This is a genomic window from Flavobacterium sp. UBA4197 (assembly GCF_002379575.1).
Lineage (GTDB): Bacteria > Bacteroidota > Bacteroidia > Flavobacteriales > Flavobacteriaceae > Flavobacterium > Flavobacterium inviolabile.
In genome coordinates, this window is the sequence record NZ_DFUB01000015.1 from 57,672 (window position 1) to 114,108 (window position 56,437).

General features: G+C 39.4%; 62 protein-coding genes, 1 tRNA gene and 1 other RNA gene (2 of these 64 only partly in view). 39 read left to right on the plus strand and 25 right to left on the minus strand.

Annotated features, from left to right (window positions below; all coding sequences use genetic code 11):
* From B3394_RS07685 to B3394_RS07780, 20 genes are all read left to right on the plus strand, one after another.
* Positions 1-229, plus strand: partial view of a hypothetical protein gene (locus B3394_RS07685; protein ID WP_286914841.1) — the end only. The gene continues 1,253 nt to the left of window position 1, outside the view; 229 of the gene's 1,482 nt are visible here — the last part of the coding sequence; its start codon lies off the left edge, out of view; its stop codon occupies positions 227-229.
* Positions 216-1,091: a hypothetical protein gene (locus B3394_RS07690; RefSeq protein WP_286914846.1), complete on the plus strand. Its 876-nt coding sequence runs from the start codon at positions 216-218 to the stop codon at positions 1,089-1,091. The genes B3394_RS07685 and B3394_RS07690 overlap by 14 nt, the downstream gene beginning before the upstream one ends.
* A 12-nt stretch (positions 1,092-1,103) precedes the next feature.
* Complete coding sequence (locus B3394_RS07695) at positions 1,104-1,664, plus strand: hypothetical protein (RefSeq protein WP_286914850.1); 561 nt, start codon at positions 1,104-1,106, stop codon at positions 1,662-1,664.
* 34 nt (positions 1,665-1,698) lie between these two features.
* A complete protein-coding gene (locus B3394_RS07700; RefSeq protein ID WP_286914852.1) occupies positions 1,699-2,250 on the plus strand; it encodes a hypothetical protein in 552 nt (183 codons plus the stop codon).
* 72 nt (positions 2,251-2,322) lie between these two features.
* Positions 2,323-2,664 carry a hypothetical protein gene (locus B3394_RS07705; RefSeq protein WP_286914855.1) on the plus strand — a complete coding sequence of 114 codons (342 nt, stop codon included), beginning with the start codon at positions 2,323-2,325 and terminating at the stop codon, positions 2,662-2,664.
* Between the two features lie 9 nt (positions 2,665-2,673).
* Positions 2,674-2,940: a hypothetical protein gene (locus B3394_RS07710; protein WP_286914857.1), complete on the plus strand. Its 267-nt coding sequence runs from the start codon at positions 2,674-2,676 to the stop codon at positions 2,938-2,940.
* Positions 2,941-3,774, plus strand: coding sequence for a hypothetical protein (locus tag B3394_RS07715; protein ID WP_286914864.1), 834 nt, complete (start codon positions 2,941-2,943; stop codon positions 3,772-3,774). It begins immediately after the preceding gene.
* A 167-nt stretch (positions 3,775-3,941) separates the two neighbouring features.
* Entirely contained in the window at positions 3,942-4,418 is a 477-nt protein-coding gene (locus tag B3394_RS07720; protein WP_286914868.1) for a hypothetical protein, read from the plus strand.
* Between the two features lie 10 nt (positions 4,419-4,428).
* A complete protein-coding gene (locus tag B3394_RS07725) occupies positions 4,429-4,896 on the plus strand; it encodes a hypothetical protein (RefSeq protein WP_286914870.1) in 468 nt (155 codons plus the stop codon).
* A 2-nt stretch (positions 4,897-4,898) separates the two neighbouring features.
* Positions 4,899-5,501 carry a peptidoglycan-binding domain-containing protein gene (locus B3394_RS07730; protein WP_286914871.1) on the plus strand — a complete coding sequence of 201 codons (603 nt, stop codon included), beginning with the start codon at positions 4,899-4,901 and terminating at the stop codon, positions 5,499-5,501.
* Between the two features lie 3 nt (positions 5,502-5,504).
* Positions 5,505-5,900 carry a hypothetical protein gene (locus B3394_RS07735; RefSeq protein WP_286914878.1) on the plus strand — a complete coding sequence of 132 codons (396 nt, stop codon included), beginning with the start codon at positions 5,505-5,507 and terminating at the stop codon, positions 5,898-5,900.
* Positions 5,901-6,389 (plus strand): hypothetical protein, encoded by a 489-nt coding sequence (locus tag B3394_RS07740; RefSeq protein ID WP_286914881.1) that lies wholly within the window; start codon positions 5,901-5,903, stop codon positions 6,387-6,389.
* 66 nt (positions 6,390-6,455) lie between these two features.
* A complete protein-coding gene (locus B3394_RS07745) occupies positions 6,456-7,736 on the plus strand; it encodes a hypothetical protein (protein WP_286914884.1) in 1,281 nt (426 codons plus the stop codon).
* 29 nt (positions 7,737-7,765) lie between these two features.
* Positions 7,766-8,050 (plus strand): hypothetical protein, encoded by a 285-nt coding sequence (locus B3394_RS07750; protein WP_286914890.1) that lies wholly within the window; start codon positions 7,766-7,768, stop codon positions 8,048-8,050.
* Positions 8,013-8,558: a hypothetical protein gene (locus tag B3394_RS07755; protein WP_286914893.1), complete on the plus strand. Its 546-nt coding sequence runs from the start codon at positions 8,013-8,015 to the stop codon at positions 8,556-8,558. The genes B3394_RS07750 and B3394_RS07755 overlap by 38 nt, the downstream gene beginning before the upstream one ends.
* A 44-nt stretch (positions 8,559-8,602) precedes the next feature.
* Positions 8,603-9,028 (plus strand): M23 family metallopeptidase, encoded by a 426-nt coding sequence (locus tag B3394_RS07760; protein WP_286914902.1) that lies wholly within the window; start codon positions 8,603-8,605, stop codon positions 9,026-9,028.
* 5 nt (positions 9,029-9,033) lie between these two features.
* Positions 9,034-9,501, plus strand: a complete 468-nt coding sequence (locus B3394_RS07765; protein WP_286914907.1) for a hypothetical protein — start codon at positions 9,034-9,036, stop codon at positions 9,499-9,501.
* A gap of 3 nt (positions 9,502-9,504) precedes the next feature.
* Positions 9,505-10,542: a hypothetical protein gene (locus tag B3394_RS07770; protein ID WP_286914909.1), complete on the plus strand. Its 1,038-nt coding sequence runs from the start codon at positions 9,505-9,507 to the stop codon at positions 10,540-10,542.
* A 2-nt stretch (positions 10,543-10,544) separates the two neighbouring features.
* Positions 10,545-11,015 (plus strand): hypothetical protein, encoded by a 471-nt coding sequence (locus B3394_RS07775; protein ID WP_286914911.1) that lies wholly within the window; start codon positions 10,545-10,547, stop codon positions 11,013-11,015.
* Positions 11,016-11,104: 89 nt separating this feature from the next.
* On the plus strand, positions 11,105-11,563 hold the full coding sequence (locus tag B3394_RS07780; RefSeq protein ID WP_286914913.1) for a hypothetical protein: 459 nt from the start codon (positions 11,105-11,107) through the stop codon (positions 11,561-11,563).
* 288 nt (positions 11,564-11,851) lie between these two features.
* Here the strand turns inward: B3394_RS07780 and B3394_RS07785 are convergent, their stop codons facing one another.
* Both B3394_RS07785 and B3394_RS07790 read right to left on the minus strand, forming a co-directional pair.
* Positions 11,852-13,060 (minus strand): tyrosine-type recombinase/integrase, encoded by a 1,209-nt coding sequence (locus tag B3394_RS07785; protein WP_286914915.1) that lies wholly within the window; start codon positions 13,058-13,060, stop codon positions 11,852-11,854.
* Positions 13,061-13,166: 106 nt separating this feature from the next.
* Positions 13,167-13,240 (minus strand) — tRNA-Met (locus B3394_RS07790).
* 148 nt (positions 13,241-13,388) lie between these two features.
* Here B3394_RS07790 and B3394_RS07795 point away from each other — a divergent pair.
* Complete coding sequence (locus B3394_RS07795; RefSeq protein WP_177736033.1) at positions 13,389-13,781, plus strand: START-like domain-containing protein; 393 nt, start codon at positions 13,389-13,391, stop codon at positions 13,779-13,781.
* 52 nt (positions 13,782-13,833) lie between these two features.
* A complete protein-coding gene (locus B3394_RS07800) occupies positions 13,834-14,673 on the plus strand; it encodes an aminotransferase class IV (RefSeq protein WP_273243948.1) in 840 nt (279 codons plus the stop codon).
* Here B3394_RS07800 and B3394_RS07805 read toward each other — a convergent pair.
* The 5 genes from B3394_RS07805 to B3394_RS07825 form a co-directional block, all read right to left on the minus strand.
* Positions 14,670-15,230, minus strand: a complete 561-nt coding sequence (locus tag B3394_RS07805) for a YqgE/AlgH family protein (RefSeq protein ID WP_177736029.1) — start codon at positions 15,228-15,230, stop codon at positions 14,670-14,672. The two genes, B3394_RS07800 and B3394_RS07805, sit on opposite strands and share 4 nt — an antisense overlap.
* Before the next feature lie 118 nt (positions 15,231-15,348).
* Positions 15,349-15,624, minus strand: coding sequence for an HU family DNA-binding protein (locus B3394_RS07810; RefSeq protein ID WP_136402359.1), 276 nt, complete (start codon positions 15,622-15,624; stop codon positions 15,349-15,351).
* 178 nt (positions 15,625-15,802) lie between these two features.
* Positions 15,803-16,750, minus strand: coding sequence for a methionyl-tRNA formyltransferase (gene fmt / locus B3394_RS07815; RefSeq protein ID WP_286914922.1), 948 nt, complete (start codon positions 16,748-16,750; stop codon positions 15,803-15,805).
* A complete protein-coding gene (locus tag B3394_RS07820; protein WP_286914924.1) occupies positions 16,750-18,642 on the minus strand; it encodes a RecQ family ATP-dependent DNA helicase in 1,893 nt (630 codons plus the stop codon). The genes fmt and B3394_RS07820 overlap by 1 nt, the downstream gene beginning before the upstream one ends.
* A 63-nt stretch (positions 18,643-18,705) precedes the next feature.
* Positions 18,706-19,245 (minus strand): AAA family ATPase, encoded by a 540-nt coding sequence (locus tag B3394_RS07825; protein WP_177736022.1) that lies wholly within the window; start codon positions 19,243-19,245, stop codon positions 18,706-18,708.
* Positions 19,246-19,392: 147 nt separating this feature from the next.
* Between B3394_RS07825 and B3394_RS07830 the strand changes: the two genes are divergently transcribed.
* The 4 genes from B3394_RS07830 to B3394_RS07845 all read left to right on the plus strand — a co-directional run bounded on the left by B3394_RS07830 (position 19,393) and on the right by B3394_RS07845 (position 22,575).
* On the plus strand, positions 19,393-19,677 hold the full coding sequence (locus B3394_RS07830) for a DUF493 family protein (RefSeq protein ID WP_177736467.1): 285 nt from the start codon (positions 19,393-19,395) through the stop codon (positions 19,675-19,677).
* Positions 19,678-19,689: 12 nt separating this feature from the next.
* The gene (locus tag B3394_RS07835) at positions 19,690-20,415 is read left to right on the plus strand and encodes a DUF4290 domain-containing protein (protein WP_177736020.1); all 726 of its coding nucleotides are present in this window, start codon (positions 19,690-19,692) and stop codon (positions 20,413-20,415) included.
* A gap of 14 nt (positions 20,416-20,429) precedes the next feature.
* On the plus strand, positions 20,430-21,737 hold the full coding sequence (gene murA, locus B3394_RS07840) for a UDP-N-acetylglucosamine 1-carboxyvinyltransferase (RefSeq protein WP_286914927.1): 1,308 nt from the start codon (positions 20,430-20,432) through the stop codon (positions 21,735-21,737).
* 67 nt (positions 21,738-21,804) lie between these two features.
* Entirely contained in the window at positions 21,805-22,575 is a 771-nt protein-coding gene (locus B3394_RS07845) for a sulfite exporter TauE/SafE family protein (RefSeq protein ID WP_286914937.1), read from the plus strand.
* A gap of 43 nt (positions 22,576-22,618) precedes the next feature.
* On the opposite strand, the gene B3394_RS07850 is transcribed toward B3394_RS07845, so the two are convergent.
* The 3 genes from B3394_RS07850 to B3394_RS07860 all read right to left on the minus strand — a co-directional run bounded on the left by B3394_RS07850 (position 22,619) and on the right by B3394_RS07860 (position 26,253).
* The gene (locus B3394_RS07850; protein WP_286914940.1) at positions 22,619-25,102 is read right to left on the minus strand and encodes a DUF5686 and carboxypeptidase regulatory-like domain-containing protein; all 2,484 of its coding nucleotides are present in this window, start codon (positions 25,100-25,102) and stop codon (positions 22,619-22,621) included.
* 75 nt (positions 25,103-25,177) lie between these two features.
* Entirely contained in the window at positions 25,178-25,591 is a 414-nt protein-coding gene (locus B3394_RS07855; RefSeq protein WP_286914942.1) for a type II 3-dehydroquinate dehydratase, read from the minus strand.
* A 107-nt stretch (positions 25,592-25,698) separates the two neighbouring features.
* Positions 25,699-26,253, minus strand: coding sequence for a porin family protein (locus B3394_RS07860; RefSeq protein WP_177736010.1), 555 nt, complete (start codon positions 26,251-26,253; stop codon positions 25,699-25,701).
* A gap of 172 nt (positions 26,254-26,425) precedes the next feature.
* Here B3394_RS07860 and B3394_RS07865 point away from each other — a divergent pair, with 172 nt between their 5' ends.
* From B3394_RS07865 to B3394_RS07875, 3 genes are all read left to right on the plus strand, one after another.
* On the plus strand, positions 26,426-27,013 hold the full coding sequence (locus B3394_RS07865) for an outer membrane beta-barrel protein (protein ID WP_177736008.1): 588 nt from the start codon (positions 26,426-26,428) through the stop codon (positions 27,011-27,013).
* Between the two features lie 150 nt (positions 27,014-27,163).
* On the plus strand, positions 27,164-29,623 hold the full coding sequence (locus B3394_RS07870) for a T9SS type A sorting domain-containing protein (protein WP_286914948.1): 2,460 nt from the start codon (positions 27,164-27,166) through the stop codon (positions 29,621-29,623).
* 241 nt (positions 29,624-29,864) lie between these two features.
* Positions 29,865-30,413, plus strand: a complete 549-nt coding sequence (locus tag B3394_RS07875; RefSeq protein ID WP_177736002.1) for a porin family protein — start codon at positions 29,865-29,867, stop codon at positions 30,411-30,413.
* Positions 30,414-30,465: 52 nt separating this feature from the next.
* Here the strand turns inward: B3394_RS07875 and B3394_RS07880 are convergent, their stop codons facing one another.
* The gene (locus tag B3394_RS07880; protein ID WP_273243930.1) at positions 30,466-31,053 is read right to left on the minus strand and encodes a porin family protein; all 588 of its coding nucleotides are present in this window, start codon (positions 31,051-31,053) and stop codon (positions 30,466-30,468) included.
* An 89-nt stretch (positions 31,054-31,142) separates the two neighbouring features.
* Here B3394_RS07880 and xerD point away from each other — a divergent pair, with 89 nt between their 5' ends.
* Entirely contained in the window at positions 31,143-32,042 is a 900-nt protein-coding gene (gene xerD / locus B3394_RS07885; RefSeq protein ID WP_286914950.1) for a site-specific tyrosine recombinase XerD, read from the plus strand.
* A gap of 81 nt (positions 32,043-32,123) precedes the next feature.
* Here xerD and rny read toward each other — a convergent pair whose 3' ends face one another.
* From rny to B3394_RS07905, 4 genes are all read right to left on the minus strand, one after another.
* Positions 32,124-33,689, minus strand: coding sequence for a ribonuclease Y (gene rny, locus B3394_RS07890; RefSeq protein WP_177735993.1), 1,566 nt, complete (start codon positions 33,687-33,689; stop codon positions 32,124-32,126).
* 50 nt (positions 33,690-33,739) lie between these two features.
* Positions 33,740-33,845, minus strand: a non-coding RNA gene (ssrS, locus tag B3394_RS07895) — 6S RNA.
* 55 nt (positions 33,846-33,900) lie between these two features.
* On the minus strand, positions 33,901-34,194 hold the full coding sequence (locus tag B3394_RS07900) for a cell division protein ZapA (RefSeq protein ID WP_177735990.1): 294 nt from the start codon (positions 34,192-34,194) through the stop codon (positions 33,901-33,903).
* Between the two features lie 8 nt (positions 34,195-34,202).
* Complete coding sequence (locus B3394_RS07905; protein WP_177735987.1) at positions 34,203-34,493, minus strand: hypothetical protein; 291 nt, start codon at positions 34,491-34,493, stop codon at positions 34,203-34,205.
* Between the two features lie 190 nt (positions 34,494-34,683).
* On the opposite strand from B3394_RS07905, the gene B3394_RS07910 reads away from it, so the two are divergent.
* The 3 genes from B3394_RS07910 to B3394_RS07920 are packed head-to-tail and all read left to right on the plus strand — an operon-like array spanning position 34,684 to position 39,627.
* Positions 34,684-36,402 carry a M23 family metallopeptidase gene (locus B3394_RS07910; protein WP_286914951.1) on the plus strand — a complete coding sequence of 573 codons (1,719 nt, stop codon included), beginning with the start codon at positions 34,684-34,686 and terminating at the stop codon, positions 36,400-36,402.
* Positions 36,386-38,857, plus strand: a complete 2,472-nt coding sequence (locus B3394_RS07915) for a TonB-dependent receptor (protein ID WP_286914958.1) — start codon at positions 36,386-36,388, stop codon at positions 38,855-38,857. The genes B3394_RS07910 and B3394_RS07915 overlap by 17 nt, the downstream gene beginning before the upstream one ends.
* Before the next feature lie 47 nt (positions 38,858-38,904).
* A complete protein-coding gene (locus tag B3394_RS07920) occupies positions 38,905-39,627 on the plus strand; it encodes a hypothetical protein (RefSeq protein WP_177735981.1) in 723 nt (240 codons plus the stop codon).
* Between the two features lie 3 nt (positions 39,628-39,630).
* On the opposite strand, the gene B3394_RS07925 is transcribed toward B3394_RS07920, so the two are convergent.
* Genes B3394_RS07925 through B3394_RS07945 form a run of 5 tightly spaced genes read right to left on the minus strand, consistent with a single transcriptional unit; the run spans position 39,631 to position 45,430 of the window.
* The gene (locus B3394_RS07925) at positions 39,631-40,335 is read right to left on the minus strand and encodes a hypothetical protein (RefSeq protein ID WP_177735979.1); all 705 of its coding nucleotides are present in this window, start codon (positions 40,333-40,335) and stop codon (positions 39,631-39,633) included.
* Positions 40,336-40,345: 10 nt separating this feature from the next.
* The gene (locus B3394_RS07930) at positions 40,346-42,172 is read right to left on the minus strand and encodes an ABC transporter ATP-binding protein (protein ID WP_177735976.1); all 1,827 of its coding nucleotides are present in this window, start codon (positions 42,170-42,172) and stop codon (positions 40,346-40,348) included.
* 2 nt (positions 42,173-42,174) lie between these two features.
* Complete coding sequence (locus B3394_RS07935; protein WP_286914961.1) at positions 42,175-43,902, minus strand: phospho-sugar mutase; 1,728 nt, start codon at positions 43,900-43,902, stop codon at positions 42,175-42,177.
* A 32-nt stretch (positions 43,903-43,934) separates the two neighbouring features.
* Complete coding sequence (locus tag B3394_RS07940) at positions 43,935-44,891, minus strand: glycosyltransferase family 2 protein (RefSeq protein ID WP_177735970.1); 957 nt, start codon at positions 44,889-44,891, stop codon at positions 43,935-43,937.
* Positions 44,892-44,899: 8 nt separating this feature from the next.
* Positions 44,900-45,430 carry a DUF4199 domain-containing protein gene (locus B3394_RS07945; protein ID WP_177735967.1) on the minus strand — a complete coding sequence of 177 codons (531 nt, stop codon included), beginning with the start codon at positions 45,428-45,430 and terminating at the stop codon, positions 44,900-44,902.
* Between the two features lie 237 nt (positions 45,431-45,667).
* On the opposite strand from B3394_RS07945, the gene B3394_RS07950 reads away from it, so the two are divergent.
* The 3 genes from B3394_RS07950 (at position 45,668) to aspA (ending at position 48,744) form a co-directional block, all read left to right on the plus strand.
* Positions 45,668-45,919 carry a type B 50S ribosomal protein L31 gene (locus B3394_RS07950; protein WP_177735964.1) on the plus strand — a complete coding sequence of 84 codons (252 nt, stop codon included), beginning with the start codon at positions 45,668-45,670 and terminating at the stop codon, positions 45,917-45,919.
* Positions 45,920-46,025: 106 nt separating this feature from the next.
* A complete protein-coding gene (locus B3394_RS07955) occupies positions 46,026-47,201 on the plus strand; it encodes a GlmU family protein (RefSeq protein ID WP_177735961.1) in 1,176 nt (391 codons plus the stop codon).
* Between the two features lie 151 nt (positions 47,202-47,352).
* Positions 47,353-48,744, plus strand: a complete 1,392-nt coding sequence (gene aspA / locus B3394_RS07960) for an aspartate ammonia-lyase (protein ID WP_286914963.1) — start codon at positions 47,353-47,355, stop codon at positions 48,742-48,744.
* Positions 48,745-48,803: 59 nt separating this feature from the next.
* On the opposite strand, the gene B3394_RS07965 is transcribed toward aspA, so the two are convergent.
* The 4 genes from B3394_RS07965 to B3394_RS07980 all read right to left on the minus strand — a co-directional run bounded on the left by B3394_RS07965 (position 48,804) and on the right by B3394_RS07980 (position 52,989).
* Complete coding sequence (locus B3394_RS07965; RefSeq protein ID WP_177735955.1) at positions 48,804-49,256, minus strand: PepSY-like domain-containing protein; 453 nt, start codon at positions 49,254-49,256, stop codon at positions 48,804-48,806.
* Positions 49,257-49,343: 87 nt separating this feature from the next.
* On the minus strand, positions 49,344-50,636 hold the full coding sequence (locus B3394_RS07970; protein WP_286914965.1) for a sensor histidine kinase: 1,293 nt from the start codon (positions 50,634-50,636) through the stop codon (positions 49,344-49,346).
* Positions 50,637-50,638: 2 nt separating this feature from the next.
* A complete protein-coding gene (locus B3394_RS07975) occupies positions 50,639-51,310 on the minus strand; it encodes a response regulator transcription factor (protein WP_177735947.1) in 672 nt (223 codons plus the stop codon).
* Between the two features lie 59 nt (positions 51,311-51,369).
* Positions 51,370-52,989 (minus strand): ABC transporter substrate-binding protein, encoded by a 1,620-nt coding sequence (locus B3394_RS07980; protein ID WP_286914971.1) that lies wholly within the window; start codon positions 52,987-52,989, stop codon positions 51,370-51,372.
* Between the two features lie 170 nt (positions 52,990-53,159).
* Here B3394_RS07980 and mtaB point away from each other — a divergent pair, with 170 nt between their 5' ends.
* Positions 53,160-54,488, plus strand: coding sequence for a tRNA (N(6)-L-threonylcarbamoyladenosine(37)-C(2))-methylthiotransferase MtaB (gene mtaB / locus B3394_RS07985; protein WP_286914974.1), 1,329 nt, complete (start codon positions 53,160-53,162; stop codon positions 54,486-54,488).
* 57 nt (positions 54,489-54,545) lie between these two features.
* On the opposite strand, the gene B3394_RS07990 is transcribed toward mtaB, so the two are convergent.
* Positions 54,546-54,827, minus strand: a complete 282-nt coding sequence (locus B3394_RS07990; protein ID WP_177735940.1) for a GNAT family N-acetyltransferase — start codon at positions 54,825-54,827, stop codon at positions 54,546-54,548.
* A gap of 147 nt (positions 54,828-54,974) precedes the next feature.
* On the opposite strand from B3394_RS07990, the gene B3394_RS07995 reads away from it, so the two are divergent.
* Entirely contained in the window at positions 54,975-55,646 is a 672-nt protein-coding gene (locus B3394_RS07995) for an alpha/beta fold hydrolase (protein ID WP_177735938.1), read from the plus strand.
* A gap of 9 nt (positions 55,647-55,655) precedes the next feature.
* Positions 55,656-56,437 carry the 5' portion of a lytic transglycosylase domain-containing protein gene (locus B3394_RS08000; protein WP_286914976.1) on the plus strand. The gene runs 115 nt beyond the window's last position, so only the first 782 of its 897 coding nucleotides appear in the window; its start codon is at positions 55,656-55,658; the stop codon falls past the right edge of the window.

Consider the following 56,437-nt stretch of genomic DNA (forward strand, 5'->3'; position numbering starts at 1 on the left):
CACCGTTATTGGAAACAATCCGGTAACACCGCCTTCCGGTTCCGGGAACACATCAGGCGGAAATTATTCACAAGAACCGTCACCCGGGTCCGGGAACACATCTGATGACAAAGACAAAGATAAAGGGCTTGGAGTATTAGGATGGACGCTAATTGGAACAGCTGCTATCGGTGGGACAATTATGGCCGTAAATGAAATTAAAAAAAATAAGAAGAATGGAGCAAAATAGATTAGTTGGCGGCGGTACTAATGTTGGGAAAGGATGGATCTCTCGAATGCTAAGAAGAGCAGCTGATTGGATGACAGATAACGGTCTTGATTATTTTTTTGGGAAAGTAATAGATGGTATGAATGCTGTAGCTTGGGGACTTGAACAGGTAGGATGGAAAACCACATCCCTTGTTACAGACATTAATTTGACTGATACGGAACAAAATGAGTTGAACCGTTGGAGCAATACTTTTCTCGATCAATTAAAACCAAACTTACTCGATTTTGCGAAAGTAAGCGACACTGTTTCCCTGGATGAAAAGTTGAAATTACTAAACCAGGCTTATAAGTCAACCGCGGCAATTAGGGCGCACTATGCCACAGCTACGGAAGGAATGACCGGGAACATGGTTAAAGCCAGGAATCAGTTTATAGAACAGCTCACACAAGGTCTTCAACTTACGATTGAATTTCTCACAAACACATTCCCGGTTGCTATTGAAACAAGACAAACCACATTTATGATGAAAAGCGTCAATACCTACGGCATAACTGCTAATTCACCCGTTCAAAGTTTCGTTGCAACGGAAGTGAAATTAAAAAATGGAGCATCGGTAATTCTGCCGCCGGACTTGGTAGAGATCGCTCCGGAAACAACTCCGGTAAAGGAACCGGTTAGGGATAATACAACCATTCCGAAAGATGAAACACCCCCGGTTAAAGAAGAACCGGCAGCGCCAAAGCCTAAAAAAAGCAACAACCTATTGTTAGGATTAGTAGGCCTGGCATTGTTGGGCGGAGGTATTTACATGATTCAGGAAGCAGAAAAAGAGAAAGAAGAAAAGAAGAAAAAACAACAAGCAAAAAAAAGTAAAAAGTAAAATTATTTATTCATGAGTTTTAAAACACCTACAAAATCCAATTTAGCGACCGGTGCCGGTTACGCAGTTGGAGCAGCTGGAGGAGGATTTGCGACAAGAGCAGTCGTTTCTGCAATAGCAAAGCCGGCCAACGAAGCAACGCCAACAGGCGATGAGTTGAACAAAAAAGGCATTTATCACGGATTAGCAGCCTTATTGGGATTCGCAGGATTCGCGTTCGCATACGCAAACAACGCGCCATCATTGGTGCAAGGTGCGGCAATTGGAACAGCGGCAATTAACACGTTAGATTGCATTTCAACCTTTGTTAAAAAAGGTGATATCGAGGTTCCAAACACGACGGCTGGTAAGGCTATTAAAAATGGTTTAGGATTAGGATGTGCCTGCAGTGATTACCAAAACCAAGGAACAGCCGAAAGAGCCGTTTACTACCCTTCACTAAACCAACCAACAACTGCCAACTTAACCTGGGATGAGTTACGCGCAATGCGTGATAATATGGTTGACCAGAGAGGAATAAACCCGCTTTTACAAGTAAATGATAATGCTTGGAAACAAGCGTTATCAGCATAACCACTAACAAAAAAAGAAAAAACAAAACAATATCATGGGAAAAGACAGACAGACCGCGTTTAACAGAGCGGTAACAGTATTACAAGCTCGCGGAATTGACGTAAGTAAGGCAAAATTTTTAGACAGAACGGTTTATATCAACTTCGATGCAAAAGGAGCTGCAAGTAAAGTTGACTTGATTGACAGCAATACTAAAAAATTGGAAGGGATAACCAATTTTGACGGGCCACAACTTAATGCAAACAGGCATTGGGTAATTGACAGTATTTCAATAAAAGGTGATGACGAAGCAACTGCATTTGGTAAAGCTAAATGGAAAAGCGCTCTTCACCCGGCACTTTTAAACTCCGAAATCAGATTTTCGCAAGATGGTACATTGATTGATATGCCGGTGACTGATTTACACAATGTAGACGGCATCGGTGGACTTGATGACGATTTCAGAGAGATGATCCATGCGCCGGTTGTTGTTCCGAATTTAGATATGAAATTGGAATGGGTATTCCCGAAAGGAGAAAGTGTACCAGGTTCTGTGACCTCCTCTTTGGTAAACATTCGTTTCCGTGTGATCGAAGCATTCGTTTAATTTTTTTCATAGTTAATTATTTTTTAATCGAAAAGCCCCGTTTCGGCGGGGTTTTTTTAACTCAAAAAACAAATGAATACCAAAGAAGAAGTTATCAATTTTAGAGTTCCTGCGGGCAGTAGTTATGACTTTTTTAGTTCAAAATTAGTTTCCGGCTGTTTAGTTGGTGTGGTCATTTATCACAACAACCAGGATGGTGATTTCATTCAAGCCGCTTTAAAGGATGATTCAGGAATTGAGATCTGCAAAATGCAGCACCTGGAGAACTATCGTTCAAGAAACGCAAGCTATTTAGAGGGTTGTAAGCCTCTTCCGATGGACCCGTTAGGAAAAACCTACACATTAGAAATTAAAGCGTTAGAGCCGCTTAGAAATGACCTGGTAGGTCAAATGATTTTCATCTACTCAAATTAATAAAAACTAATGATTAAGACAGGATATAGACACGTGAGAGTTACAAGCGACAGAACTTTCAATTTAACAGGTGTAACAAGCCTTACCGTTTCCAACCATGGTGGTACTAAATTGAAAGTTTTTGACCGTGAACTACCTGCCATTATTGGCAAAAATCCAGCCTGTTTTAAAATCGATGGTGACGGAACGCAAAGCGATTTAGATTTCATAATTGAATTTGAAGGCGGCCGCGGAGAAGCTTATTTAGATTATAAACGAATAAATGATAACTGTTAGATGCGACAAAAAGAACAGGAATTATTAGAGATAATTCAAAAACTCGAAACTGACGAGTTTTATGCAATTCGACTTATAAATGCGGATAATTACCAAGAGTTAGGAACGAATTTAACAGGTTCGTTTATGATTCAAAAATATGGCACTGTAGAGGCGTTTTTTGAAAGTTTAATTTCCAAAGGAGTAAACAGAATAGGTATTCAGATTAAAAGGAGCAACGGCTCTAATTATGTGTTTAAAAATAAAAACGTCCAAATTTTCACTATAGGAGATAATATGCAAGTAAATGAGCCAACAATACAAGTGCAACCAACCGTTGCAACGCCACCACAACCGGCTGTTGTGGTTCCTATGCAACCAGCTTTAAATGCTCCGGTTGGGCTTGGTGAAATGATAAGCCTACACGTTGCGGCAAGTGAAAAAGTACGCTTGGAAACTGAAAATCGGTTTTTAACCGAAGAAGTAAAAAAACTTCGGGCAGAAGTCGAAACGTACAAAGAAGAGAAATTAAAATCCCTTTATGACACTTCAAAATCTGAATCAACAAACAAAATGCTTACCAATATTGTTGAAAAGTTTGGGCCAGCACTCGCTGGTATGCTTAGTGGTTCTGGTGGTGCAACTTCAACTGGTTTAAATGGCCAGGCGCAACAACAAACACATGTAGGCTCAGAAAAACAGAATCAGGCGATCGTTTATTTCTCACAGAAATCCGATGATTACATCCAGTTTGTCCTGGGAATCTGCAATCTATTAGACACAGACACTGCTTTTTATCATTCTTTAATTGAACTAACACAGAAATACAATGAATCAGGTAACAATAACGATTAATATTCCGGCATCAAATCCCATCGACGAAAATTCCACAAAAAATAAACTACAAGCAATTGCCAATTTGTCTACTGAAAGATTAGACAAAATGCATCAAATTTCAATTAATGAGAAAGCACTTTGCGCTATAGAAGATAAATGGTCATGGCTTAAAATGATGTTCTAACATGTCAGAAAAAAAAAATAACAAAGGGCTTGGAAATCCTGCTGCGGCAACTGTAGTCGCATCCAGTGCGGCAGGACAAAAAGCCATTGAAAAAGCAACCGAGGTAATTCCATTTGTTTTAAAATTAACGGCTTTAGGAATTGGAATTTATTTTATAGCAAGAAAAGTTTCAAACCGATTCGAACCCCGCGCTACAAAAAGCGAGTACCCAGTTGCGAACATTACCAAGCATGAGGCAGAAGACCGTGCAAATGCTCTTTATTCCGCTATGGTTGGCGCAGGCGCTGATTTATATGCTGTGGCTTCGGTGTTACAGGGAATGAATTATAACGCCTACGTGCTTATATACAATGCTTTCGGCAAACGCTCAGGATTTTTGCCATTCAGCAAAGAGATGACCTTGACAGAATGGATAATTGATGAGTTTAGCGTGGCTGATAGAAGTTATCTGCGTGGCCTGATGGGCGGTATTTTTTAAAATCTTAAAAATGACAGAAAACCAAAAAAAACATTTAAAAATCGGCGGTGGAGTTGTAATTGGTGGCATTGTCATATACTACCTCTTTTTTTCTGCTTCTTCTGCAGGTAGTGGTGGTTCGGCAGAAGACCCAACCGGTAATGGCGGGGTCACTAATCCTGGTAACCTCTATGTCTTTGATGCAAAGAAAGTAGCTGACGAACTGTATGACGCGATGAAAATTAGCGGTTATGCTTCTTTTATCAATCCAAATGAACGCGAGCGAATTTTTAAAGCGCTTGAAAGGGTTAACCCAACACAGTTTGGCCAAGTGGTGCAAAAATTTGCACTTAGATCGTACAACAAAACTTTTGGCAATCAGATAAACTACTTACCGTTTACATCGCTTCCATTAGAACCGTTGAAGGTGTGGTTAAAAACAGAACTAACCGAAGACGATTACAACCTTTTAAAATTAAAATATCCAAACCACTTATAAACATGAGAGAGAAAGAAATTTATTTAACATTAGGAGGGCTTAGTGTAATTGGCTTGGGGTATTATTGGTACACGACCACCAAAAAACCGCAAACCGAAGTTGTAGAAAATCCACCGGGAACAACTCCCACAACTCCCACACCGGTAGTAACGCTTGATTATAATAAATTATTGAAAAAAGGAGTTTCCGGAAATGAGGTTAAAGAGTTGCAGAAAAGACTGGGTTCAATTACGGCCGACGGAATTTTCGGAAGCAATACAGAAAACAGGCTAAAAGTGGTTAAAGGAGTTACGCAAATCACGCTAAACCAATATAATGCGGTTCCAACTATCACCACTCCTACAAACAATGCAACAGCGTTGCCAAACGGAACAAATGTTATTTCAATGAATCGTGCAGGTACCCCGATAACCATTGCATCCGTGCGGGATGACGGGTATTTCTACGATACCGGAAATTATTTTACAACTGTTCCTTATGGCTCTAAAATCGGGACAATTGTTTCGAAAGTTCCCTCAGGCACATTTTACGTTGTAAAATACACACCTGCCCTTGGCGATAAAATAAATGTTTTTGTTAAAGCAGCCGACGTGGCAAAAATGTAAGATATGGTAGTGTATGGAAACGTCATCCTTGTTGATGACAACAAATCCGTTTACGATGCCGATGTGACCGTTAAGGCCACCGGACAAACCACAAAAACGGATATAAACGGTAATTTCTCGATTTCCGTTCCGAACGCAAACAGTATGTTGTCGATTTCCTTTGCCAACATCACTTTGCCAAAAGAGGTGAAAGCTGGAGATGTAACCGGGTCACCAGTTTATCTGCAGTTAGACCCGTCAATCAACGGAACTCAAATCAATATAAAACCGGTAAAGGATTACAAAATGGTTTTTGTTGGCCTGACGATCGTAGGGGTTTTGGCGACAACGGCATTAATTCTAACTGCGACAAACAGCCAGGACAAAAAAGAAGAAAAAATAAAAGAAGTAGAAGCGTAAATGGCAAAGAGTTATTTAAATCAGGCAGGTATGCCACTGGGGTTAAAAAATAATAATCCTGGTAATTTACGATTAACATCGGTTGCCTGGGATGGCAAAATTCCAAACCATTTAAATAATGGTGCAGGCTTTGAACAATTCTATGAATTGAGGTTTGGTGTTCGGGCGCTAATGCGACAGCTAATAACAGACATGAAACGAGGTTTGACAACGGTTGAATTAATCATCAACAAGTTTTCCCCACCACATGAAAATAATACTGCAGCTTATATAAAAACTGTTTCAAAAATGACAGGTTTTGGGGCTTCCCAACCAATTACGGTATTAAACAAGTCGACGTTGCTTAGCCTATGCAAAGCAATTGTTAGCGTTGAAATTGGCAGTAATTACGCAAATTATGTGACTGCACAGGATTATGAAGACGCATTCTCTATTCTTGGAGTTAGTTTGGCTAATATCCAATTACCCGCGCCAAAAAAAAAAATATAATCATTCCACTTTTACTGGTTACGGCAATCGGAATAACTACTTATAAATTAATTAATCTAAACTTAGATGATAGGAGTAACAATACCTGAGGAAACCGGAGCAGGTGAATTTCAGAAACCACGAGAAATAGCAATCGGAATCGCTGCGATGCAGCGCGGCCGGCGAACTTCTCCGCAGGATTTGTTAAACCGGTTGGCATTAGAAGTTAAGCCGGACGATATCATTATTTTAAACTGCTTAATCAGATATGCAAACGAAAATGATTCCGGATATCGTGTAGTGACAGAAAGCCGATTCCTTGACCTTGACCCTGGCTTTTATCCTTTTGTTGGTGAAGAGGTGAACTGGAATGATTTACCGTTAAATTATCGCGGAGAAGATAATTTAAATAATTATGAAGCAGAGAATGTAATCTTCTTTAATTTAGGTGAGGTAAACGAAGATATTTACGTTTATTTCCGTGATTCTCCAACCCCTTATGACTTCACAGACACGTCACTGATTTACCTGATAAGAGTACGATCATTCGGAATTGACTATTTGTACATGTACGGCGGTTTGCCTGTACTTATCGGTATTGACTGGGAGCCGTTGGCGCTTGACGATTTACAGTTGATTTCCTGTTCTAACCGTCCGGATGTCCTTTTTCCAAATTACGCCGGATTGCCGGTTTTTACAGATAATGTTGAAGCGGTTACTATTGGCGGTCTGTTCGATGGCGACTTGTATAAAATCAATGAATCCGGCACGTATCACCTTGCAGTTGCCAAAGCTGTAATTAAGTCATCTCGTTTGGTTTGTGAATTTTCCCCTTCCGGACCGGCGATGAGTTCTCGCGTGAGTTTTGAAAATTTCCTAAACCGTAAATTTTCAGCAAACGTAAAATGGGGCGACGGCGTGGAAACGAATGTAAATGAGCAAACATACATAAGCGCAAGCCATACGTATAGCTTAGAAAATACATTCACAGCGAATTTTGAAATAATCAAGTCTGATTTAATCAACAATATCACTTGCGCGATTGAGGGCAAAGAATCGTCTCAACGGCTAACCTCTGTTTCCGGCTTAAACGAATTTCCGGAGTTACGGGAACTGGTTTTAAATGACAATCTTTTGACGGAAATCGAATATTTATCGCTACCCGCAAAACTGGTAAAAATTGATTTAAAAAATAATTTTTTAAGCGTCAACAGTGTAAACGGCGTTCTTTCAATGCTCGTAGGCTTCGGTCTTACAAACGGTTATGTAGATGTTTCCGGAGAAAATAACGCAACATTAGACGCTGCCGGCGGGGTTTACAAAACGCTTCTTATCGGCAACGGATGGACAGTCATTGCCAACGAATAAAAAAAACAACCAAAACCAAACTATCATTTATGCCAATCGAAAACATATCAATTTTATTGAACTATTTTTTTGGTTCCACTACTGTGGTTTCTATTTACATAGCCTGGAAAAGCCGAAAAGCCAGTATAAGAAAAGCGAATGCTGAAGCACAGAAAGAAGAAATTACGGCAATTAGCATTATGTCTGAGTTATATGACAAGGTTAGTGCGAGCTTGAAAAAAGATTACGAAAGAATGCAAAAGAGAATTGATGAATTAGAAATAAAAGTAAAAGAATATGAAACACGCTGTAAAAACTGCCAAGTTGAAAAGTAAAGAATTTATCATTGGCCTTATTTTTTGGATTGCCGTTTTTTCCGGGTTTGCCATGATGGTAAGCTGTGGTACATCCCGTAAAAAATTCGAAAGTTCAGATACTTTAAAAGTAACAGATACAACCATTTACAAAAAGTCAATTAAGGTAAAAGATACGGTTATTATCGTGCCCGGTGCAAGATTAAAAATAAGTGTTCCGGCATCACAATTAGCAGACGGTAAACCAGTGGAAACGAAAACTGATCGGGGAAGTATTATACTTAAAAAAGACGGGGAAACCATTGAAGCTGTCTGCGTGATTGATGACCTGGTAAAAGTAATTCAGCTTCAAAACACTGTGATAGAAAACTACCAAAAAATATCCGCTGAAAAAGAGAAAATAGAGAAAACAGAAACAAAGGGCGTGCCTTTTTTAACGCAAGTATTTGCTAATATAGGCTATGTGTTGCTTCCAGGGCTTTTGATTTATATAACAATAACATGGATAGCCAGAAAACGAACTATATAAAGCCGCTGCTTATCGGTTGTGCGGCTTTAACAATATTACTCCTTATGACAAAAAAAACATTTGCGGCCATAGTTGCCAATCAGAAATTCAGAGGTTGTGACGCGTTCGGATGTGGCCATTATGCCGCTTCGCGTGACGGCGGTTCCCGGAGCCATAACGGTGTTGATGTAATCACTACACCAGGACAGGCGATAATGTCCCCAATTGCAGGAACGGTTATTCGTTATCCTTTTCCTTACGGAAATGATTTGCGTTGGACGGGTATTTTAATTGAGAATAAAGATTACAGCGTAAAAATGTTTTATCTCACGCCTACGGCCTTGCAAGGAACTAAGGTAACACAAGGTCAGATAATTGGAAAATCGCAGAATATCGCTTCTAAATACGGCTCTGCGATGACAAATCACGTGCATGTTGAAGTAACTGATCGAAAGACAGGGAAACTCGTAAATCCTGCAAACTTATTTTAAAAAATATGAAACTGAAAAATGTATTAATCGTTACCGGACTTACTGTCGTGGGGTTTTCGTTGGTTGGCTGGAATAAAGCAAAAAATCTAGCAAAAGTATTTTCAAAAATGAATATCTATCCGGCTGGTTTCAGAGGTTTGTCAATCGAGAGTGAAAGTATAAAATTCCGTATGGATGTTGGGTTTATTAATCCGACGGATGAAGATTTTAACATAAATGTCTATGCGACTAAATTAAAACGAATAAATATTTTTTACGGTACTAAATACCTGGCTACTGCGTATCCAGATTTAACATCGATTTCCGTTCCGGCCCAAAATGGTTTAGTTATTAACGATATTACTTGCGAGGTTCCAAAAACAGCAATTTTATCAATTATCCCGCATATTTTAAATTTTGCGTTTACAAATATAAGGGTAGAAGCTGTTATCCAGGTATTGGGCGCAGAATATACAATCAGACCACAAAATTAAACTATGAGTGCTACGAAAGAATTTAACGAACTGCACGGAAAAGAAGTTAGCCGGGTTTATTTAAACGGCCTGATTGTCCGGGCAAAAAAAGAACAAGCTGCAGAAGTCGTTACCAGGATTACTGCAGTGTTGAAAAATAATCCGGGAATAGATCGTTTCCGGATGAAAATTTCAAACAAAATTTCACTTGGCCAACCGAACCAAAAAAAAGTTGTAAAACAGCCAAACACCACGCAAATAAAGGCAAAATTGATAAATAAACCAACTGCCGGCACAAGAAAAAAAGCAGTTAAAAAGGCATCTCCAACGGGGTTAAACAAATCATCCCAGACAACGGACAATGCGAATTTGAAAAACCTTGAAAAGTTGGGTTTTGTGGTGGCTTCAAACACGCCTGATGAGCCAGCAGATGTTTTTCTATTGCCAGGAGAAATTGGTAAGTTTTTGCAAAAAATCCAGCCGCATAAAGCCTTAATTATTATCAAAGGAACCAAGCATACAAGTAAATCACAGCTGGCCATGCAAATAGCCAACGCGTTTGCTGAAAGAAAAGAACCGATTGCCTATATAGATTATGAGCAAGGCGGGTTGGAATCAAAAGATACAGTTGACAGTATTAACCGTAATACGAGCGAACTCGGCAGAAAATACATAGCTGTAAAAGGCTACTTAGAAAAGCCAATGGAAGAACTCAAAGAGTTTTGCAAGTATTGCAAAGTCATTGTTGCCGATTCCGTTACTGACCTGGGTATAACGGCCGACCAGTTAAACGAGTTAAGGGTTGGATTTCCCAAAGTAATTTGGGTTTTCATTTCACAAGTTCGTGAAAATGGGGCAATGTATGGTGGTAACAAAATGGCTCACAATCCAACTGTTATAATCGAGTGCCATCCCTCCGAAAATCCAGCTGAGCGATATGCTACCCTTGAAAAAAATAGAGGGAACGATTTGAGTTTAAAATATTCAATGTACACAAAAAAACTAATCCGGGAAGAATCTAAGGTCAATCTTAATCGAACGCTGAGTTTTAAAGTAGCATAATTATGAAAAAAGAAGAAATAATCGATGATATAGCAAGTTCGCCGAATTTTATAATTACGATGCAGGAGCATTCCTGCATAGGTCAAACAGCAACTCACAACATTTATAAAAACACAACTACTGTTTATACTAAGCGTGTTGAAAAAAATAACAAGTGGGGGCTAAAAATATTTAAAGATGAGGCCGGGCATGGCTACATAGTTGAAGAAACAATTACTAAACATAAAAGAACTAATATGACGACACAAAAAAAGAAGAAAAAAACAGTTACGGTTAAACCTATTTCAGGGAAAAAGAAAAAAGCTGCAGGAAAAAAGAAAACAGGATTAAACAAACCAACAGTACCAGGTTTGACAACAGTTTGCGTAAAGGTTGTTAAAGCTGATGGACTAAAAAAAGATGGAACTTTAAAGAAAGGACACCGGTATGTAAAAGGCGGCGGTATCGTTAAAACCGTTGCAAAAAAGAAATAAAAAAAGACATGAAATGGAAAGGACAAAAAAAATCGATTGTTAAGGCAGTTAAGAAATAAATTGTTATAATTGCATAATTGTAAAAAATAATGGAGAAACCTACAAAAAAAGAAATCGAGCAAATATTTTTAAAAGGATTCGGTAAAATAAAAACATTTGTTGTTACCGATTTTGGATTGTCGCCGGAATATATTAAAAATCCAAAAATGACCCAGGCACAACTAAAAAAAGCACCAACCTACACGGTTGAAGCTACTGCTGAAATGCGCGAAAAAGCTATTGAAAACAAAGCAAAGTATGATGCGAATCAGCCGAAAGAAATAAGTATTTTGGAATTTGCAAAAAAAGTAGCCAAAGCCAATAAGGGGAAAATAACACATAAATCAAAGAGCGGAAGCGTGTACCTTTTGATTGCCGGCAAAACTGTTAGGATTTCTAATCATTATATTTTAGATCGTGACGCATTTAATCCAAAAGAAAGGCATGATTACGAAATTGTTAAGAGAGGGTTTGACGAAAACGATTCCCCTTTAATTTCTTTCAAATAAAAAGTACTTCTTTGATTATTTTTATTATTTTTACATTATAAGTGTAATGAGTAGCTTTAGATTGATTTCTTTTTAAAGTAAGACTAAATGTCATAGCTTATAGCTTTTGCCCTGCGTATAACCCGTGGGGCTTTTTAATTTAAAAGTAGATTTTTTAATGTTCCCGGACACAGCTGCAGCCAGGAAAAAACAGTAAAAAAATCTACAAAAGAAATTCCGGAAAAAAATAATGTAGATTTTTACCTCTCAGGATCTCCAGCTGCAGCTGCGCCAGGAATGAAAAAAAATCTACAAATTTGCATTGGCACTTTTTATTTTTTCTGAATAATCTTCGGCAAGAACCGCATCGATGTCGCGTAAATACTTTTCTAAAGCGGTCATGGTGGTATGTCCGGTAATAAGCATTAATTCACTTTTCGCAACAAATGGAGTTGAGTTTATTATGAGTTGGTTGTATAGCTTGGTTATAAATGTATGCCTCCAGCTATACATGCCGTATTCGTCCCCTAATCCAAGTTTGTCTTTTACAATTTTAAAGCGTTTGCCAAATGTTCCACGCCTGTTTGTTTCTTTGGCATCCCAATTTTCGCCATAACCATAAGGCGTGAAAAACCATGCATCTTGGTTTAAGATAGTTAAGTTAGGTAATTCAGAAATTAGAATATCAGGAATTCTTTTTATTGCGATTTCTTTGTTTTTTGTGCTTACATAGATTTTCTTGTCAATGATGTCTATATCTTTAACTTTTAACCTGGCTACTTCAACTGGCCGAAGAAAGTTGTAGCTGACGAATTTTATAAACAACAATAATAATTCATCTGTCTTTTGCATTTCCGATATGATGGCTGTTTCCTGTGTGGTTGTGTAGGTTTTATTTCTTTTCGGTTTTGATTTTAAGACACTGATTTTGGTAATGAAATTTTCAGGGATAATATCGTTATCTTCCAGCACTCCATACAGCTGAGAAATCGCAGCCCTTGTATTGTTTCTATTTTTAGGACTGGTTTTTTTTAGTAATTCATTTAAGAAAGAGGTAACTACCGCTTTAGAAATGGCCGTTATAGGTTCTTTTTCATACCCATTTGTAATAAGCCATTTTTCAAATTGTTTTACGCGAATACGGTAATCCGAATAGCTATTTTCGGATAAGGTATTTTCTTTAATAGGTAATGAAAACTTGACGGCATCGGAAATTGTGTATATTTTATTTGTCGAAATGATTTCAACTAAATCAGAGGAACCAGGTGTTGTTTTTAAAAATGGGTTGTATTGACCGGATTTTAAAACATAAGAAAGGGCTTTTCTTAAAAGGATAATTGCTTCTTCGCGATCTTTAAAAGTAGTGAAACTATTGATTCCTAATTCAACAGTAGGTTGTCGTTCCAGTTTACCTGTTTCCGGATTCCGAAATGAAAAATAGACATACCAACGTTTGGTAAGATCACCACCAGCATTGTAAATTTTTGGTTCGGAATATTGTTTTTTTAATTTGCTCAAATCGTATGCGGAATCGTATGCGGATTTTACAATATCGGAAAGTTTAAACATAAAAAAGCGGCTTTAAATTGCTTTAAAACCGCATAAACATTAGTTTTTTTCCTTGTAGCGAGGACGGGAGTTGAACCCGTGACCTCAGGGTTATGAATCCTGCGCTCTAACCAACTGAGCTACCTCGCCATTTCGTCTTTCGTGTTACATCCTTGAATGCGGGTGCAAATATAAGACTAAATTCGAAGCTTCCAAATATATTTTTAAAAAAAATATTTTTTCTGAAATTCTTTTTTTTTGTATGTATTATTCTATATATTTCCGAAAAATTTAATATATGGAAGGTAAAGTAAAATACGAATTAGAATTTCCTATAATGTCATCCCCCCAGTTATTGTATCAATATATTTCAACGCCTTCCGGTTTGTCAGAATGGTTTGCAGATAATGTAAACTCAAGAGGGGAGTTTTTTACCTTCATTTGGGATGATTCTGAGGAGAAAGCACGGCTGGCTTCAAAAAAGTCAGGTGAGAAAGTGAAGTTCCGCTGGGTTGATGATAATGATAAGGATAGCGAATATTATTTTGAGTTGCGCATATTGGAAGATGAAATTACAAAAGACGTTTCGTTAATGGTTGTTGATTTTGCCGAACATGGCGATTTGCACGAAGCAAAGCTGTTATGGGAAAATCAGATTTCCGATTTAAAACATGTAATCGGTTCTGTGTAGTTTCGGTTTATATAAAGTATATTTGCCCTGAAATAAAATCAGGGCTTTTTTTATGATTAATTATAATGGTTTAATAGTTGAAAATTCGGGGATTCAGATTCAGGAAAACAGAGGTTTTCTGTATGGCGATGCCGTTTTTGAAACGTTGAAAGTATTAGATAATAAAATTCTTTTCCTGGAAGATCATTATTTTCGGTTAATGGCTTCCACAAGAATCCTTCGTATGGATCTTCCGATGAACTTTACGATGGAATATTTTGAAACACAGGTGCTGGAACTTTTGAAGACAAAAGAGCAGGCCGCTTCCTACAGGGTACGTTTTTCTGTATTCCGGGAAAATGGCGGCTTTTACCTGCCTAAAACCAATGAAGTAGCTTTTATCGTTACTGCCGAGCCGCTTGAAAATGCACTGTATGCTTTTGATGCTGCGGCTTATGAAGTAGAATTGTTTAAGGATGCCTATGTGACCAAGCAGTTGTTTTCGACTTTAAAGAGTACGAACAGGATGGTGCAGATAACCGGAAGTATTTTTGCTTATGAAAACGGTTATGAAAACTGTCTGGTGATGAATGATGAGAAAAATGTGGTGGAAGCCCTGCAGGCAAATCTTTTTATGCTGATGGATGGCAAATTAATTACACCACCCATTGCAGACGGATGTTTGAACGGTATCATGCGCAAACAGGTGCTGGCGCTTTCCCGAAAAATGGAAGGACTGGAAGTGGTGGAACAATCTATTTCTCCTTTCGATTTACAGAAGGCAGACGAGTTGTTTCTTACGAATGTGATAAAAGGTGTTCAGCCCATCACGAAATACCGTAAAAAGGACTATAAAACAGGATTTTCAGCAGATTTGGTTAAAAAGCTAAACGCCTTTATCCGTTTGAATTAATTTAATACAGGATTTTCGGGAGCATTGGACCAGATTAAGTAATCGCCTCCCTGCTCCATGATTTTTTCTTTCCAGAAGTGAACAGTGGATTTTCCGATGATTTTATTTTTGTGACTGTTCTCACTCACAATCCAGGAATTTTCTTCAAGTTCGTGTTCCAGCTGATGGATATCCCAACCGGTATAGCCCAGGAAAAAACGGATATTCCCTTTTTTTATCTTTCCGGCGTTGATCAGTTCTTTGGTTAACTCGAAATCGCCGCCCCAATAGATTCCATTGGAAATTTCAATACTGTTGGTAATTAATTCAGGAACGTTGTGGATAAAATACAGGTTGTCCTGCTCAACCGGACCGCCGTTGTAGATCTTAAAATTCGAATGGATTTCAGGGATTAAATCCTGTATGGAATATCCCAGCGGTTTGTTTAAAATAAATCCTACCGAACCGTCACTGTTGTGGTCGGCTAATAATATCACGGATCTGTTAAATGAAAGATCTCCTATAATTGAAGGCTCTGCAATGAGCAGATTTCCTTTTTGAGGCTTAATTGAAATCATTTCCTGAGAGTTTAGAATTAAATTTAACAAAAAAAATAGAATCGGTCAAAAAAAAATCGTTTAATGCATAAAAAAAACCTCTCAACGAGAGGTTTTATTATTTTTGTCTAACAAATTATTATTTGTTTACAGAACCTTCTAATTCAGCACCAGCTTTGAATTTTACAACATTTTTAGCTGCAATTTTGATCGTTTTTCCTGTTTGAGGATTTCTTCCCTCTCTTGCAGCTCTTTTAGAAACTGACCAAGAACCAAAACCTACTAAAGATACTCTTCCACCTTTAGCTAAAGTACCTTCAACATTATTTAAAAAAGACTCTAAAGCTAATTTAGCAGCTGCTTTAGTAATACCTGCGTCTGCAGCGATTGCATCGATTAATTCTGATTTGTTCATAATTCTAGTTATTAATTGTTTGGTTAAAATTAATTAATTGTCTTACAAAATTATGTGGATTTCCCAATTACACAAGTCTTTTGGCTGTTTTTACGGTAAAATGTTGATAACTAAGTACGATTGTTAATAAACTTAGTTGTTTTTCTCAAATTTTTGCAAATATTAGTGTTTACGCCACTTAAGAAGCGATTGCGTTTTCAGAAAAAACAATTCCGTTTAAGAGTTCGGATGTCTTCATTCGCTTCTTTCCGGGAAATTGTAATTGGTGAATCTGAACGTAACCGTTTTGTACAGCGACCTTTAAATCTTTTTTTGTTGCCAGAATCTTTCCGGCAGCAAAATCATGGTTTGCGGCTTCAAAAGAAGTCTCATAAAGCTTCACGTTCCATTCCTGTTCTTTGTCGTTTATAAAACACCAGGCAGCCGGGTAGGGACTTAAACCTCTTACCAGGTTGTGAATTTCTTCTCCTTTTTTGCTCCAGTCTACTTTGCAGTTTTCTTTATTGAGTTTATAAGCGGTTTTAATGTCGCTGCTTTCGGCCTGTATGGTTGTGGTAACGTCGCCTTTTTCAATTTGCTGTAAAGTCCTGATCACGGTGTCGCTTCCCAGGTGCATCAGCCTGTCGTGCAGTTCGCCGGCAGTTTCATTGGATTCAATTTCGGTTTCGGAACTTAAAATCATAGCACCGGTATCGATTTTATCATCAATGAAAAAAGTAGTCACTCCGGTTTTGGTTTCACCGTTAATGATTGCCCAGTTAATCGGGGCAGCACCACGGTATTCCGGCAGCAGGGAGGCATGAAGGTTAAAAGTGCCCAGGTCTGGCATTTTCCAGACTGCTTCCGGCAGCATCCGGAAAGCCACCACGATCTGCAGATTGGCATTCAGACTTTTTAATTCGCTTAAAAAAGACGGGTCCTTTAAATTTGTCGGCTGCAGTATCGGAAGGTTTTTTGCTAATGCATATTCCTTTACGGCAGAATATTTTAATTTTTGCCCGCGTCCGGCAGGTTTGTCCGGAGCTGTGATTACAGCGGCAATTTCATAATTGTTTTGATATATAGTGTCCAGAATTCCGACTGCAAAATCGGGAGTTCCCATAAAAACGATTCGTAGCGTATTCATTATTTTAAAAGGTATTGATTTTTAGTGTTTAGGGTAATGCTGTTGTATTCCAGCAGCAGCTGAATTGCAAATATAGTTTCCTCCGGCGTTAAATTAAGCCTGTTTTCAATTTCTCTTGACGTTAGCGGACTATTTTTTAAAAGCGCCACGATCTCCTTTGCGGTGGCTACAGGATCGGACGGAGCTTTCTTTCTGGTGATGCAAACGGAGCAGCTGCCGCAATCGGTAGTGTTTTGCTCGCCGAAATAGTTTAAAATAAAACGGCTCTTGCATAGTTTTTTATCGGTCATATAGGCAACAACCGCTTCAAATTGGGCAATTTTCAGGTCGTTTTGCTTTTCTAAAAACTTGGAAAGCCTGTTAATGGTAAGGCTGTCTTCCCGTACTTCGTTAAAAGTGAGCTGGCTGTCGTTTGCCTGGCTGTTAAAGCTTATGATTTCTTTTTCGTGTAAACGCTTTAAAATCTGAAAAACGGTATCTTCAGAGGTGCCTGCCTTACGGGCGATCAAACTGCTGTTAATAGGGGTTTCCATGTCGTAAACACCCGGATAATTCCGCAAAACAGCAACAATAACCGCTTCGTCTGCACTGTTCAGGCTGATGTACCGGATGATCTCCTTGCTGGGTAACAGGAACTGGATGGTCACTTTTTCGGAGAAAGTCGCCGATAAGGTAATCACGCCCTGGCGGTCTAAAAACTGTAGGGCATTAAAGGTTTTTAAAACCGGGAATTTATAATGCAGGCAAAAATGATTCAGATTGAACGAAAAGGAATCGTTAAAGCCTTCGCCGTATGCAATCTGGAAATAATTGTTAAGCTTGATATAGACTTCCTTTAAAAAAGTTTTGTCTGGCAGTACTTCTATAAACTGATTTTTGGTGGTGCCGATGTCGGAAGGTGCGATCAGGGTAACCGCAAACGCTTTTTCACCGTTTCTTCCGGCTCTTCCGGCCTCCTGGTAATAATTTTCAAGATTTTCGGGCAGCTGAACGTGGATTACCGTTTTAACGTTGGGTTTGTCAATGCCCATTCCGAAAGCATTGGTGGCAATAATTACCTGTGCGCTTTCTTCCATCCAGAGCTGCATTTGCCGTTCCTTGTCCTTGGTAGATAATCCGCCGTGATAAAAAGCGGTGCGGAATCCCAGCGAGGTGAGCTGTGCGGCTATATCGTGGCAGGATTTCCTGTTGCGGACGTAAATAATGGAAGGCCCCGGATTTTTGGTCAGCATCTGGGTTATCCGGTGTAATTTGTCTTCGGCCTCAAAGACCATATAGGCGATATTTTCCCGGGCAAAGGATTTTTTAAAAAGAACGGGATTGTCCAGGAGCAGTTCTTTACAGATGTCTTCCTGTACGCGTTCGGTTGCCGATGCGGTCAGTGCCAGGAAAGGAACTTTTGGGGAAAAACTTTTTAAAGTTGCAATTTTAAGATAGGCCGGGCGAAAATCATGTCCCCATTGGGAAACACAATGCGCTTCGTCAATGGCAATCAGGTTGACCGGCAGTCCTTTGATTCTTTCGATAATCCAGTCCGACTGTAGTCGTTCCGGAGAAACATACAGGAATTTGTAGTTTCCAAACTGGCAGTTGTCTAACAGGTCGATAATTTCATCGGACGAAATTCCGCCGGTTAGGGCAATTGCTTTAATGTTTCTTTTTTGCAGGTTTTGCACCTGATCTTTCATCAGGGCTACTAAAGGGGAAATAACAAGGCAGATACCCGGCAGCATAACGCCCGGAACCTGAAAGCAAATCGATTTTCCGCCTCCGGTTGGCAATAGTGCAAACGTATCTTTTCCGTCAAGGACAGACTGAATAATCATGTCCTGAGGATCCCGAAAACTGTCGTACTTCCAATATTTTTGAAGAGTTTTTAGAGCTTCAGACATCAAATAAATGTTAGGAGTCCTGCCGCGTCAATACCGGAAAGTATTGCCGTGCCTGATTCGTAATTATTTTGAAAGTTTGTCTAATATAAAAAGAATTCTGCTATCTACAGTGTCTTTTGGTACTTCGATTAGATTGTAGCCGTATTTTTCATAGGTTTCTACAAGGTGTTCGTGAATTAAAACAGCCTGTTCGTAGTTTTCATAGCGCGCATCGTCGCTGATGTAAATGTCTTCCCAGGGTGGAAGAATGAAAATTTTGGAATATTTGTGTTCTTTGCAGGCGTTGTCGAAAAAAGCGGGATAAGCATCGCCAATATAGTGCATATAAGCCAGTACATCGGGAATACCGCGGTCTAAAAAAACAATTTCAGCCGCTTCATTGGTTGCACTGACAAATTGTTTTTTTCTTCCTTCCAGCAGTAATTCACTGAAAAGCAGCGGTCTTTCCAGGAAGAGTTGTTCAATTCCCTGTTTACGGGCCTCCAAAGTTACCTCACGGGAAATTTCAGGATAACAAGTATATCCTCTATCCGTTAAACCATCAATAAGTGTGGTTTTCCCCGAACCCGGTCCTCCAATTATAACAACAATTTCCTTATTCACTTTTTAAAAATAAGGCGCAAATTTACATTTTTTTGTTTAATCAAAAGAATAGTTTTTAATTTATAATTTCAGAGTTATCGGATTTATCCTGTTTGATGCTTCATAATTCATAACTCTAATGTATATTTGCTTTTATTTTGTATGAAGATGGATAAGAAAACAGAAGAATTTTACCACAGACTTAAAGAAGAATTAACCAATTCAACACTTTGGCCTTCAGAATATTTGTTTAAATTTATTGTCCCTACCGATACTGAAAAAGTGGCGATAATAGAGAAATCTTTCGACGGAGTAGGAGCCGTTATACAAACGAGTCAATCCAAAACGGGAAAATATACCAGTGTGTCCATTAATGTTACAATGAACAGCGCACAAAGTGTGATTGATAAGTATCTTGAACTATCAAAAATTGAAGGAATTATTTCTTTATAAATTCAAAAAAGAATGAAGTACAGCCCAGAAGAAGCTATTGGTTTTCTTGAATACAATGCCGAGCGCCCGCATTTGATTATTCCGGAATACGGACGTCATTTGCAGAAACTGATCAACCAGGCAACGGTAATTGAAGACAGGGACGAACGAAACAAAGCGGCAAAATATATCATTACGGTAATGGGAAGTTTGAACCCGCACCTGAGAGATGTGCCGGATTTCCAGCATAAATTATGGGATCAGCTTTTTATAATGTCCGATTTTACACTGGATGTAGATTCGCCGTATCCGATTCCGAATAAAGAAGTATTGAATCAGAAGCCGGACAGATTAGCCTATCCTCAGAATTTCCCGAAATATCGTTTCTACGGAAATAATATCAAGTACATGATTGACGTTGCTAATAAATGGGAAGAAGGAGAGCTGAAAAACGCTTTGATTATGGTTATTGCCAACCACATGAAAAAGTCCTACCTGAGCTGGAATAAGGATAGTGTGAAGGATGAAGTTATTTTTGAACACCTGTATGAACTGTCCGGAGGTAAAATTAACCTGCTGAAAACAGATGAGGAGCTTTCAAATACAACCGATCTAATGCGGGTGAACAAAAAGCAGTCCAACAAAACACAATTTGGCAGCAAACAAAAGAATGGCGGAAATGCGAACAGCAATAAAAATTTCACCAATCAGAAAAATAGTAACAACAATAACAATAAAAATAATAACCGAAAAGCGTAATTTTCTTTTACCATATGGGAACATTCAAAATTGAAGGAGGTATAAAATTAAAAGGAGAAATAACCCCTCAGGGAGCAAAAAATGAAGCATTACAAATTTTGTGTGCGGTGTTGCTTACACCTGAAAAAGTAACGATTTCTAATATCCCCGATATTATCGACGTTAACAAACTGATTACGTTATTAGGGAATTTAGGTGTTAAGATTCAGAAAATAGGGCCGAATGCCTATACTTTTCAGGCAGATGACGTTAATTTAAACTATCTGGAATCAGTTGCTTTTAAAGATGAAGGAAGAGCATTAAGAGGATCTATCATGATTGTCGGGCCGTTATTGGCACGTTTTGGTAGAGGATATATTCCGAAACCGGGAGGTGATAAAATCGGACGCCGTCGTTTGGATACCCACTTTGAAGGATTCATCAATTTAGGAGCAAAATTCCGATACAATAAAGAAGACCATTTCTATGGCGTGGAAGCCGAAAGACTAAAAGGAGCCTACATGCTTCTGGATGAGGCTTCGGTAACCGGGACGGCAAATATTGTTATGGCCGCAGTTTTGGCAGAAGGAAAAACAACCATTTATAACGCAGCCTGCGAACCATATTTACAACAGTTGTGTAAAATGCTGAACGCTATGGGCGCCAAGATTCACGGTGTAGGATCTAACTTATTGGAAATTGAAGGTGTTGAAGCACTTGGCGGCTGTGAGCACAGAATCCTTCCGGATATGATCGAGATCGGTTCCTGGATTGGTCTGGCAGCGATGACCCAAAGTGAGATTACGATTAAAAACGTTAGCTGGGATAATTTAGGAGTGATTCCGGGTACTTTCCGTAAATTAGGAATTACGCTGGAACGAAGAGGTGACGATATTCACATACCGGCTCACGTTGACGGATATGAAATTAAAACGGATATTGACGGTTCAATATTAACTATTGCCGATGCACCATGGCCTGGATTTACACCGGATTTATTAAGTATCATCCTTGTTGTGGCAACACAGGCAAAAGGAGAAGTGCTGATTCATCAGAAAATGTTTGAAAGCCGTTTGTTCTTCGTGGATAAACTGATCGATATGGGAGCGAAAATTATTCTTTGTGACCCGCACCGAGCGACTATTATCGGACATGATTTCAAATCGCAGTTAAAAGCGACCATAATGTCTTCTCCTGATATCCGTGCCGGAATTTCCCTTTTAATTGCAGCCTTATCGGCAAAAGGAACCAGTACGATCCAGAACATTGAACAAATTGACCGCGGTTACGAAAAAATCGACGAGCGTTTAAGAGCGATCGGAGCCAAAATAGTACGCGTTTAATATTTAGATAAGAATAATATTGAAGAGCTGAGTTCTGTTAGAATTTAGCTCTTTTCTTTTTAAAACCATGGAAGTAACGACCTTACTATTTCTTTGCCTGGCGGCTTTTGCCGCAGGGTTTATCGATGCCATTATTGGCGGCGGCGGTTTGATACAAACACCTATAGCGCTGGTTTTATTGCCCAATTATGCCGTGTCGTCGGTGATAGGGACGTTAAAGATCCCGGCTTTCAGCGGCACCAGTTTTGCGGCCTATCAGTACCTGAAAAAAGTCACGATGAACTGGCGATTATTGCTGTTAATGGCTGGCCTGGCATTTTTAGCGGCTTTTGCGGGTTCTACCCTGTTAACGATGGTGAGCAATGATTTTATGAAACCGCTATTGTTGGCTGTACTTGTTTTTCTGGCGATTTATACGTTCCTGAAAAAGGATTTCGGACAGCGGCAGGAAAAGACACTCAGTTACAAACGTCAGGTAATTTATGCCGCACTAATAAGTGTGGTTGTGGGATTCTATGACGGATTTATTGGCCCGGGAACCGGAAGCTTTTTTGTGGTAGCCTTTATTTCCCTATTGGGATTTGATTTTTTACACGCTTCCGCAAATGCTAAAATGGTAAACCTGGCAACAAATTTCGGATCGATCTGCCTGTTTCTGCTGAAAGGAAAGATAATCTGGATGGTTGCCCTGCCAATGGCTGCCTGTAACGCTTTGGGCGGTTGGGTTGGTGCTAAACTGGCGATCAATAAAGGAAATGGTTTTATCCGGATTTTCTTTTTAATAGTCGTGATCGGAACCCTGATCCGTTTTGGATATGATGTTTTTATTAAAAAATAGCAAAATAAAAAAGCCGGATAAGAGATTATCCGGCTTTTGATTTTTAGTCAATAATATTAAGGAATTTTAATCCGAAAACGATACCGTCTGTCTGGAATCCGTTTTGATAAGAACGGACGTAATCCACGCGAAGCATACGGAATTTGCCCCATCCTATATTGTCAAATCCGGCCGTGAATTCCTGGTAAGGTTTTGTTGTTGGTGTATTGATCTGGTGGAAACCAACAATCAGGTTCCATTGCAGTTTGTTTAACAACGGGATTTTATTCATGATATAGCCGTTGAAATTATGCTCGATATGTGTTTCCAGATAAGCATCGTTAGTACTGTTTGAGTAATAAGGAAGCAGGTTAAAAACATTCAGGTAACGGTCTGTGGTCCCGATGTGGGTCTGGTTGCCGTTAAAATGTTTGTAATCGATAAATGAAATATTATCGGCATTGAAAAATTTACCGGCTTTTAAGCGTATTCCCAGATCACCTTTGTTTCCTAATGTTTTGCCATAATTAACGGCACCGGATAGCAAATCATAATTATAGTTGTCGGCACTGCCGGCAAATGCTTTTTCATACGTTAGCAACAGGGACGGATATTTATCATTCGGGATGTTTATCTTTCTGTCCGGTCTGGTGATGTATTTTTGTCCGAAGCGGATTCGGGTGGATAAGGAAGCTTTTACAAGATTATGCTTTTCAAACGGAGCAACCGTATTGTCTTCCGGTAGTAACGGATTGTTGGACGTGTAGTCTTTATCCCGTTTGAGCAATACATAATCGGTATTGTTGAACAGTGGTTTTCGGGCGGAATACTCTACTTTACCGGTAAGTGTTACACCGTTAACAACCTCCTGACCGTAGCTTATGCGGATCGCTTCTTTGTTGTAGTATTTTGCAAAGTTGTTTTTGAAAAATAAAGTGGTCACAGAGTTGAGCAGGTTGCTGATAGGGTTTTCCGGGTTGAACTGTTCGATACTGCTTCCGCCGCTAATGTCCAGTACAGCATAGTTCGTGGCATTAAAATGGTGGGTGAAAGAACCGGTTATACGCAAACGGTCTTCTGCAAAGCCATAGTTCAGTTTGGTGCCAATGTAGGTTGATTTTCCTGTTTCCTGATCCCATTTGCGATAGGAAAAGCCGGAACCAAGATTCCATCCCTGAACTGTATTAAAACCTAATGAGGTAATGTCTAAAATACCATCGTAGTTGTAGGTTTCTTTTTTAAAGGAATTGCGGTGTGTATAGCCCAGAAGAATGTCTGACGGACGGAATTTATTTTTCTTGGCATCAATAGAATCCAGGTATACTTTTGATGTTCTTAAGGTTTGAATACTGTCTTTCTTTTTATAGTCGGTAACCTCTTCTTCGGTTAATGGAACCGGACGGAAAGTATTCCAGTAGTCATTGTCTTTTTTATTCGCTTCTTTTTGAATCGTTACGATTTCGTTAGAAAACGTTTTTTTCTCAAATTGGTCTTTAAAGATATAGTTGCTGAAGACATGGGTGAACTTTCCGGTGAATTTCACACCAAAAAAGCCGGCACTGAAATCCATGGTCTGTATGTTTTTTGCCCAGATGGCAGAATGGGTATTGTAGGTAAAACTCTGTGTCAGTTTCATGGTTTCGATAACCGGTTGCTGCATTCTGTAGCCTTTGATGTCAAAATCTACCGCATAAATGGCCCAGCTGTCTTCTACAATATAAATGTATCCTTCAAAAACAGGTTCTTTATCCCTTTTTGGAGTAACCTTGATTTTGTTGATCAGGTGGTTGTAATTGTCAAAGAAAGTACTTTCCAGTGTGTACTTATAATAGTTTAAGGCGTTATTGGCTATAGGGGAAACCATGTTAATGCCGAGGCTCACATAGTTTTCGTAAAAATCATAATGCGTACCGCGGGCGGTATTATAACTGAAACCGTTGTCGTTTCCGCTTATTTTGGAAGCGATGATCTCTTCCCGAAGCTTGTTGGGTTTTTCGAAAGCTACTTTGGAAACCGTTTCCGAAAGGTAGATAATACCGGTTCCGGTGGAATCGACCGAACCGTTAAAGTCGCCTACTTCCTGTCCGAGAATTTTTTTAGGCATGTCCTTAACGCGAAAAATACCGCGGGAATAAAAATCGGCTTCAAACTTATCCGTTTTGGCCATATTCTTTTTTCTGCTGGCTATCGCATTCCGGATTATCGGATAAGCCGGATTCTCCTTATTATTAATGACTATTTCGTTAAGCGTGAAATTTTCATCTTCAAGGGCAATGTTTTCCAGGGTGTATGGGAAATCGGAAACGGTAACGGTAGCCTTTTTGGTTTTAAAACCCAGGCACTGAAAGATAATTGTATATTTTCCTTTCTCTTTTACATTCAGTTCATACATCCCGCTGTCGTTCGTTGACGTACCGTTATAGGTGTTTTCAATAAGAACGCTGGCATAAGGCAGGGCCTGTCCGGATGCTGTGGTCACTTTTCCTCTGATTTGTGCTAACAAAACGGTAGAGAATAATAAGGTAAGCAGGGTAATTGTTTTCTTCATGTAATGTAATTTAAGGCTGTTGATAAGGTGTCTTATCTGATAAGACGATTTAAAACAAAAAATGGTTGCATGGCGTTATAAAAAAGATTGAATTGCCAGATCGTAGCTTTTTAAGCCAAACCCGATCAGGATGCCTTTTACATTAGGAGAAATATAGGATTGGTGGCGGAAGCTTTCCCTGGAGAATGTATTGGAAATGTGAACTTCTATAACCGGTGTGGTTACAGCCTTAATCGCATCGCCAATGCCTATGGAAGTGTGCGTATAGGCTCCGGCGTTTAAGATGATACCGTCATAGTCAAATCCTTTTTCCTGAATTTTAGAAATAAGTTCGCCTTCAATGTTGCTCTGGTAGTATTCCAGTGTGATATTCGGGAAGTTTTTTTTCAGGATTTCAAGATAATCTTCAAAAGACTGGGAGCCGTAGATTTCCGGTTCGCGTTTGCCAAGAAGATTCAGGTTAGGGCCGTTGATGATGATGAGTTTCATGGGATACAGTTTTTGTAAAAATACAGAAAAATCCGATTCTGCTGCCTGTCCGGAATAAAAAAGCCATTCCCTGGAGAATGGCTTTACTAACTAACATATGAGTGATGTTAAAATAAATATCCTAAAGAAAACTGAATTGTAGAGTTTTTCACATCAGCATCTTTAGAAACTTCGGTTAGTCCGAGAGCATAACGGCCCTGAACGAATATACTGTTGGTTATTTTATAGCCCAGACCTCCGGCAACAGCAAAGTCAAAGGATTTGGTATCGCTACCGCTGAATTCATTGCGTTTGCTTACTAAAAAGGATGCCTGCGGACCTAATTCAAGACTTAATTTGTTACTGGTTAGATAAAACTTCGCCAGAATGGGGATGGAAATATAACCCAGCTCGCTTTTGATCTGTTCTCCGAGTCCTTTTAGTTCGGCTCCCTGAGTGGAATATAAAAGTTCCGGCTGAATTGAAAAATTTTCCAGAATTTTTACTTCTGCAACCACTCCGGCATGATAGCTGGTTATGGTTTTGAAGTCATAGCCTTCGATGTCACCTCCGGTAAAATTCGAAAAATTTACACCGGCTTTTACTCCAAACTGGAGCAATTGTGCATAAAAAGGAGTGCTAAAAAAGGTGAATAATACTAAAAACAAGAGGTTTTTTTTCATAAAAGTAGATTTTAAGGTTTTTTTAATATTCTTGTAATATATTGCTTATCAAATATATAACGTTTTTTTATGAAAATTAGTATTAAAATTGATTTCTTTTGGACAAATGTCATGATTGCGATATAGTTTTTTTTATACATTTGTCCCGTTAATTTTAATAAACAAAACAATCATGAAAAAGATTATTTTAACAGTAGCAGCAGTATTCGCTTTCGGATTTGCTAATGCACAAGAAGAAGCTAAAGGTGAAGGTTTCTCTAAAGGAGATGTTTTTATTTCTGGTTCAGTAGGAGTTAATTCTGCTAAACAAGGAGATGTTAAAGAAAACGGATTCGACATCAGCCCTAAAGCAGCTTACTTTGTAACTAACAATATTGCAATTGGTGCTAAAATCGGATACGAAACTTTGAAAAAAGAAAATGAAGTTGCTACAACTTTAGATCAAAATACTTTCAAAGTAGGTGTTTTCGGTAGATATTACACTACTCCTGCAACTAAATTCTCTTTATTCGGAGAACTAGGAGCTGAGTACTGGATGGGTAAAGATAAATTAACTGATACAAAAGTTAATACATTCGATATCGGTTTCAGACCAGGTTTAAGCTATTTCGTATCTAACAACTTCGCTTTAGAAGCTACTTTTGGTAACTTATCTTACAACAGTGCTAAAGTTGATGTTGATGGTGCAGAAGCGAAAAACACTTTCGATTTAAACCTTAACTTATCAAGCATTAAGTTTGGTGTAGTTTACAAATTCTAATCTGACTTAGATTTTATAGATTAACCTCCCTTTCGGGAGGTTTTTTTATACTTAAAGAGTTTTTTGGAACTTATTGCCTCCTATTCTGTTGAGAATCAGGAGATTTTTTTTGGAGAGATTTATTTTTTTAACAGTAAAATTATTATTAAAATGAAATTAAAAATTACATTGCCAATACTTTTTGTTACGAATTTACTTTTTGCCCAGAGTTTTTGCCCTCCCAACGGTATTTCTACCAATCCGGCAAACCCTGTTAATCCCCAGCAATCCAATTACCTGAACTTTTTTAATTGGGCTACTACCAATCCTTTCTATCCCATCAATTCCTTTTGCAATCCAAACGCTGCAACACCCAATCCTTTCGAATCGAACCAGCTGGAAATGCTGCCATTGTCTTTGAATAAAGATATGAAACCGGAAAACGGCTGGGAAATGGTTGCCTACAATATGGGATATGATAATAATAATGTCCCTTTGGCCGCCCGTCCGGAGCATACGTACATCATGATGTATAATAAATATACGGGCATGATGCGAATTTTGGTGAAATGGTGTCGCAATGTTAACTATAACGGAGCGATGTTAACATTGAAATTTGCACCAGGTTTTCAGACCAATCTTTTGGATATGGCCTATAATGAAAAAACATTGGATACGCCGCATATCCAAAATCCTTCCTTCAGTACGGCGCTGAAGTTCTACAACGATAATAATTCCTGGGCGTATGCCGACTTTAAAATGAATTATGATCCTTGTACCTGTAGCTTTACAGAATCATCGCGATTATTGCTTTATTCGGAGCTAATCAGCAACTCTTCGGTAGAATTGACCGGGAAAATCACCGGAACAATTTCGTCTATATCGCAGGGACAGGGTAGTGCTGCTTCCGATGGAAATTTCTGGAAGACAGCCAACAATATCAATAGTAAAATGATGAAAGCTCATAAAGGAATTGAGTCATTTACAAAAGATTACGAAAAAATTTATAAGAACCTTGCAGACGGAGGTATCACGATCAATGCGATCAACTCGATTGGTAATTTTATGAAAAATAACCAATTCATGAAAGCCGGTTTAAAAGCGATTCCTTATGTAAGTGAAGGAGTTAAGTTCCTTTCCGGTCTTTTTGGAGGCGGAGGCAGCGGTAATGGTCCGTTACAGCTTGCTCCTTTGAGTGTAAACCTGGATGTGGCTATTAAAGGATCGATCACAACACAGGATCCGATGCACAACCAGACTATCGGGTTGCCGGGTTCTCAAAAACAGAACACGCTGGCGGGAACTATCGGCGGGCAACCGTTGTATAATGAAACATTAGGAGTGTTTTCGTTAATTAATGAACCGGTTATGTACTATACGGAAACCAAGGTTCAGAAAGAGTTTATTAACAGAGAGACCGTTGGTAATTTTGATAAAACAGAATATTGGGAGATAAAGAATAAATATGATTTTACCAGCAGAAATTATAAGTTATCCGGTGATGCACTTAAATATGCAATTAACCCGGCAAGCGGACTGATTTTACAGGATGCCGAAGTCATGCTGATGGTAGAATATGAAAAACCTTCAATTAAATATTCAAGACAGTTTCCGAGTCCTAAGGTGATCAATGTTGATGTGGATATGGACAACGGGCAGGACATTGCCGGAACATCCAAAGGTCCTGTTGTAGATGATGAAGGAGCGATTTTTCAAAATGCCTATAAAGCCATTGGAATTAATAATTATAAAAATGATTATTCCTTTTCCTTCCTGTACACTGTTGCCAATACACCGGGTGGTAGTGGTAAGAGACGTTTAAAATACAATCAGTTTGCGTCAGCATTCCAGAAGTTTACATGCTATAGTTCTTCTATTGGCCCGTGTGACTGGGATTTCGGCGGATCAAGACCTTTTAGCTATAAGCAGAACGATCCGACATCCAATAGTTTTAGTTTCCTGAGTACATCCCATTTTAGATACAATACATCAACATTGGTTAATCCTTATTCTGTAACGCCTAAAGATGATTTCTTAACGCCAAGAGTTAAAGGGTTTAAGCTTAAGTTTATCCTGAATTTAAAGCGTACGGATAATCCGGATGCGCAAAATGTATTGTATGTGGTAACTTACCCGGTGGCTATCAAAGCGGCTCCGGCCGGTTATAATATGACGGGATCTAATTATATTACAGATGCGCAGGTTTATGCGGCTCAAAACGGTGCTAATCCGGCTGTACCAACCAATAAAGTTGTTCCGGTAACACAGGCAGAACTGGCTACTATTTGTGCAGCAAACAGCTATAAAAATAACAGAAACTCCGTGAGCGGTAAAGTTGCTGCTGATGATGTGCTTTTATTGGGAGAGTTAAAAGAAGTTAAGGAAAACAATAAACCGTTACTATATCCTGTACCGGCTAAAGATAAACTGAATATTGCCGTTAATAATTGTGAAATTCTTTCCGTTATTGATTCGTTTGGTAAAACAGTCTATACTTTTCAACCGGGTTCCGGTTCGGAAAAGAACAGCGAACTTGCACTGGATGTTTCCAGATATGCTACAGGGATCTATATGTTAACCTATAAAGATGCTTCCGGTGTTTTGAAAAGTATCAAGTTGACTATCGAATAACCGGATAAAAACAATACCTGATAAAGCCTCCTTTTGGGAGGCTTTATGCATTATACTGGCTATCAATATGTAGCAAATTGTTGTATAAAAGCAGATTATATTGTAAAATTCACAAAAAGAGATTTTTTTGTTTGTATTTTTAACGTTAAGCATGGGTATTCGTGTGTTTTTTTGCTTTTTAATTTGATAATTGGTAAGTTTTTATATTTTTGTTAGACAAACTTGTAAAAAATTATTACGTATGAAAAAAGTATTACTTTCTGCCGTGGCTTTAATGGCTTTCGGTTTTGCATCTAATGCACAAGAAGTTAAATTTGGTGCTAAAGCCGGATTAAACTTATCTTCAATCACTAACCTGGATGGTGGAAAAACAAGAACCAGTTTTCACGTAGGGGCATTGGCTGAAATAAAAGTTGCAGATAAATTTGCGGTTCAACCGGAAGTTTTGTACTCTTCTCAGGGGGCAAAAGGTGAGGGAGATGTGTCGTTAAAAATGGACTACATCAATGTTCCGATTATGGCGAAATATTATGTTGCAGACGGATTCAGTATTGAAGCCGGACCACAGGTTGGTTTCTTAATGAGCGCAAAATTAGAGTCGGTGGATGTAAAAGATACATTCAATACGGTAGACTTTGGTTTTAACGCTGGTATTGGTTATGAATTAAAAGAAGGTATCTTCTTTCAGGGAAGATATAATTTAGGCTTAACAAACCTGGCTAAGGAATCAGGAGATCAAAGCCGAAAAAATAGTGTTTTCCAGGTATCTGTAGGTTATAAATTCCTATAGTATTTAAAAAAATGCTGCCCAATAAAAACCTCCCATTGGGAGGTTTTCTTTTTTAAAATTTAAAACCGATTCCGGCTTGTAATACCTTGTTCTTGGCATCGGTGTCTTTTACCACTTCATTTAAGCTGTAGGTGTAGCGGCCAAAGATAAAAATACCGCCAGACAGGTTAAAGGTAGCTCCCAGCGCCAAAGCGGTGTCAAACTTGTTGACTTCGTTGGTTGTAATGGAACTGTTGTCGCTGTCGTGGCTTTCATTCAGTTTAAAACCAAATTGCGGACCGGCTTCCAGGCTTAACCCTTTAACAAGATATAATTTTGCTAAAACGGGAATGTTTAAATAATCAATTTTGTGTGTGGTTGTGTAGGTATTTCCCAATAGTGTTACATTACTTTCAAAACCCTGCTGGGAGTATAGTACTTCCGGCTGGATGGAAAATATGTTCGGAACAATGGGGACTTCGCCAACAACACCAATGTGAAAACTGGTTCTGGCATCCGGGCCTTCTTCAAACTTACCTTGTGTAACGGTGGAGTAGTTCAAACCTCCTTTTATACCAAAACTGGCTTTTTCCTGGGCATTGGCTGCTGTTAGTGTTACTAAAAATAATAAACCGGCGGGCAAAAAATTTACTAATTTCATAAGGTTAAATTTTTAAGTTTAATAACTTTATCCAGAAATCGTGCCAATCTGGATTTTAACAGGGCAGTATTTAAAGCAGTTTAAAAATTATGACACTCTGGAGATCTTACATAAATGAGTATAAGGCGTATTTGAAATTGGAAAGGGGATTGTCAGAGAATACCATCATGAACTATGTTTATGATATTGAAAAGCTGCTGGCCTATCTGGAAACGAGTGGTCTGAGCATTTCTCCGGTAAATATCGACGAACTGACGATACAGGAATTTATATATGCCATTTCCGGAACGGTTAATGCCCGTTCGCAGTCAAGGCTTATTTCGGGATTAAAGAGCTTTTTTAATTATCTGATCTTTGAAGGATACCGGGAAACAACACCTTTGGAACTGATTGAAATCCCCAAAGTGGGGAGAAAATTACCGGACACGCTTTCCACTATTGAGATTGATGCGTTAATAAAAGCGATTGACCTGTCCAAAAATGAAGGAGAACGCAACCGGGCAATGCTGGAAACGCTTTATAGCTGCGGTTTGCGGGTTTCGGAACTGGTCGGGTTGAAAATTTCGGATCTCTTTTTTGACGAAGGCTTTATTAAAGTTACCGGTAAAGGAAATAAACAGCGTTTTGTCCCAATCGGGGCTTCTACTCAAAAATATATTGTGTTCTATCAGGAAGGCATCCGGAACCACCAGCAGATCAAAAAAGGATTTGAGGATACTTTGTTCCTGAACAGAAGAGGAGGGCAGCTCACACGGGCGATGATCTTTACGATAATTAAAGACCTGGCCGTGAAAATAAATCTCAATAAAACAATCAGCCCGCACACGTTCAGGCACTCCTTTGCGACACATTTGCTGGAAAACGGGGCCGACTTACGTTCGATCCAGATTATGCTCGGACATGAGTCGATAACAACTACCGAGGTCTATATGCATCTGGACCGGAAACATCTTTCGAAAGTACTGCATGCATTCCATCCCCGAAAATAACGGTACCGATTATAAATAAAAAAGCATTTCAAAATTTTGAAATGCTTTTTTTATCATTTAATGTAAAGTGAATGCGATTTGTTATTTGGCAATATTTACCGCTCTTGTTTCGCGGATAACGGTAATTTTTACCTGACCCGGATAGGTCATTTCTGTCTGGATCTTTTGAGAAATATCAAAAGAAAGTGTTGAAGCCATTTCGTCGCTCACTTTCTCGCTCTCTACGATAACACGTAGTTCACGTCCGGCCTGGATAGCATAAGCGTTTTTAACACCGTTGAATCCGTAAGCGATATCTTCAAGATCTTTCAAACGCTGGATATAAGAATCCAGTACCTGACGTCTTGCACCTGGTCTTGCACCTGAAATAGCATCACAAACCTGGATAATCGGTGCAATTAACGATTTCATTTCGATCTCGTCGTGGTGCGCTCCGATAGCGTTGCATACCTCTTCTTTCTCACCGTATTTTTCAGCCCACTGCATCCCTAAGATAGCATGCGGAAGTTCGCTTTCTGTTTCCGGTACTTTTCCGATATCGTGAAGTAATCCGGCTCTTTTTGCCAGTTTTACATTTAAGCCCAATTCGGCTGCCATGATACCGCAAAGTTTTGCCACTTCTCTGGAGTGTTGTAATAAGTTTTGTCCGTAAGAAGAACGGTATTTCATACGTCCGACGATTTTGATCAATTCAGGGTGTAATCCGTGAATTCCTAAATCGATAACGGTACGTTTACCAACTTCGATGATTTCATCGTCAATCTGTTTAGCGGTTTTAGCCACCACCTCTTCAATACGTGCCGGGTGAATACGTCCGTCTGTTACCAGTTTGTGTAATGCCAAACGGGCAATTTCACGGCGAACCGGGTCAAAACAGGAAAGGATGATTGCCTCAGGAGTATCATCAACGATGATCTCTACTCCGGTAGCAGCCTCTAATGCTCTGATGTTACGGCCTTCACGTCCGATAATACGACCTTTTACATCGTCCGATTCAATGTTGAATACAGAAACGCAGTTTTCTACAGCCTCTTCTGTTCCGATACGCTGAATCGTGCTGATGATGATCTTTTTAGCTTCCTGCTGTGCGGTTAATTTAGCCTCTTCAATAGTCTCCTGAATGTGGGACATTGCGCTGGTTTTTGCCTCAGCTCTCAGACTCTCCACCAATTGATTTTTAGCTTCATCAGCAGAAAGACCGGAAATTACCTCAAGCTGTTCTACCTGGCTTTTGTGTAATTTTTCAATCTCCTGTTGTTTTTTGTCTAATACGTCAATACGGTTGTTGTAATCTGTAGTTTTGGTTTCTAATTCTTCGTTAGCTTTTTTGGCTTTTGCTAATTCGTTTGATACTTGTGATTCTTTGTCGCGTGTTCTTTTCTCTGCTTCAGCAATTTTCTTGTCGCGACCTAAAATTACCTGTTCGTGTTCTGCTTTTAATTCAATGAACTTTTCCTTAGCCTGAAGGATCTTATCCTTTTTTAGGGCTTCCCCTTCTGTTCTTGCGTCTTTTAGGATGGATGAGGCATCTTTTTTTGCATTTTTAATCAATGTCGAAGCATTGATCTTTTCTAAATATTTTGCAATTCCAAAACCTATCCCTGTTCCTGCGATACAGCAAATAATTATTATCAATGTTGTGCTCATAGTATGTTGAAAATTATATATAAAAAAAGCCTACATTAGGGTTATTGCATAAACTCGTAAAGACAAGTTTTGAGTTAACTCGTTGTTCAAGGATCTGTTCTGGACAGCTTGCTTTAGAAACGATGATTCACCCATTTTAATTTGTTAGTGTTGAGTTTATCAAATAGGTACTAATGTAGGCAGTATCTTAATCTATTTTAAAGAACGTGATTTATTTAGACAGAATCGAATCCAATTTGTCATTCATGTTTTTTAGGCGTTCAAAAGCTTCCTGAAAATCAACTGATTTGTCAATCTGTTTTTGTTCTACCTGCGAAGCAAATTGTAAGGCACACATGGCTAAAACGTCCTGTTTGTCGCGCACGGCATAGTTTTCTTCAAATTGCTTGATCATTGTATCTATCTTGCGGGAAGCACTTCTGAGTCCTTCTTCCTGAGCATAATCTACTGTTAGCGGATATACCCTGTCTGCAATTGATATTTTTATTTTTAGCTTGTCATCCATAAGGCTTTCTAATCAGAAAGTTGTGCTATACAATAATCAATTTCGCGTATTAATGAATTTATTTTGAGTTTCGTTTCTCGTTTATTTTCTTCACTGCCCAATAATGAATTCACCATTTTTAAATTGTCGTATTGTTCTTTTAATACGGTAATTTCTTCTTTCTGGCGATTGATTAGCGCTGTTGATTTCGATATTTCATTGCGTAACTCCTGGTTTAATTTTTCCAGCCCTTCGATTTTAACGATAAGCTTGGAAAATTTATATTCAAGAGAATCAATAATTTCCGACAATCCATTCATTGCAGACTAATTTCATTATATGATTTTACAAAGTTAGTATTCCTGATGAAAAAACCCAATAGTTTTACTAAAAAAAACGAAAAACTTTAGCGGGTTTTGATAATAAATTGTTTTATAGTTAGTTAAGTTTTTGCGGTATTTTCGAATTGTTTTATATTTGTTTTTTATTATATTAGCCTAAATTCGAGTTATGAGACTGCTGTTATTTTTACTGTTCCCCTTTTTATGTTGCTTTAGCCAGAATCAATATCCGAAAGATTATTTCAGATCGCCAATGAACATTCCGTTGTTTTCTTCCGGTACTTTTGGAGAATTAAGAGGCAATCACTTTCATTCCGGATTGGATTATAAAACACAGCAGCGCATCGGATTGCCCGTTTTTGCAGTGGCAGACGGCTATATTTCCCGGATAAAAGTTTCTACATTTGGCTACGGTCACGCACTTTACATTACCCATCCGAACGGTTTTACTACCGTTTACGGGCATTTGTCGGCCTATGAAGGCAAGATCAGAGAATATGTAAAAAAGAGACAATACACCCAGAAAAAATTTGAAGTGGAATTTTTCCCCACAGCAGCCGAATTACCGGTTGTTAAAGGTGATCTGGTCGCTTTTTCCGGAAATACCGGAGGTTCCGGCGGACCGCACCTGCATTTTGAATACCGGGATACCAAAACAGAAAAAACACTGAATCCGCTTTTGTTCGGGTTAAATCAGGAACTGGTCGATACCAAAGCGCCATCCGTAAACAGTATCGTGGCCTATTCGGTTAGCGATGATGCCGTGGTTAACGCTTCGCAGCGTCCGATAGTCATTGCGCTTTCGCTGCAAAAAGACGGAACCTATCTTGCCGGTAAAATTGCTGCCAAAGGCGACATTGCTTTTGCGCTGGATGCTTACGATACTTCAGATAACAACTACAGTAAAAACGGGGTTTATAAAGTGGAAACTTTTTTAAACGGAACCAAACTGTACGGTTACCAGTTTGATGCTTTTTCGTTTGACGAATCGCGCTATATCAATAACTTCATCGACTACGAAAGATATAAAAGAACCAAGCAGCGCTATCAGAAATTGTTTTACAAAAACAGTTATCCTTTTTCCATTATTAGCGGAAATGCTAAAAACGGACAGATCAGCGTTAAAGACGGGGACAATTTTACCTATAGAATTGAAGTGTCCGATTTTAATAACAACAAAACAATTATTAACATTCCGATTGCCTATTCCGGCCTGGAAGCAAAATATTTAAGGGAAGATGTTAAAACGCCTTACTTTATTAAAGCCAGTAACGACCATAACTACACCAGGGACAATATTTCCGTTTTTATTCCGGCAAATGCCTTTTACGATGATTTCTACCTGAACTTTGATGTAAAAGACAATGTGCTTGACCTGCATGACGATACGGTGCCGGCGCATAACAACATTACGATAACCTTTGATGTGAGCGGGATTCCCAACCTGGATCAGAAAAAAACATTTATTGCCCGGATGGACGGTGCCAAAGCGGAATATTTTACAACAACCAGAAAAGGCAACCTGGTTTCCATAAAAACAAAAGATCTGGGTAAATTCCTTCTGATGACGGATACCGCCGGACCGCGAATCTACAAACCGAATTTCGCAACAGGAAGTACAATTGATAAGCTGGACACGATTAGTGTTTACATTCAGGACGATTTGTCGGGTATAAAAGAATACAACGGTTACCTGAATGGCAAATGGATACTGATGAAATATGATTACAAAACCAAATTGTTAGTACACGATTTAAGCGATATGATTTATGATGAAGGACGGAATGATTTAAAAATTATTGTTTCTGATAATATTGGAAATTCTACTACCTTTGAAACTCATTTTTTTAGAAATTTAAAAACTACCCCACTTGAGAAAAATAATTAATTTCCTTGTTATCTGTGTTTTTTTTATTGGTTATGCCTCCTATTCACAAACGGGACGTGTAAAAGGAATTCTTTTAGATGAAAACAATAAGCCCATTGAAAAAGCAACTATAAAAGCCGGATCCGCCTCTTCACAATCGAATGCCAACGGTTTTTTTCAGATAACGATACCCGCACATCAGAAAATAACAATAGAAATTTCGCATGTGAGCTATAAAAAGGCGACAACGGTTATCGAATTGAAACCCAACGAAGATTATGAACTCAATGTGGTTTTAAATCAGCGTCAGGAACAATTGGGAGAAGTGATTGTTACCGGTGGCGGACGAAAAAGAGTAGAAGGGATAACGGTAATTACACCGGAAGTAATACGAACCATACCGGGAGCTAATGCCGGAATTGAAAACATCCTGAAAACATTACCCGGCGTCTATTCGAACAATGAACTGAGTACCCAGTATGCGGTTCGCGGCGGGAACTATGATGAGAACCTGGTTTATGTAAATGAAATTGAAGTGTACCGTCCGTTTTTGATCCGTTCCGGGCAACAGGAAGGATTGAGTTTTACCAATACCGAGATGGTACAAAATGTGGATTTCTCTGCCGGAGGTTTCCAGGCAAAATACGGCGATAAATTATCATCTGTTTTGGATATTACCTACAGAAGACCAACGAAATTCCAGGCAGCTTTGGATGCCAGCCTTTTAGGCGGAAGTGCCACAGTAGATATGGTTTCCAAAAACCAGAAATGGAGCAGTATTACAGGAGTGCGTTACCGCGACAACAGCCTGCTGGTAAAAAGCCAGGAAACGGAAACAAACTTCCGGCCTACCTTTGTGGATGTTCAGACTTTGGTTAATTTCGATGCTTCTACAAAATGGCAATGGAGTTTTTTGGGAAATATATCGCAAAACCGTTACAACTATCAGCCGATCTCACGTCAGACGAATTTTGGAACAATAGACAATCCTATAGCCTTGCAGGTTTTTTATGACGGACAGGAGAAGGATCGTTATCTGACCCTTTTCGGTGCTATCAAATCGGTTTATCAGGTGAGTGACGAATTCAAACTGAAATTTATCGGTTCAACCTACCACACACAGGAACAGGAACATTTTGATATACAGGCACAATATGCTCTGGGAGAAGTGGACAGTAACATTGGTTCGGATACTTTTGGCGATGTGGTGTATTCCCGTGGTGTCGGTTCGCAGCTGAGCCATGCCAGAAACGATCTGGATGCATTAATTGTAAATGCAGAAGTAAAAGGTTTTCACGCTCCTAAAGAAAGTGACCACCAGGTAGAATGGGGACTTAAATATACCCGTGAAGATATCCGGGACAGAATAGTAGAGTGGGAAGCGATCGATTCGGCAGGTTTTTCATTGCCGGCGCCTATTTTGGGTATTCCGCACGACCAGCCATACACACCTTATACCGGGCCGTTAGCGCCTTATCAGAACATCAGAGCGACAAACTTTGTGAAGATCAACCGTTTTTCAGGGTATGCCCAATGGAATTGCCGTGGCGAAATGGGAAGTAGCCAGTTTTGGGTGAATGCCGGAGTGAGAGCACATCAGTGGCAGGTTTCCGGTGATAATATTACCGATGGAGACAGCCAGTTTGTAATTAGCCCGCGCGCGCAGTTTGCCATAAAACCGGATTGGGATATGGATATGCTTTTCCGTTTATCGGGAGGATTATACCACCAGCCGCCTTTCTACAGGGAATTGCGGGATGCTAACGGTGTGGTACAGCCCAATGTGAAAGCACAGCAGTCTGTACATATCGTGTTGAGTAACGACTACAGTTTTAAAATGTGGGGAAGACCGTTTAAACTGGTTTCGGAAGCCTATTATAAGAATCTGACAGATGTGAATACCTATACCATTGATAATGTGCGGATTCGTTACAGTGCTAATAATGACGCGACAGCCTATGTGTATGGAGCCGATTTCCGACTGAATGGCGAGTTTGTTCCGGGAACGGAATCCTGGTTCAGTTTCGGATACCTGAAAACAGAAGAAAATCAGGATGGAAAAGGATATATTGCCCGTCCAACCGACCAGCGTTTAAAATTCGGATTGCTTTTCCAGGATTATATGCCTACGATTCCGAACCTGAAAATGTACCTGAATATGATTTACAATACCGGACTTCCGGGCGGTTCTCCTGCCTATGCCGATCCGTATGACTACCAGCTGCGTTTAAAAGACTATAGAAGAGCAGATGCCGGTTTTTCGTATGTATTTAAAGATGCAAATATAAAATCTGCTAAAACCTGGCTAAAACCATTTAAAGAGTTTACACTGGGCTTTGAAATCTTTAACCTGTTCAATAATCAGAATGCGATCACCAATACCTGGGTTCGCGATGTTTATACAAAAAGCCAGTACGGAATCCCGAATTATATGACCACAAGAACTTTTAATTTAAAGTTGAATGTAAGATTGTAGTTCCAGCTTAAAAGTTTTATATTTGAATGACCATTTAATTTCAGAAGATGAAAAAGATTGTAACATGTGCCGTTTTGCTTTTGTCGTTTCTTTTTATAAGTTGTAAAGAGGAAGTCAAAAAACCTAAAGTAATTTATGAAGAAGCTAAAAGTGCTGTGAACGGTCAGGTGAAAAGGGATTCTTCTCAGATTAAGATAGCCGATTTGCCCATTTATATGGAGGGAACCAAATACCTGATCCATGCTATTGGCGATATCCGTGTATACGACGGGCCAAGCAGCAGTTATGGTTCCAGTAAAACCAACTCGGTGAGCTATGCGATTTCAAATTACAACCGTTTTGAAATTACCGGTTATTTCCAGAATCTAAAATTTCAGCACATTGACTCTACCGCGCTGCATTCGTTAACGGATAAGGCGATCCAGATTCAGACCGCTACTTATCTTAATACAATCGCTGATAAAACCAAAAAACAGATCCTGGTTTATTCGTTGGTAGATGCCGATACGAACCGCGATAATAAAGTAGATGCCAATGATATTAAAGCGTTATACGTGAGTAACATCAACGGAACGAACTTTACCAAACTGTCCGACGATTTACAGGAACTATTGGACTGGAATATTGTGGAAGTTCAGAACAGGCTTTATTTCAGAACCATTGAGGATATCAATAAGAATGGTGCTTTCGATAAAAAAGATACTGTACACTATTTTTATGTAAACCTGTTGGATAAAGAGTGGAAAGTAGAAGAGTATATGCCGATATAAAACCTAAATCAGGATATCGCTTTCCAGATCCGATTTTTCAATCGTAATATAATCATAACCGAGTTTGGTAACCAGTTCGATTACCAGTTTCTTATACCAGTTTTCCGATTTAGGATGAATGTAAACCTTTTCAATCAGGGTGTTGATGTTTACATTTATCTTTAAACCTTCATTAATGGACATTTTTTGGGAGGTAAGATCCGAAATGATCCGGATTTCCTTTTCATACTGAAAACTTTTTCTTTTAAACAAAAAAGGGAAGAAGGCATCGTCAAAAGGAATGTACTCCTTTTTATAGTCAATATAATTCACCTCGCCGATATACTGCTCAAAATGCTTTTCCGGAGCCAGCGCTTCTTTGAGCCTTCCGATGGTAGACTGGATGGCTAAACCTTCGTTGTTTTTGGTAAAAATTTGCCACATCGCGAAAGATTCGTATTCGTTGGTGTGCCAACTGCTGATAACGACATTTTCACGATGTGACTTATAGTATTGCAGAAATTTAGGATTGTTTTCTGCTATTTTTTTAATCTCTTCAAAAGTAGGCTCACTAAAAGTACCTTCATACTGATCTTCAAACTTATCGGAACGCGACATAAACATTTTTTGATACAGTAGCAAATCCAGAAATTTCGACAAGTCCAGGTATTTCCAGATAATAGTATCCGGATCTTCAGGAAGCGTTATGTTCGGAGCGTTTCTGTACATTAAAAATGTTTTATTCGAAGGACTGCATCATAACCAGTTTGGAATACGTACCGTTTAAGGCTAAAAGCGAGTCATGGGTACCTTGTTCTACAATTTCTCCTTTTTGCATTACCACGATCATGTCTGCTTTTTGAATTGTAGACAAACGGTGGGCAATAACAACCGAAGTTCTGTTTTGCATCATGTTTTCCAGTGCCTGCTGTACCAGTCTTTCGCTTTCGGTATCCAATGCGGAAGTCGCTTCATCCAGGATCATGATCGGAGGATTTTTCAATACGGCTCTGGCAATAGATAAACGCTGTTTCTGTCCGCCGGATAATTTGTTACCGCTGTCCCCGATATTGGTTTCAATACCGTTAGGAAGATCTTTTACAAATTCATAAGCGTTGGCAATCTTTAAAGCGGCAATGATTTCATCATCGGTAGCGTCCAGTTTTCCTAACAGGATGTTGTTTTTAATGGTATCGTTAAACAAGATACTGTCCTGGGTTACCAGTCCCATCAAACCGCGCAGCGAATGCAGGTCGTAATCTTTAATATTGATATTGTCAATTTTTACAGAACCTTCCTGTACGTCATAAAAACGCGTCAGCAAATTGGCAATAGTACTTTTTCCGCTTCCCGACTGTCCAACCAAAGCAATGGTTTTTCCTTTCGGCACTTCAAGGGAGAAGTTTTTCAGTACATTCTCCTCTTCATAGCGGAAGTTGATGTTCTGGATGCTTATTTTGTCTTCAAAGGTATCTTTCTTAATCGCTTTGGCGTTATTTTCAATAGGATTTTCCTGTTCTAAAATTTCAAGCACACGTTCTGCAGCAGCATTTCCTCTTTTAATATCGTAAGAAGCTTTGGAAATCGCTTTGGCAGGCGTTAAAATGTTGTAAGCAAGTCCCATATAGGCGATGAATTGCGCGCCTAATAACGTTTTTTCTACTAAAACCATGTGTCCGCCAAACCATAAAAGAATCGCAATGACCATGATTCCCATGAATTCGCTCACCGGGGAAGCCATATTCTGACGGTTCATGATTTTGTTTGAAAGTTCAAAATAACGATCGGTCGAAGTGCTGAATTTTTTATTGAAATAACTTTCGGCTGTAAAACCTTTAATCACTTTCAGTCCGCCTAAGGTCTCTTCAATAATGGAAAGAAAGAAACCTTGTTCCTGCTGGGCTACAGAGGACTGCTTTTTTAAACGTTTTCCGATCAGAGAGATGATAAAACCCGATACCGGAATAAAAATAAATACAAAAATGGTTAGCTTAACGCTGATCACCAGCATGGCAACAATCGTGAAGATAATCGTTAGCGGCTCCTTGATAATTAATTCCAGGATGGATAAATAGGAGCCCTGTACTTCCGCCACGTCCCAGGTGATTCGGGATATGGTGTCGCCTTTTCTTTTTTCTGAAAAAAACGATAACGGCAGTTCCACTGCTTTTTTATACATGGCATTTCTTAAATCGCGCAGCATTCCGTTTCGAAGGAAGGTTGCGAAAAAAAGTGCCATATAATTGAACAGGTTTTTAAGTAAGAAAATCGAGATAATGATCACCACCAGTACACCCAGTGTATAATCCAGACCTTTGGCTTCGGAGGTGGTGGTGACGAAATAATTAAAATAATTTTCTGCGTACGCTTTAATGTTTTCAATTCCGGTGTATTGCGGTATTTCGGTAACTTTTTTGGTTTCACCGAATAAAACCGATAACATTGGAATTAATGCCATAAACGAAACAGTACTGAATAAAGCATACAGTACGTTGAATAAAATATTCAGGTACGCATATTTTAAGTACGGAATCGCAAAGCGGAATATTTGTTTAAAGTAAGTCATTTTTAAGATAAATTCATTCCTGATATTATATTCTTGATTTTGTCGTCCAGGAATGCTTCAGCTTCAACAACATCATCAATGCTTTCTATGGCAGCATTTACGCTGAAATAGAATTTTATTTTTGGTTCTGTACCGCTTGGTCGGGCACAAATTTTACTACCGTCTTCCAGATAGTAGATTAAAACATTCGATTTGGGAATACTCAAGGTTCCTGTTTCGTCTGTAAAAAGATTTTTTGTTGTCGAATTTTGATAATCTTCAATAAAAACCACGCGCTCTCCGTTAATTTCTTTTAGCGGATTCTCCCGTAAAGCAACCATCATTTGTTTGATCTCGTTAGCGCCTTCAATACCTTTTTTCGTGATTGAAATTAAATGTTCTTTATAGAAGCCAAAATCAACATACATCTGCAGCAGTTCCTCATATAGGGAAGCGCCTCTTTCTTTTGCCTGAGCGGCAATTTCGCAAACCAGTAACGTAGCGGTAACGGCATCTTTATCGCGAACGGCATCGCCCACCATAAAACCGAAACTTTCTTCGCCGCCGCCAATAAATTTCTGATCCGGGAAGTCTTTGATCATTTTAGCGATCCACTTGAATCCGGTAAGTCCTACTTTGCATTCAATGCCATAGGCAGAAGCTAACTCCAGCATCATTGGTGTGGATACGATGGTAGAACCAATAAATTCGGTTCCGGTTATTTTGCCCTGTTTTCGCCATTGTTCCAAAAGGAAATGGGTCATAACCACCATGGTCTGGTTACCGTTTAATAAGATCAGTTTGCCTTCGGTATTTCTAACGGCAACGCCTAAACGGTCGCTGTCCGGATCGGTTCCGATAACAATATCGGCATTTGTCTTTTCGGCCAGTGCCATAGCCATTGTTAAAGCTTCCGGTTCTTCCGGGTTTGGTGATTTTACCGTTGGGAAATTCCCGTCCGGTTCGGCCTGTTCCTTAACGATCTCAACATGAGGGTAGCCAGCTTTTTCCAAAACATCCGGAACTAATTTTATAGACGTTCCGTGCAGGGACGTAAAAACTATTTTCAGCTTGTCTTTTGCCGTAGCCGGAGTGTTGAAACTGGCATTTTCGATAGCGTTATTGATAAAAGCATCATCAATGGCGGTATCGATATATTCAATTAAATCGTTATTGGCTTGAAAGCGGATCTGATCGTAATTCAGTGCTTCAATGGTTTCAATGACCTCCTTGTCCTGAGGTGGAACCAGCTGACCTCCGTCCTGCCAGTACACTTTATAACCATTGTATTCCGGCGGATTGTGTGAAGCGGTCAGTACAATTCCGGCATGACAGCCAAGATGTTTCACCGCGAAAGACAATTCGGGAGTGGGACGCATGTCTGAAAATAAATACACTTTAATTCCGTTGGCAGAAAAAACATCGGCAACCACTTTTGCCAGAGTGTCGCTATTGTGGCGGCAGTCATAGGCAATCGCAACTTTAAGGGCTTCACCCGGAAAAGAAATCTTCAGATAATCCGATAATCCCTGCGTGTTTTTCCCTAAGGTATATTGATTGATACGATTGGTTCCTACGCCCATAATCCCTCTCATTCCTCCGGTTCCAAATTCCAGGTTCTTGTAGAAACTGTCTTCCAGCTCTTTCGGAGCCGAAGTCATCATTTCTTTGATTTTTTCCTGGGTATGCTTGTCAAATGTTGGCGTTAACCAGACATTTACTTTATCTAATATGTTTTGTTCAATGTGCATTGCTGTTCAACTTTAAAGTTTGTAAACAAGAATCAGGTATTTACTTCATTGGAAATTTTATACCGCTCTTCATTGTTTTTGGTACGGAGAATAATTTCGCCTAAAAATCCGGCTAAAAACAGTTGTGTTCCGATAATCATCGTAGTCAGCGCAATATAAAACCAGGGATTGCTGGTTACTAAAATGGTGTGCTGATGGTGGTACAGCCTGTAAAGCTTTATAAAACCAATATATCCGGCCGATAAAAAACCGATCAGGAACATTAAAACTCCTAAAGCACCGAAAAGGTGCATCGGGCGTTTTCCGAAGCGGGATAAGAACCAGATGGTAATCAGGTCCAGAAAACCGTTGATAAAACGTTCCATACCAAATTTTGTCGATCCGTATTTACGGGCCTGGTGAATAACGATTTTTTCACCAATTTTTCCAAAACCGGCGTTTTTTGCCAGAACCGGAATGTAACGGTGCATTTCACCCGAAACCTCAATATTTTTAATAACGATGTTTTTATAGGCTTTTAGTCCGCAGTTAAAATCGTTCAACTGAACGCCCGATGTTTTTCGGGCAGCCCAGTTGAATAATTTTGAAGGTAAATTTTTGGCTACTACAGAGTCGTAGCGCTTTTTTTTCCAGCCCGAAACCAAATCGTAGTTCTGGCTGGTAATCATATTGTATAATTCGGGAATCTCGTCAGGACTGTCCTGCAAATCGGCATCCATAGTGATGATAACATCACCGGCTGCTTTTGCAAAACCGGCATGCAGCGCCTGCGATTTTCCGTAATTTCGTAAAAAACGAATTCCTTTTACATTCGGATTCCGGGCAGCTAACTGCTCAATCAATTGCCAGGAACTGTCGGTACTGCCATCGTCTATAAAGATAACTTCATAGGAGTAATGGTGGGCAGTCATAACTTTTGAAATCCATGAATGCAATTCCGGAAGTGATTCACTTTCGTTTAGTAAAGGAATTATAATGGATAAATTCATTTATTTTATTATTCTAAAGTATTGGTTCTATTCTTAAAAATCAGCGCTAAAATTGCTCCGAAAATGGCACTGAAAACAAGACTGAATACCAAACCTTTTAATTGGCTTACAATACTATAGTTGTCTGATTCTTTTAATTTTTCAACCGTTTCTTTTATCGTTGCAGTCGGAGTACTGAATTTTCTAAGCATGTCAACTGTATAATCAATAGTCAACTGGCGAATAGTGTCTTTAGCAGCAGGATCGATATAATTAAATAAAATAATATTGAATACTACAGAAAGTGTTGCTCCTATAGCGGCCGCTAAAAAATAAACGGTAAAAGCCTCTTTAAAAGTGATACTTTTGTTAAGCTCTTTTTTTGTTTTGGAAACAACCCATATTCCCAGAATCAGGTATATCACAATACTTGAAATGCCAATCATCGGATTCACAAATAAAGAAATGTCGATAGCGTATATCAGAGTTGTTACTAAAATGGAAAAGATACCCATTATCAGGCCGAAATTAATCCCGTTTTTTTTAATGATACTATTCATAAATTTTGGTTTAGGTTAATTAATTTACAAATATAAGAATTACCTTTATAGGATAGCTAAAAAATATAGCAGGCTGCTACTTAAAAAAATAGGACTAAAGATTTGATATTTCAAAATTAGTTGTACATTTGCAACCTGAAAATAAAAAAGTTTATAAACAAAAAGTTGTGAGACGTTTATACCTTTTTGAAAAATAGAAGCTTCAAAACGGATTACAGCCACAAATAAAGATTTATCATGAAAAAAGGAATTCACCCAGAAAATTACAGATTAGTAGCGTTTAAAGATATGTCTAACGAAGATATCTTCATCACAAAATCTACAGTAGAAACTAAAGAAACTATCGAAGTTGATGGTGTTGAATACCCGGTGTACAAAATGGAGATCTCCAGAACTTCTCACCCTTTCTACACAGGTAAATCTAAACTTATCGATACTGCAGGACGTATTGATAAATTCAAAAACAAATACGCTAAATTTAGTAAATAATAAGTGTTCAAAAAATAAGAAAGCCTTCCATTCCGGAAGGCTTTTTTTATTTTTATCTGACCGAAACTTTGTAACTTTGGTACATTCTAATCTTGAACAGATACAAATGAACTACATACTTTTTGATGGAACGGTTCGCGAAGCGTTACTTCCGTTTACTTTTACCCGTCCGGTAGCCGATATTCGAATCGGGATTCTGACCATTAGAGAAAAATGGGAAAAACACCTGGGGTACACTACGACCACCTTAACGGAGGAATATTTAATGGAAAAATTCCCGATGGTGGAAATGGAAGCGAATATTATGATTAATGCTTCCTTTTTGCCCAATGAGATACTGACGGAAATGGTGGTGAATCTGGAACCGAATCAGGCTATTTTTCACAAGGATGACGTAATCGCTTTTTATACGCAGGATACTCAGGAAGAAGTAGATTTTGATTCGTATGAAATTATCGAATACACAAACGATTGTATCAAAATAGAACACACCTGGGATATTTTTCAGAAAAACGATATTGCCCTTCGTGAAGATTTCGAATTGTTAACCGAAGGCAGAACATCACAGCCCATTCCAAAGAGTGTGAATGTTATTGCGCCGGAAAATATTTTCCTGGAAGAAGGCGCCAAACTGGAATTTGTAACATTAAATGCAGCAACCGGTCCTATTTATATTGGTAAAAATGCTGAAATAATGGAAGGTTCGGTTATTCGTGGTCCGTTTGCTCTTTGTGAAGAAGCACAGGTAAAACTGGCTACCAAAGTATATGGCGCAACAACTGTTGGGCCGCACTCCAGAATTGGAGGAGAAGTGAATAATTCGGTACTGTTTGGCTATTCGAATAAAGGACATGACGGATTTTTAGGAAATTCGGTTTTGGGAGAATGGTGTAATATTGGTGCTGACAGTAATAACTCGAATTTAAAGAACAATTACGAAGAAGTAAAACTGTGGAGCTATGAAACGGAAGGATTTGCTAAAACCGGACTACAGTTTTGCGGATTGATGATGGGCGATCACAGCAAATGCGGGATCAACACCATGTTCAATACCGGAACGGTTGTGGGGGTGAGTACAAACATCTTCGGAAGCGGTTTCCCGAGAAATTTCGTGCCGAGTTTCTCTTGGGGCGGAGCAGCCGGTTTTACCACCTATATCACCAAAAAAGCTTTTGATACGGCTAAAATTGTAATGTCAAGACGCAATGTGGAATTCACAGAACAGGATGCGGCAATTTTAGAACACGTATTTGAGGAAACCAAAAAATGGCGAAAAGAATAATAGGATAGTAAGACCTTAAAAATAGGAAACCACAACTGTAATAACGGTTGTGGTTTTTTGTTTTACGGCTGTAAATTTAACGATTCATAAAGAAGTATCTCTAAAATAAAAAGTACCTTTAATGTAATTTTAATACTAAAAATAGCATAAAATGTATAGAATTGAAAACGACCTGTTAGGGGACTTAAACGTTCCTGAAAATGCATATTATGGGATTCAGACCCAAAGAGCGATTGATAATTTTCATATTTCGGGCGTGAAGCTGTATCAGTTTCCGGAATTTATAAAAGGACTGGCTTATGTGAAATGGGCTGCTGCCGAAACCAATTTTACATTGGGACTATTGGAAGAGAAATTAAAAGAGGCGATTGTTAAGGCTGCCAAAGAAGTGATAGACGGGAAGTTCGACAAGGAATTTCCAATCGACATGATTCAGGGTGGTGCCGGAACATCGACAAATATGAATATTAACGAAGTGATTGCCAACAGGGCTTTGGAGCTGTTGGGGTACCAGAAAGGCGAATACCAGTACTGTTCCCCAAATGACCATGTTAACCTTTCGCAATCAACCAATGATGCGTATCCGACATCGATAAAATTAGCCACAATAAATGCCAATATCCAGTTAATTGAACATTTAAAATTACTGATTGCCGCTTTCCGTAAAAAAGGAGAGGAGTTCAAAACGGTATTAAAAATGGGAAGAACCCAGTTACAGGATGCGGTTCCAATGACCTTAGGGCAGGAATTTGAAGCGTTTGCGGCAAACCTGGAAGAGGAAATTGCCCGGTTAAACCAAAATTCGGCGTTGTTTTTTGAGATCAATATGGGAGCGACAGCCATTGGAACCGGATTGAATGCCGTTCCGGGATATGCCGAGCTTTGTGCGGAGAACCTGGCGAAAGTTTCCGGGCATCCGTTTGTTTCGGCGCCTAACCTTATTGAAGCCACACCGGATACCGGTTCGTATGTGATCTATTCTTCGGCATTGAAAAGAATGGCCATTAAAATTTCTAAAATCTGTAACGATTTGCGCTTGCTGTCTTCCGGACCGCGCTGCGGATTTAATGAGATCAACCTGCCGCCCATGCAGCCGGGTTCGTCCATTATGCCGGGGAAAGTAAATCCGGTAATTCCGGAAGTGATGAACCAGGTTTGTTACCGTGTTATCGGGAACGACCTGACGGTAACGATGGCTGCCGAAGCAGGTCAGCTGCAGCTGAATGTTATGGAGCCGGTGTTAACCTATGCCATTATGGAATCGATGGCTTTATTGGCGAACGGTATGGACACACTGCGTCTTAAATGTATTGACGGTATTACGGCAAATGTGGAGCATTGCCGCGAAATGGTACTGCACAGCATTGGTATAGTAACCGCATTAAATCCGTATATCGGGTATAAAAACAGTACCAAGATTGCTAAAGAAGCTTTAGAATCAGGTAAAAGCGTGTATAATCTGGTTTTGGAACACAACATCCTTTCCAAAGAACAGCTGGATGATATTTTAAATCCGGAAAACATGCTGGCACCCAAACGATAAATCCGGGTCATAAAAAAAGCCTCATCTTTTGATGAGGCTTTTTTTATAGGAAGCGGTTATTATTTGTCAATTCTAAGGAATTCACCGCTTTTGTTGAATTTCAATTCAAGACCGTTGTCCAGATCCACTTCATAATCCCAAGTACCTTTGTCGATTTTTACAATCGAAGCCCCTTTGTAGTTTTTCTGGATATACGTTACAATCGTAGCAGGTACTACAGTGTTTGGGATAGGTCTTTCGTTTCCGTCAATTTCTTCCCAGTTGCCTTTTCGGTCAAACTCGATTTCGGTACCATCAGCAAGCTGTACTTTATAATCCAAAGAGAACGTTTCTTCGTCTTTTAAAATATAATTAGGCGTTTGCTTCGGAAAATGTTTCTTCAGGAAATCCTGCGCGGTAGCCGGTAACTGAGACAGTGTGATGTTCGATTTTTGAGCATTTGCTGTTACTCCTGTAAAAAGCGTAAATAAAATAATAAGGCTTGCAAAACGGAAATTTGATAATGTTTTCATATTTGATTGATTTTAATATTTGATACAAGATTACAATCGGAATTAGGAAACAATTGGGAAAAACCGGAAAAATGTTTTTTTATTTATTTAGGGGAACGTAATGGTAAAAACATGTCCTTCTTCAAATTTATAACAAATTTTTAGATTATAGGTCGAAATAATTGATTTTACGATGGCTAAGCCCAAGCCGGTGGAATGCTCGTTTGTGCTGTGTCTGGAAAAACGGTTAAAAATAAAATTGGCATCCAGAGCCTTTTCTGTGCCCGAATTCCGGATACTCAGCTGGTTCTGGGAAAGCGAAATGGCTACAGTACCGTTGGTGTGATTGTGCAGGATGGCATTTTTGATAAGATTGCTGAGTAAGGTTACAGCCAGTCCTTTATTCATGGTGAAAAGCAACGGTTCCTGTTGGGTGATGCTGATGGTTACCTGTTTGAAATCGGCAAAATCCTCAAAATCGGATACAATTTTAGCCGTCAGATCATTAAAATCAATGCGTTCTTCATCCGGAAACTGTTTGTTTTCAATCTTGGAAAGCATCAGCAGTGATTTGTTCAGTTTGACCAGACGGGAAAGCGTGTCGGTTATTTTTCCGATATCGTCCATCTGGGCTTCCGTTAAAAGATTGTTCTCGGCATACAATTCCAGGCGGTTGATGCTGATCGCCAGCGGAGTCTGTAATTCGTGAGAAGCATTTTCTATAAATTGTTTCTGGCTCGCATAGGTGGCTTCATTTCGCTGTAACAGTCCTTCCAGTTCCTTGCCCAGCACTTTAAATTCGTCAATAGGGGAATGTGGAGCCGTAAAAGTGGTTCCGGTTCCCAGTTTGAAATTTCGAAGCTTTTCCAGTAACGCATGAAAGGATTTCCATACTCTTTTTAAAATAAAATAATTAATAACGATGATGCTCACGACCAGCATGATATACAAAGCGATCAGCGCTGCCATCAGGTCTTCGAGCAATTCATCCTCTTCCACCATGGAAGCGCTGATGGTGAGCGCATACGGATTGCCGTCGGCAGCAATGAACATTGTTTTTAAAAGGCGTACCGGTTCGTAATCGTCGTCATATTCCATATACTGATGGGAATTTACAAACACATCGTTAGGATCGTCATCGTCGTCGTCATTGTAAACCGGGTAATTGCCTTTGGGCAGCGGTTTTATCGTGAACTGGTTGATTTCCGATTCGTAATTCGTTAAAAACTTCGGGTTTTCATTCACTTTCCGGATAATCAGCAGCTTGGAGTTTTTCAGGCCGTCGTCTATATTGTCATACACTTCTTCCAGGATAACCATATAGAAAAGGCTTGCCCAAAGTGCGATAACACCCAGTAAGGCAATGAGCAGATAGCGTAATGTATAGACCTGAAGTTTCATGTTTAGCTCATTCTGTAACCGATGCCGTAAACAGCTTGTATGTCTATCTCGGCAGCGGCATCTTTTAATTTTTTACGCAGGTTTTTGATCTGGGAATACACAAAATCCAGATTGTCTGCCTGGTCGATATAATCACCCCATACATATTCCGCCAGGGCGGTTTTGTTGATCAGGCGGTTCGGATTGATGATAAAATAATACAAAAGGTCAAATTCTTTCCGGTTTAGCGTAAGCTCTTCGTTGTCCACCTTTACCAGGCGTTGCTCCGGTGATAGGGAAATGTTGTTCCAGCGCAGCAGTGTATCGCCGTTATGGCTTTTTCTGCGTATCGCCGATTTGATACGGGCGTGTAGTTCTGCCAGGTGAAAAGGTTTGCTCAGGTAGTCGTCGGCACCAATGTCCAGCCCTTTTACTTTATCGTCTACCGCATCTTTGGCCGAAATGATAATAATAGCCTCTTTTTTATGAATTGCCTTGATTTCCGAAATTAAATCAAGACCGTTGCCGTCCGGAAGCATGATGTCCACCACAACACAGTCGTAATCGTAACTGCCCAGTTTGTCCAGTCCGTCGTTAAATGTCGCCGCAGTTTCAACAATAAACTTCTCTTTTTCGAGCGATTGCTGTATGACTTCTCGAAGCCCTTTTTCATCTTCTATTATTAGAATTTTCATCCTTTTGCTTATAAAAATTAAATAAATGGAGGCAATCTAATCCGGAATTTCGGAAAGAATTAGGAATTGTCCGGCGGTAGCTTTTTTACTCTTTTCAGCTGTAATAAATTTAAAGGATTAATTCCTAAGTTTTGTACATTTTTGCGCGTAAAACGGGCTACTCTGTCATAGAATAAAGGAATGATGGGCGCTTCATTAATAATGATGGCATCCATTTTCTGATATAAAGCATAGCGCTTTTCGTTGTCGGTTTCTAAAAAAGCCTGCTCGTATAGCGCATCGTATGCCTCATTTTTAAAATGGGTATAATTCGGGCCGTTCGGGGCAAAGTTTTTACTGTAAAACAGGGAAAGGTAATTTTCGGCATCCGGATAATCGGCTATCCAGCTGGCGCGGAAAAAGCTAACTTTTCCGGTGGCAATCGCCTGGCGCAATGTTGCCGGCGGCGTGACATCGACCTGGACGTCCAGCCCGATTTTCTGCCATTCCCGCTGCAGGTATTCGGTAATGTCAATATAAGACGCATTGGTCGTTAAAAAAACGGTCGGTTTGGTATTTCCGGTCGCCTTCCTGTATTCCGAGATCAGCTGTTTTGCTTTTACAGGATTGTAATCGTATCCTTGCTGATGGTTATAACCCGGTAATCCGGCCGGAATGATTCCGCTGGTTGCCGGCGTACCCATGCCGTTTCGGAGGTAAAGGATCATCTTTTTACGGTCAAAACCGTAATTCATCGCCTGGCGGATGCGTTTGTCCAGAATTGTTTTGTCGGTTCCGTCCATTCGGAAGCCAAGGTATTCGGTGTTCAGGTAGGCACCGGTAATCAGGTTGATATCATTTTTATATTTGGGCTGTAAAGTACCGTCCTGAGTGAGGATCTCGTCTTTATAGGAAGGATCCAGACCGGAAACAAAATCCAGTTTTCCCTGGACAAACTGTAAAAAGCCGCTTTGTTTGTCCGGCAGGAAAGTGACCGCTACGGCTTCGAGGTACGGAAGCGATACGCCTTTTTCATCTTTTTCAAAATACAGCGGATTTTTGCGCAGTACCAGTTTTACGTTTTCTTCCCAGAGTTTTAACCGGAAAGGTCCGGTGCCAACCGGTTTTGCCCGGAAATCATAACCCGGTGTGTCAACTATCTCTTTCGGAACTACCGACGCATATTTCATCGATAATAAACCTAAGAAGGCAGGAAACGGTTTTTTTAACCGGATTTCGAAAATACTGTCGTTTTTTGCCTGCATACTTTCCACCGTTTGCAAGATCCATCCGCCGGGTGAGGCTACTTTTTCATCCAGCAGTCGTTTCAGGCTGTATTCAAAATCGGAAGCCTTAACGGTGCGGGTGCTGTCTTTTCCGAAAAGACTGTTTTTATGAAAGTAAATATCGTTTCGCAGGGTAAATGTATAGGTTTTTCCATCATTGGAAATCATCCATTTTTTGGCAAGGTCAGGTTGAATGTGCAAACTGTCGTCCAGTTGCACCAATCCGTTAAAAAGCAAATTACAAGGCCAGATGATAGCCTGGCTTTTGGCAAAAGCCGGATCAAGGGAGCTCACATTTGCACTTTCGTTATACCGGAAAACCAGATGTTCTTTTCCTTCGGTGCTGTTTTTTCCACAGGAAACAAGGAAAAGGGAAAGGCAAAATGTTGATATGTAAAAGATTATTGATTTCATTAAATAAAAAATACGGTGCTGTTCTTGTAAAGTCTTAATATGTTGTGAATTAGCCATACAAATGTCCTTATGGATTTTACCAAACCGAAATTTGTATGTAAATTTGCAAACTCTTTTTTAAAAAGATGTAAATATAACTAAAGTTACTACTTCATAAGTAGCTTATCATTATGGAAAACAGAAAAAAAGTTGCTTTTTATACGTTGGGATGTAAACTGAATTTTTCAGAGACATCAACAATTGCGCGCAGTTTTCAGGACGAAGGCTTCGATCGTGTGGATTTTGAGGATATTGCCGACATTTATGTGATTAACACCTGTTCGGTAACAGAGAATGCAGACAAGCAGTTTAAGCAGATTGTAAAAAAAGCACTTAAGAATAACGATAAAGCTTTTGTGGCGGCTGTGGGTTGTTATGCTCAGCTAAAACCGGAAGAGCTGGTTGCGGTGGATGGAGTGGATCTGGTTTTGGGTGCCACCGAAAAATTTAAGATTACCGATTATATCAACGACCTGTCCAAAAACGACATGGGAGAAGTGCATTCCTGTGAGATTGAAGATGCCGATTTTTATGTGGGCAGTTATTCTATTGGCGACAGAACGCGTGCTTTTCTGAAAGTTCAGGATGGTTGCGATTATAAATGTACCTATTGTACGATTCCTTTGGCAAGAGGGATTTCCCGTAGCGATACGATGGATAATGTGCTGAAAAACGCCAAAGAAATATCGGAACAGGGCATTAAAGAGATTGTGCTTACCGGTGTTAACATCGGGGATTACGGAAAAGGAGAGTTTGGGAATAAAAAACACGAACATACTTTTTACGAATTGGTGCAGGCACTGGATGAAGTAGCGGGAATTGAACGTTTGCGTATTTCGTCTATCGAGCCGAACCTGCTGAAAAATGAAACGATTGATTTTGTGTCGAAAAGCAGAACTTTTGTGCCGCATTTTCACATTCCGTTACAGTCCGGAAGCAATACGATATTGAAAAAAATGAAACGAAGATACCTGCGGGAATTGTATCAGGACCGGGTTGCTAAAATCCGGGAAGTGATGCCGCATGCCTGTATCGGGGTGGATGTTATTGTTGGTTTTCCGGGCGAAACAGATGAGCTTTTCCTGGAAACCTATAACTTCCTGAATGAAATGGATATTTCTTACCTGCACGTGTTTACATATTCGGAAAGGGATAATACCGAAGCGGTCATGATGGAAGATGTGGTGCCGATGAATGTACGAAGCAAAAGAAGTAAAATGCTGAGAGGACTATCGGTTAAAAAAAGAAGAGCGTTCTATGAAAGCCAACTGGGAACCAACCGTACCGTGTTGTTTGAAGGAGAAAATAAAGAAGGCTATATCCATGGATTTACAGAAAACTATGTAAAGGTGAAAACACCATGGAATCCGGAACTGGTTAATACGCTGCACGATATACACTTAACTAAAATTGACGAAGACGGAATGGTTCGTATGGAATTCCGGAATGTCCCGGTATAAAACCCGGTTTTTAAGGTAAAAGAAAAGCTCGTGTTGATCACGAGCTTTTTTAATGTTTTATATTTTAATTCCCGGCGGAAGTAACTCCTTGTAAACCGGATTTTTTCTAAAAAAAGAAGTAATCTTGGGATGTGTGGGTACGACACGAAGTTTTCTCTCTTCGGCAATAGACATAACGCTTTTTAAAAACTCATTGATGGATTCGGGATCCTGATTTTCGGCATGATTGAGTTTGGTTAAAAATAATTTTCGTTCTTGAATAGCATATTCAACGGCTAATAGCCCGGTTTCGGTGTGATTCTCGAATTGTCTTAATAATTCGTTGTCTTTAATTTCCATAATGTAGTGTATTCATATCGAAGAAATAAATTGATAATAATTTAAAGCGAAATGAGATTGTAAAATCATTCGGAATGAATTATTTTTATGCAAAATTCGGAAAAAATCATCAGAATTTGCGTTAGTAAAGCGTTAAAACATCAGATAATGAGTAAAATACCTGTTTATTTTATGCCCGGATTGGCCGCCAATCCATCTATATTTGAACATATCCAATTACCGGAAGATCAGTTTGAAGTGCATTTACTGGAATGGTTTTTGCCGGAGCCTAAAGAAAGCCTGCAATCCTATGCGAAACGGATGGCTGAAAAAATAACGGAAGCGCAGCCTGTTTTGGTAGGTGTTTCCTTTGGCGGGATACTGGTGCAGGAAATAGCGAAAATAATTCCGGTTAGACGAACGATCATTATATCCAGTGTTAAAACAAAGATTGAATTTCCGAAGCGTATCAAACTTGCAAAAACAACCAGAGCCTACAAACTGGTTCCGACGAGTTTGTTCGGGAATATTGAAGTACTGGCAAAATATGCTTTTGGCGAAACGGCAAAAGGCCGGATAAAGCTGTACGAGAAGTTTTTGTCCATGAGGGATAAACGCTATCTGGACTGGGCATTGGAACAGGTGGTTACCTGGAGCCGGACAGAGTGTGACACAACGGTGATTCACATTCACGGTGATGCCGACGAGGTGTTTCCGATAAAAAACATACAGGATGCTATTGTTATTAAAGGCGGAACACATGTGATGATACTGAATAAATTCAGGTGGTTAAACAGTAATTTACCTTCTCTGATTGTAGAGGGAAATGTAAAAAAATAAAAAAGCAAAATGAACAGAATCAAAAGAACGGCTATAGTAGCAGCAGTAATAATAACCAGTGGTATTTTAATCCACTGGACCTCCACCGGAACCGGAACGGAAGTAGATGTAAAGAACCATGTGTATTTACCGGCTAATATTGATTTTGCCGGCGAACAGGTGCCGATGTCGCTTTCGGATGTAAAAGAAAGACTGGACAGGGAATTGCTGGTAAATGTGAACCTGCATGCAACAACAGCTTTGGTGATTAAAAGAGCCAACAGGGCTTTTCCGGTAATTGAGCCGATACTGAAACAGTATGGTGTTCCGGATGATTTTAAATACCTGGCGGTTATTGAAAGCGGACTGGTAAATGCCGTTTCTTCTGCGGGAGCGCGTGGCGTATGGCAGTTTATGCCGGAAACCGCCAAAGAAAAAGGAATGGAAGTGAACGAATATGTAGACGAACGTTACCATCTGGAAAAATCAACAGAAGCGGCTTGTAAATACCTGCTTTCGGCTAAAGATAAATTTGGTAACTGGACGCTGGCTGCGGCTTCCTATAACGGCGGTATGAACGGCGTGAACAAGCAGATCGAGAGTCAGAAAGTAACGGATTATTACGATTTGCTTTTAAATGATGAAACATCCCGTTATGTTTTCAGGATTTTAGCCCTGAAAGAAATCATGAAGAACCAGGTGAAATACGGCTATGATTTGCCTAAAGAGGTATTGTATCAGCAAATACCGGTAAAAAAGGTTGAGGTGACGGCTACTATTGATGACCTGGCCATGTTTGCGATAGAGCAGGG

Bases quoted from the DNA above. Each gene is read 5' to 3' on its own strand.
- B3394_RS07850 (WP_286914940.1), bottom strand. From the start codon at position 25,102: ATGAAGAAAACAATTACCCTGCTTACCTTATTATTCTCTACCGTTTTG.
- B3394_RS07690 (WP_286914846.1), top strand. From the start codon at position 216: ATGGAGCAAAATAGATTAGTTGGCGGCGGTACTAATGTTGGGAAAGGA.
- B3394_RS07945 (WP_177735967.1), bottom strand. From the start codon at position 45,430: ATGAATAGTATCATTAAAAAAAACGGGATTAATTTCGGCCTGATAATG.
- B3394_RS07855 (WP_286914942.1), bottom strand. From the start codon at position 25,591: ATGAAACTCATCATCATCAACGGCCCTAACCTGAATCTTCTTGGCAAA.
- B3394_RS07870 (WP_286914948.1), top strand. From the start codon at position 27,164: ATGAAATTAAAAATTACATTGCCAATACTTTTTGTTACGAATTTACTT.
- B3394_RS07725 (WP_286914870.1), top strand. From the start codon at position 4,429: ATGACAGAAAACCAAAAAAAACATTTAAAAATCGGCGGTGGAGTTGTA.
- B3394_RS07920 (WP_177735981.1), top strand. From the start codon at position 38,905: ATGAAAAAGATTGTAACATGTGCCGTTTTGCTTTTGTCGTTTCTTTTT.
- B3394_RS07775 (WP_286914911.1), top strand. From the start codon at position 10,545: ATGAAAAAAGAAGAAATAATCGATGATATAGCAAGTTCGCCGAATTTT.
- B3394_RS07940 (WP_177735970.1), bottom strand. From the start codon at position 44,891: ATGAATTTATCCATTATAATTCCTTTACTAAACGAAAGTGAATCACTT.
- xerD (WP_286914950.1), top strand. From the start codon at position 31,143: ATGACACTCTGGAGATCTTACATAAATGAGTATAAGGCGTATTTGAAA.
- B3394_RS07865 (WP_177736008.1), top strand. From the start codon at position 26,426: ATGAAAAAGATTATTTTAACAGTAGCAGCAGTATTCGCTTTCGGATTT.
- B3394_RS07800 (WP_273243948.1), top strand. From the start codon at position 13,834: ATGATTAATTATAATGGTTTAATAGTTGAAAATTCGGGGATTCAGATT.
- B3394_RS07715 (WP_286914864.1), top strand. From the start codon at position 2,941: ATGCGACAAAAAGAACAGGAATTATTAGAGATAATTCAAAAACTCGAA.
- B3394_RS07965 (WP_177735955.1), bottom strand. From the start codon at position 49,256: ATGAAAACATTATCAAATTTCCGTTTTGCAAGCCTTATTATTTTATTT.
- B3394_RS07990 (WP_177735940.1), bottom strand. From the start codon at position 54,827: ATGGAAATTAAAGACAACGAATTATTAAGACAATTCGAGAATCACACC.
- B3394_RS07930 (WP_177735976.1), bottom strand. From the start codon at position 42,172: ATGACTTACTTTAAACAAATATTCCGCTTTGCGATTCCGTACTTAAAA.
- B3394_RS07780 (WP_286914913.1), top strand. From the start codon at position 11,105: ATGGAGAAACCTACAAAAAAAGAAATCGAGCAAATATTTTTAAAAGGA.
- B3394_RS07910 (WP_286914951.1), top strand. From the start codon at position 34,684: ATGAGACTGCTGTTATTTTTACTGTTCCCCTTTTTATGTTGCTTTAGC.
- B3394_RS07805 (WP_177736029.1), bottom strand. From the start codon at position 15,230: ATGATTTCAATTAAGCCTCAAAAAGGAAATCTGCTCATTGCAGAGCCT.
- B3394_RS07735 (WP_286914878.1), top strand. From the start codon at position 5,505: ATGGTAGTGTATGGAAACGTCATCCTTGTTGATGACAACAAATCCGTT.
- B3394_RS07745 (WP_286914884.1), top strand. From the start codon at position 6,456: ATGATAGGAGTAACAATACCTGAGGAAACCGGAGCAGGTGAATTTCAG.
- B3394_RS07935 (WP_286914961.1), bottom strand. From the start codon at position 43,902: ATGCACATTGAACAAAACATATTAGATAAAGTAAATGTCTGGTTAACG.
- B3394_RS07720 (WP_286914868.1), top strand. From the start codon at position 3,942: ATGTCAGAAAAAAAAAATAACAAAGGGCTTGGAAATCCTGCTGCGGCA.
- B3394_RS07980 (WP_286914971.1), bottom strand. From the start codon at position 52,989: ATGAAATCAATAATCTTTTACATATCAACATTTTGCCTTTCCCTTTTC.
- B3394_RS07970 (WP_286914965.1), bottom strand. From the start codon at position 50,636: ATGAAACTTCAGGTCTATACATTACGCTATCTGCTCATTGCCTTACTG.
- B3394_RS07710 (WP_286914857.1), top strand. From the start codon at position 2,674: ATGATTAAGACAGGATATAGACACGTGAGAGTTACAAGCGACAGAACT.
- mtaB (WP_286914974.1), top strand. From the start codon at position 53,160: ATGGAAAACAGAAAAAAAGTTGCTTTTTATACGTTGGGATGTAAACTG.
- B3394_RS07770 (WP_286914909.1), top strand. From the start codon at position 9,505: ATGAGTGCTACGAAAGAATTTAACGAACTGCACGGAAAAGAAGTTAGC.
- B3394_RS07705 (WP_286914855.1), top strand. From the start codon at position 2,323: ATGAATACCAAAGAAGAAGTTATCAATTTTAGAGTTCCTGCGGGCAGT.
- B3394_RS07905 (WP_177735987.1), bottom strand. From the start codon at position 34,493: ATGAATGGATTGTCGGAAATTATTGATTCTCTTGAATATAAATTTTCC.
- B3394_RS07760 (WP_286914902.1), top strand. From the start codon at position 8,603: ATGACAAAAAAAACATTTGCGGCCATAGTTGCCAATCAGAAATTCAGA.
- B3394_RS07750 (WP_286914890.1), top strand. From the start codon at position 7,766: ATGCCAATCGAAAACATATCAATTTTATTGAACTATTTTTTTGGTTCC.
- B3394_RS07995 (WP_177735938.1), top strand. From the start codon at position 54,975: ATGAGTAAAATACCTGTTTATTTTATGCCCGGATTGGCCGCCAATCCA.
- B3394_RS07900 (WP_177735990.1), bottom strand. From the start codon at position 34,194: ATGGATGACAAGCTAAAAATAAAAATATCAATTGCAGACAGGGTATAT.
- B3394_RS07845 (WP_286914937.1), top strand. From the start codon at position 21,805: ATGGAAGTAACGACCTTACTATTTCTTTGCCTGGCGGCTTTTGCCGCA.
- fmt (WP_286914922.1), bottom strand. From the start codon at position 16,750: ATGAATACGCTACGAATCGTTTTTATGGGAACTCCCGATTTTGCAGTC.
- B3394_RS07880 (WP_273243930.1), bottom strand. From the start codon at position 31,053: ATGAAATTAGTAAATTTTTTGCCCGCCGGTTTATTATTTTTAGTAACA.
- rny (WP_177735993.1), bottom strand. From the start codon at position 33,689: ATGAGCACAACATTGATAATAATTATTTGCTGTATCGCAGGAACAGGG.
- B3394_RS07975 (WP_177735947.1), bottom strand. From the start codon at position 51,310: ATGAAAATTCTAATAATAGAAGATGAAAAAGGGCTTCGAGAAGTCATA.
- B3394_RS07955 (WP_177735961.1), top strand. From the start codon at position 46,026: ATGAACTACATACTTTTTGATGGAACGGTTCGCGAAGCGTTACTTCCG.
- B3394_RS07925 (WP_177735979.1), bottom strand. From the start codon at position 40,335: ATGTACAGAAACGCTCCGAACATAACGCTTCCTGAAGATCCGGATACT.
- B3394_RS07740 (WP_286914881.1), top strand. From the start codon at position 5,901: ATGGCAAAGAGTTATTTAAATCAGGCAGGTATGCCACTGGGGTTAAAA.
- B3394_RS07755 (WP_286914893.1), top strand. From the start codon at position 8,013: ATGAAACACGCTGTAAAAACTGCCAAGTTGAAAAGTAAAGAATTTATC.
- murA (WP_286914927.1), top strand. From the start codon at position 20,430: ATGGGAACATTCAAAATTGAAGGAGGTATAAAATTAAAAGGAGAAATA.
- B3394_RS07835 (WP_177736020.1), top strand. From the start codon at position 19,690: ATGAAGTACAGCCCAGAAGAAGCTATTGGTTTTCTTGAATACAATGCC.
- B3394_RS07795 (WP_177736033.1), top strand. From the start codon at position 13,389: ATGGAAGGTAAAGTAAAATACGAATTAGAATTTCCTATAATGTCATCC.
- B3394_RS07695 (WP_286914850.1), top strand. From the start codon at position 1,104: ATGAGTTTTAAAACACCTACAAAATCCAATTTAGCGACCGGTGCCGGT.
- B3394_RS07860 (WP_177736010.1), bottom strand. From the start codon at position 26,253: ATGAAAAAAAACCTCTTGTTTTTAGTATTATTCACCTTTTTTAGCACT.
- B3394_RS07875 (WP_177736002.1), top strand. From the start codon at position 29,865: ATGAAAAAAGTATTACTTTCTGCCGTGGCTTTAATGGCTTTCGGTTTT.
- B3394_RS07820 (WP_286914924.1), bottom strand. From the start codon at position 18,642: ATGTCTGAAGCTCTAAAAACTCTTCAAAAATATTGGAAGTACGACAGT.
- B3394_RS07950 (WP_177735964.1), top strand. From the start codon at position 45,668: ATGAAAAAAGGAATTCACCCAGAAAATTACAGATTAGTAGCGTTTAAA.
- B3394_RS07730 (WP_286914871.1), top strand. From the start codon at position 4,899: ATGAGAGAGAAAGAAATTTATTTAACATTAGGAGGGCTTAGTGTAATT.
- B3394_RS07810 (WP_136402359.1), bottom strand. From the start codon at position 15,624: ATGAACAAATCAGAATTAATCGATGCAATCGCTGCAGACGCAGGTATT.
- B3394_RS07700 (WP_286914852.1), top strand. From the start codon at position 1,699: ATGGGAAAAGACAGACAGACCGCGTTTAACAGAGCGGTAACAGTATTA.
- B3394_RS07765 (WP_286914907.1), top strand. From the start codon at position 9,034: ATGAAACTGAAAAATGTATTAATCGTTACCGGACTTACTGTCGTGGGG.
- aspA (WP_286914963.1), top strand. From the start codon at position 47,353: ATGTATAGAATTGAAAACGACCTGTTAGGGGACTTAAACGTTCCTGAA.
- B3394_RS07830 (WP_177736467.1), top strand. From the start codon at position 19,393: ATGGATAAGAAAACAGAAGAATTTTACCACAGACTTAAAGAAGAATTA.